The organism is Pseudomonas sp. SJZ074, assembly GCF_007828215.1.
Taxonomy (GTDB): domain Bacteria; phylum Pseudomonadota; class Gammaproteobacteria; order Pseudomonadales; family Pseudomonadaceae; genus Aquipseudomonas.
The window spans coordinates 1-56731 of sequence record NZ_VIUE01000033.1; the positions used below are offsets into that span (position 1 = coordinate 1).

Annotated in this window: 53 protein-coding genes, 4 tRNA genes and 2 pseudogenes (1 of these 59 cut by a window edge); 23 read left to right on the plus strand and 36 right to left on the minus strand. The window is 61.1% G+C overall.

The features are described from left to right. Positions 1-129: 129 nt before the first annotated feature. On the minus strand, positions 130-552 hold the full coding sequence (locus FBX99_RS24920; protein WP_145133219.1) for a pilin: 423 nt from the start codon (positions 550-552) through the stop codon (positions 130-132). Positions 553-775: 223 nt separating this feature from the next. Between FBX99_RS24920 and pilB the strand changes: the two genes are divergently transcribed. The 5 genes from pilB to yacG are packed head-to-tail and all read left to right on the plus strand — an operon-like array spanning position 776 to position 5404. Then, positions 776-2476, plus strand: coding sequence for a type IV-A pilus assembly ATPase PilB (pilB, locus tag FBX99_RS24925; RefSeq protein WP_145133221.1), 1701 nt, complete (start codon positions 776-778; stop codon positions 2474-2476). A gap of 2 nt (positions 2477-2478) precedes the next feature. Beyond that, complete coding sequence (locus FBX99_RS24930) at positions 2479-3696, plus strand: type II secretion system F family protein (RefSeq protein WP_144929965.1); 1218 nt, start codon at positions 2479-2481, stop codon at positions 3694-3696. A 1-nt stretch (position 3697) separates the two neighbouring features. Then, positions 3698-4567, plus strand: a complete 870-nt coding sequence (locus FBX99_RS24935) for an A24 family peptidase (RefSeq protein ID WP_145133223.1) — start codon at positions 3698-3700, stop codon at positions 4565-4567. A gap of 10 nt (positions 4568-4577) precedes the next feature. After that, positions 4578-5201 carry a dephospho-CoA kinase gene (gene coaE / locus FBX99_RS24940; protein ID WP_144929963.1) on the plus strand — a complete coding sequence of 208 codons (624 nt, stop codon included), beginning with the start codon at positions 4578-4580 and terminating at the stop codon, positions 5199-5201. Beyond that, positions 5198-5404, plus strand: coding sequence for a DNA gyrase inhibitor YacG (yacG, locus tag FBX99_RS24945; protein WP_047698308.1), 207 nt, complete (start codon positions 5198-5200; stop codon positions 5402-5404). The genes coaE and yacG overlap by 4 nt, the downstream gene beginning before the upstream one ends. On the opposite strand, the gene FBX99_RS24950 is transcribed toward yacG, so the two are convergent. After that, positions 5401-5616, minus strand: coding sequence for a hypothetical protein (locus FBX99_RS24950; RefSeq protein ID WP_145133225.1), 216 nt, complete (start codon positions 5614-5616; stop codon positions 5401-5403). The genes yacG and FBX99_RS24950 overlap by 4 nt on opposite strands. Before the next feature lie 63 nt (positions 5617-5679). Next, positions 5680-6366 carry an energy-coupling factor ABC transporter permease gene (locus FBX99_RS24955; protein WP_144929961.1) on the minus strand — a complete coding sequence of 229 codons (687 nt, stop codon included), beginning with the start codon at positions 6364-6366 and terminating at the stop codon, positions 5680-5682. Between the two features lie 285 nt (positions 6367-6651). Here FBX99_RS24955 and FBX99_RS24960 point away from each other — a divergent pair, with 285 nt between their 5' ends. From FBX99_RS24960 to FBX99_RS24970, 3 genes are all read left to right on the plus strand, one after another. Continuing rightward, positions 6652-7278: a DUF1780 domain-containing protein gene (locus tag FBX99_RS24960; RefSeq protein ID WP_003185538.1), complete on the plus strand. Its 627-nt coding sequence runs from the start codon at positions 6652-6654 to the stop codon at positions 7276-7278. Positions 7279-7379: 101 nt separating this feature from the next. Next, positions 7380-7553: a DUF3094 domain-containing protein gene (locus tag FBX99_RS24965; protein WP_003185543.1), complete on the plus strand. Its 174-nt coding sequence runs from the start codon at positions 7380-7382 to the stop codon at positions 7551-7553. 81 nt (positions 7554-7634) lie between these two features. Next, positions 7635-8933: an NAD(P)/FAD-dependent oxidoreductase gene (locus FBX99_RS24970; RefSeq protein ID WP_144929960.1), complete on the plus strand. Its 1299-nt coding sequence runs from the start codon at positions 7635-7637 to the stop codon at positions 8931-8933. Between the two features lie 134 nt (positions 8934-9067). On the opposite strand, the gene FBX99_RS29690 is transcribed toward FBX99_RS24970, so the two are convergent. The 9 genes and pseudogenes from FBX99_RS29690 to rluD all read right to left on the minus strand — a co-directional run bounded on the left by FBX99_RS29690 (position 9068) and on the right by rluD (position 15945). Beyond that, positions 9068-9931 carry a methyl-accepting chemotaxis protein gene (locus FBX99_RS29690; protein WP_371923894.1) on the minus strand — a complete coding sequence of 288 codons (864 nt, stop codon included), beginning with the start codon at positions 9929-9931 and terminating at the stop codon, positions 9068-9070. Further along, positions 9923-10693 (minus strand): annotated as a pseudogene (locus tag FBX99_RS29695) (MCP four helix bundle domain-containing protein); the annotation flags it as partial. The pseudogene FBX99_RS29695 and the gene FBX99_RS29690, both read right to left, overlap by 9 nt. Positions 10694-10843: 150 nt before the next feature. Then, positions 10844-10920: transfer RNA gene (locus tag FBX99_RS24980), tRNA-Pro, on the minus strand. A 94-nt stretch (positions 10921-11014) separates the two neighbouring features. Continuing rightward, positions 11015-11090, minus strand: a tRNA-Lys gene (locus FBX99_RS24985). Between the two features lie 5 nt (positions 11091-11095). After that, positions 11096-11172: transfer RNA gene (locus FBX99_RS24990), tRNA-Pro, on the minus strand. A gap of 7 nt (positions 11173-11179) precedes the next feature. Beyond that, a tRNA-Asn gene (locus tag FBX99_RS24995) sits at positions 11180-11255 on the minus strand. A gap of 310 nt (positions 11256-11565) precedes the next feature. After that, complete coding sequence (clpB, locus tag FBX99_RS25000) at positions 11566-14130, minus strand: ATP-dependent chaperone ClpB (protein ID WP_144929958.1); 2565 nt, start codon at positions 14128-14130, stop codon at positions 11566-11568. A 130-nt stretch (positions 14131-14260) separates the two neighbouring features. After that, on the minus strand, positions 14261-14986 hold the full coding sequence (pgeF, locus tag FBX99_RS25005) for a peptidoglycan editing factor PgeF (protein WP_145133229.1): 726 nt from the start codon (positions 14984-14986) through the stop codon (positions 14261-14263). Next, a complete protein-coding gene (gene rluD, locus FBX99_RS25010) occupies positions 14983-15945 on the minus strand; it encodes a 23S rRNA pseudouridine(1911/1915/1917) synthase RluD (protein ID WP_047698321.1) in 963 nt (320 codons plus the stop codon). The genes pgeF and rluD overlap by 4 nt, the downstream gene beginning before the upstream one ends. 150 nt (positions 15946-16095) lie before the next feature. Here rluD and FBX99_RS25015 point away from each other — a divergent pair, with 150 nt between their 5' ends. The 4 genes from FBX99_RS25015 (at position 16096) to FBX99_RS25025 (ending at position 20387) form a co-directional block, all read left to right on the plus strand. Then, positions 16096-17109: an outer membrane protein assembly factor BamD gene (locus tag FBX99_RS25015; RefSeq protein ID WP_145133231.1), complete on the plus strand. Its 1014-nt coding sequence runs from the start codon at positions 16096-16098 to the stop codon at positions 17107-17109. A 125-nt stretch (positions 17110-17234) separates the two neighbouring features. Next, positions 17235-17468 (plus strand): PP0621 family protein, encoded by a 234-nt coding sequence (locus FBX99_RS29300; protein WP_081993193.1) that lies wholly within the window; start codon positions 17235-17237, stop codon positions 17466-17468. Next, positions 17458-19047, plus strand: a complete 1590-nt coding sequence (locus FBX99_RS25020) for a nitrogen regulation protein NR(II) (protein ID WP_178112059.1) — start codon at positions 17458-17460, stop codon at positions 19045-19047. The genes FBX99_RS29300 and FBX99_RS25020 overlap by 11 nt, the downstream gene beginning before the upstream one ends. Continuing rightward, positions 19044-20387, plus strand: a complete 1344-nt coding sequence (locus FBX99_RS25025) for a sigma-54 dependent transcriptional regulator (protein WP_144929954.1) — start codon at positions 19044-19046, stop codon at positions 20385-20387. Before FBX99_RS25020 ends, FBX99_RS25025 begins: the two co-directional genes overlap by 4 nt. 199 nt (positions 20388-20586) lie before the next feature. Here the strand turns inward: FBX99_RS25025 and FBX99_RS25035 are convergent. The 8 genes and pseudogenes from FBX99_RS25035 to FBX99_RS25080 all read right to left on the minus strand — a co-directional run. Beyond that, positions 20587-20754, minus strand: a pseudogene (locus FBX99_RS25035) (DUF6124 family protein); the annotation flags it as partial. A gap of 578 nt (positions 20755-21332) precedes the next feature. Continuing rightward, positions 21333-22433, minus strand: a complete 1101-nt coding sequence (thiO, locus tag FBX99_RS25050; RefSeq protein ID WP_144929952.1) for a glycine oxidase ThiO — start codon at positions 22431-22433, stop codon at positions 21333-21335. Positions 22434-22489: 56 nt separating this feature from the next. After that, complete coding sequence (locus FBX99_RS25055; protein ID WP_145133237.1) at positions 22490-22891, minus strand: type IV pilin protein; 402 nt, start codon at positions 22889-22891, stop codon at positions 22490-22492. 11 nt (positions 22892-22902) lie between these two features. Then, positions 22903-26016 carry a pilus assembly protein gene (locus tag FBX99_RS25060; RefSeq protein ID WP_145133239.1) on the minus strand — a complete coding sequence of 1038 codons (3114 nt, stop codon included), beginning with the start codon at positions 26014-26016 and terminating at the stop codon, positions 22903-22905. Next, positions 26003-26482, minus strand: a complete 480-nt coding sequence (locus tag FBX99_RS25065) for a PilX N-terminal domain-containing pilus assembly protein (RefSeq protein WP_256664124.1) — start codon at positions 26480-26482, stop codon at positions 26003-26005. The genes FBX99_RS25060 and FBX99_RS25065 overlap by 14 nt, the downstream gene beginning before the upstream one ends. A 10-nt stretch (positions 26483-26492) precedes the next feature. After that, on the minus strand, positions 26493-27206 hold the full coding sequence (locus FBX99_RS25070; RefSeq protein WP_145133241.1) for a PilW family protein: 714 nt from the start codon (positions 27204-27206) through the stop codon (positions 26493-26495). Then, on the minus strand, positions 27203-27661 hold the full coding sequence (gene pilV / locus FBX99_RS25075; RefSeq protein WP_145133243.1) for a type IV pilus modification protein PilV: 459 nt from the start codon (positions 27659-27661) through the stop codon (positions 27203-27205). Before pilV ends, FBX99_RS25070 begins: the two co-directional genes overlap by 4 nt. Further along, positions 27658-28131: a GspH/FimT family pseudopilin gene (locus FBX99_RS25080; RefSeq protein ID WP_145133245.1), complete on the minus strand. Its 474-nt coding sequence runs from the start codon at positions 28129-28131 to the stop codon at positions 27658-27660. Before FBX99_RS25080 ends, pilV begins: the two co-directional genes overlap by 4 nt. 216 nt (positions 28132-28347) lie before the next feature. On the opposite strand from FBX99_RS25080, the gene FBX99_RS25090 reads away from it, so the two are divergent. Continuing rightward, positions 28348-28863 carry a GspH/FimT family pseudopilin gene (locus tag FBX99_RS25090; protein WP_145133249.1) on the plus strand — a complete coding sequence of 172 codons (516 nt, stop codon included), beginning with the start codon at positions 28348-28350 and terminating at the stop codon, positions 28861-28863. Here the strand turns inward: FBX99_RS25090 and ispH are convergent. The 6 genes from ispH to murJ form a co-directional block, all read right to left on the minus strand. Next, positions 28840-29787 carry a 4-hydroxy-3-methylbut-2-enyl diphosphate reductase gene (gene ispH, locus FBX99_RS25095; RefSeq protein ID WP_144929945.1) on the minus strand — a complete coding sequence of 316 codons (948 nt, stop codon included), beginning with the start codon at positions 29785-29787 and terminating at the stop codon, positions 28840-28842. The genes FBX99_RS25090 and ispH overlap by 24 nt on opposite strands. Positions 29788-29956: 169 nt before the next feature. Next, positions 29957-30394: an FKBP-type peptidyl-prolyl cis-trans isomerase gene (fkpB, locus tag FBX99_RS25100; RefSeq protein WP_144929944.1), complete on the minus strand. Its 438-nt coding sequence runs from the start codon at positions 30392-30394 to the stop codon at positions 29957-29959. Next, on the minus strand, positions 30387-30899 hold the full coding sequence (gene lspA, locus FBX99_RS25105) for a signal peptidase II (protein ID WP_144929943.1): 513 nt from the start codon (positions 30897-30899) through the stop codon (positions 30387-30389). Before lspA ends, fkpB begins: the two co-directional genes overlap by 8 nt. Continuing rightward, positions 30892-33723 carry an isoleucine--tRNA ligase gene (ileS, locus tag FBX99_RS25110; RefSeq protein WP_144929942.1) on the minus strand — a complete coding sequence of 944 codons (2832 nt, stop codon included), beginning with the start codon at positions 33721-33723 and terminating at the stop codon, positions 30892-30894. The genes lspA and ileS overlap by 8 nt, the downstream gene beginning before the upstream one ends. Positions 33724-33736: 13 nt before the next feature. Further along, on the minus strand, positions 33737-34675 hold the full coding sequence (ribF, locus tag FBX99_RS25115; RefSeq protein ID WP_178112061.1) for a bifunctional riboflavin kinase/FAD synthetase: 939 nt from the start codon (positions 34673-34675) through the stop codon (positions 33737-33739). A 129-nt stretch (positions 34676-34804) separates the two neighbouring features. After that, positions 34805-36343: a murein biosynthesis integral membrane protein MurJ gene (murJ, locus tag FBX99_RS25120; protein ID WP_145133251.1), complete on the minus strand. Its 1539-nt coding sequence runs from the start codon at positions 36341-36343 to the stop codon at positions 34805-34807. Between the two features lie 254 nt (positions 36344-36597). Between murJ and rpsT the strand changes: the two genes are divergently transcribed. Continuing rightward, positions 36598-36876 (plus strand): 30S ribosomal protein S20, encoded by a 279-nt coding sequence (gene rpsT, locus FBX99_RS25125; RefSeq protein ID WP_144929939.1) that lies wholly within the window; start codon positions 36598-36600, stop codon positions 36874-36876. Positions 36877-37057: 181 nt separating this feature from the next. Here rpsT and FBX99_RS25130 read toward each other — a convergent pair whose 3' ends face one another. From FBX99_RS25130 to rplU, 5 genes are all read right to left on the minus strand, one after another. Then, positions 37058-37522 carry a CreA family protein gene (locus tag FBX99_RS25130; protein ID WP_030140286.1) on the minus strand — a complete coding sequence of 155 codons (465 nt, stop codon included), beginning with the start codon at positions 37520-37522 and terminating at the stop codon, positions 37058-37060. A gap of 9 nt (positions 37523-37531) precedes the next feature. Then, positions 37532-38650, minus strand: coding sequence for a glutamate 5-kinase (proB, locus tag FBX99_RS25135; RefSeq protein WP_047702809.1), 1119 nt, complete (start codon positions 38648-38650; stop codon positions 37532-37534). Positions 38651-38891: 241 nt separating this feature from the next. Continuing rightward, on the minus strand, positions 38892-40115 hold the full coding sequence (gene cgtA, locus FBX99_RS25140; RefSeq protein ID WP_145133253.1) for an Obg family GTPase CgtA: 1224 nt from the start codon (positions 40113-40115) through the stop codon (positions 38892-38894). Positions 40116-40305: 190 nt separating this feature from the next. Then, positions 40306-40563: a 50S ribosomal protein L27 gene (rpmA, locus tag FBX99_RS25145; RefSeq protein ID WP_007950960.1), complete on the minus strand. Its 258-nt coding sequence runs from the start codon at positions 40561-40563 to the stop codon at positions 40306-40308. A 35-nt stretch (positions 40564-40598) separates the two neighbouring features. After that, a complete protein-coding gene (gene rplU, locus FBX99_RS25150; protein WP_007950961.1) occupies positions 40599-40913 on the minus strand; it encodes a 50S ribosomal protein L21 in 315 nt (104 codons plus the stop codon). 239 nt (positions 40914-41152) lie between these two features. On the opposite strand from rplU, the gene FBX99_RS25155 reads away from it, so the two are divergent. The 3 genes from FBX99_RS25155 (at position 41153) to FBX99_RS25165 (ending at position 43057) form a co-directional block, all read left to right on the plus strand. Further along, complete coding sequence (locus FBX99_RS25155) at positions 41153-42121, plus strand: polyprenyl synthetase family protein (RefSeq protein WP_144929937.1); 969 nt, start codon at positions 41153-41155, stop codon at positions 42119-42121. A gap of 133 nt (positions 42122-42254) precedes the next feature. Continuing rightward, positions 42255-42596 carry a zinc ribbon domain-containing protein YjdM gene (locus FBX99_RS25160; RefSeq protein WP_055134792.1) on the plus strand — a complete coding sequence of 114 codons (342 nt, stop codon included), beginning with the start codon at positions 42255-42257 and terminating at the stop codon, positions 42594-42596. A gap of 203 nt (positions 42597-42799) precedes the next feature. After that, entirely contained in the window at positions 42800-43057 is a 258-nt protein-coding gene (locus tag FBX99_RS25165; RefSeq protein ID WP_072398589.1) for a hypothetical protein, read from the plus strand. Positions 43058-43175: 118 nt separating this feature from the next. Here FBX99_RS25165 and FBX99_RS25170 read toward each other — a convergent pair whose 3' ends face one another. The 3 genes from FBX99_RS25170 to FBX99_RS25180 all read right to left on the minus strand — a co-directional run bounded on the left by FBX99_RS25170 (position 43176) and on the right by FBX99_RS25180 (position 44934). After that, positions 43176-43793, minus strand: a complete 618-nt coding sequence (locus tag FBX99_RS25170; protein ID WP_041022757.1) for an FKBP-type peptidyl-prolyl cis-trans isomerase — start codon at positions 43791-43793, stop codon at positions 43176-43178. Positions 43794-43979: 186 nt separating this feature from the next. Further along, the gene (locus tag FBX99_RS25175) at positions 43980-44468 is read right to left on the minus strand and encodes a TIGR00645 family protein (protein WP_047702619.1); all 489 of its coding nucleotides are present in this window, start codon (positions 44466-44468) and stop codon (positions 43980-43982) included. A gap of 124 nt (positions 44469-44592) precedes the next feature. Then, positions 44593-44934 carry a hypothetical protein gene (locus FBX99_RS25180; RefSeq protein ID WP_047702810.1) on the minus strand — a complete coding sequence of 114 codons (342 nt, stop codon included), beginning with the start codon at positions 44932-44934 and terminating at the stop codon, positions 44593-44595. Between the two features lie 54 nt (positions 44935-44988). On the opposite strand from FBX99_RS25180, the gene FBX99_RS28975 reads away from it, so the two are divergent. Beyond that, positions 44989-45192 (plus strand): hypothetical protein, encoded by a 204-nt coding sequence (locus tag FBX99_RS28975; protein WP_178112063.1) that lies wholly within the window; start codon positions 44989-44991, stop codon positions 45190-45192. Positions 45193-45245: 53 nt separating this feature from the next. Here FBX99_RS28975 and FBX99_RS25190 read toward each other — a convergent pair whose 3' ends face one another. Further along, positions 45246-47684, minus strand: coding sequence for a Lon protease family protein (locus FBX99_RS25190; protein ID WP_055128494.1), 2439 nt, complete (start codon positions 47682-47684; stop codon positions 45246-45248). A gap of 294 nt (positions 47685-47978) precedes the next feature. Between FBX99_RS25190 and FBX99_RS25195 the strand changes: the two genes are divergently transcribed. The 4 genes from FBX99_RS25195 to FBX99_RS25210 all read left to right on the plus strand — a co-directional run bounded on the left by FBX99_RS25195 (position 47979) and on the right by FBX99_RS25210 (position 51440). Then, a complete protein-coding gene (locus tag FBX99_RS25195) occupies positions 47979-48467 on the plus strand; it encodes a DUF3015 domain-containing protein (RefSeq protein ID WP_024780764.1) in 489 nt (162 codons plus the stop codon). An 88-nt stretch (positions 48468-48555) separates the two neighbouring features. Then, positions 48556-50409: a DUF4105 domain-containing protein gene (locus FBX99_RS25200; RefSeq protein ID WP_145133255.1), complete on the plus strand. Its 1854-nt coding sequence runs from the start codon at positions 48556-48558 to the stop codon at positions 50407-50409. A 112-nt stretch (positions 50410-50521) separates the two neighbouring features. Continuing rightward, a complete protein-coding gene (locus tag FBX99_RS25205; protein WP_144929935.1) occupies positions 50522-50878 on the plus strand; it encodes a hypothetical protein in 357 nt (118 codons plus the stop codon). A gap of 70 nt (positions 50879-50948) precedes the next feature. Then, positions 50949-51440, plus strand: a complete 492-nt coding sequence (locus tag FBX99_RS25210; RefSeq protein ID WP_144929934.1) for a GreA/GreB family elongation factor — start codon at positions 50949-50951, stop codon at positions 51438-51440. Positions 51441-51628: 188 nt separating this feature from the next. Here FBX99_RS25210 and ettA read toward each other — a convergent pair whose 3' ends face one another. Further along, positions 51629-53293 (minus strand): energy-dependent translational throttle protein EttA, encoded by a 1665-nt coding sequence (ettA, locus tag FBX99_RS25215; RefSeq protein WP_144929933.1) that lies wholly within the window; start codon positions 53291-53293, stop codon positions 51629-51631. A 272-nt stretch (positions 53294-53565) separates the two neighbouring features. Here ettA and FBX99_RS25220 point away from each other — a divergent pair, with 272 nt between their 5' ends. Then, a protein-coding gene (locus FBX99_RS25220) for a bifunctional diguanylate cyclase/phosphodiesterase (RefSeq protein WP_145133257.1) crosses the window boundary here: on the plus strand, positions 53566-56731 show its 5' portion. 683 nt of this gene lie beyond the right edge of the window; only the first 3166 of its 3849 coding nucleotides appear in the window; it begins with the start codon at positions 53566-53568; its stop codon lies beyond the right edge, outside the window.

Genomic DNA, 56731 nt, shown 5'->3' on the forward strand with positions numbered 1-56731 from the left:
GTCCAAGGCCAGGGCGGCCGAGGACAGTGAAGATTTCCAAAACTCGGTATCCGGTAGATCGTAAGGCCGCTCCGCTTAAGTGAACAGCATTACGCAGTCAAAGCGGGGGTTCTTCGCAAGGCCATGCCCTCAACCACCGGCAGCGGCACCGGTGCATCCAGCCGGCAGGTATTCCTGGGCCGCCGTCGAAGCACAGGTCCAGACACCTGCTGCCGAGCGGGACATTGTAATGGTCTTGCCAAGTACCGGAGAGGGCGCATTCAACAAGGCGCACGATATGGTGCCCGTACCGTCCGCAGCGGTACCTGTAACAGTCATCGTGCAATTACTGGTGGGGGTTGTTCCCCCAATATTGGCTAACGTAGGGCTGGTTCCCTGATTCATGACGTCTTCGAACGGCACTTTCAACGCGGAGACTTCCGCCAACCCTGCCGTCGCCTTTGCCCGCGCCTGGTACTTGGAATATTGCGGCAATGCAAACGTCGCCAGAATGCCGATGATCGCCACGACGATCAGCAGCTCGATCAAGGTAAAACCATTCTGCTTGCTCATAGACCTCTCCATTACATGAGGCGAAATCTCATGGTTGGAGGGGATAGTGCATGGCACATGCCAACCCTTGCGGCCCTGCCAGCCAGGGGTTCCAGGCCACAGAATGGCAACGTCCTACCCCAACAACCGCACTATCTGACGTTTTTTGTCACCCTACCTCGCTGGTTTGGCGTCGATGCTTGACTAGGCTATAAGTCATGAACTGTCAGCAGTCGGTATTTCCATGAATGACATCGCCCTCAGCGGCCTGACCAAGCAACTGGTGCTGGCCGAGCTGATCACCGAGCAGAGCGCGCAGCAGGCGCAGCAACAAGCCCAACGCAACCGCATGCCCCTGGTCAGCTACCTGGTGCAGAACAAACTGGTCCAGAGTCGCCAGGTTGCGGAAATCGCTTCGGAGCATTTCGGCGTTGCACTGCTGGACCTCAACAGCCTGGACAAGGAAAGCCAGCCCACCGGGCTTGTCAGTGAAAAACTGGTCCGGCAACACCATGCCCTGCCGCTGTGGCGGCGCGGCAACAAGCTGTTCGTGGGGATCTCCGATCCTACCAACCACCAGGCCATCAACGACATCCAGTTCAGTACCGGCCTGACCACCGAAGCCATCCTGGTGGAAGACGACAAACTCAGCGACGCCATCGAGAAATTTTTCGAATCCAGCACTACGGGCCTGGAAGGCATGGGTGATGTTGATCTCGATGGCCTGGACATCGAATCGGATGACGATCGCAAGCAGGACGCCATCACCGGCCAGGACGCCGACGACGCGCCGGTGGTGCGGTTCGTCAACAAGATGCTGCTGGACGCGATCAAGGGCGGCTCTTCCGACCTGCACTTCGAACCCTATGAAAAATCCTACCGGGTGCGGGTGCGCACCGACGGCATGTTGCGGGAAGTGGCCAGGCCGCCGACCCAACTGGCCAGCCGCATCGCCGCGCGCCTGAAAGTCATGGCCAGCCTGGATATTTCCGAGCGACGCAAGCCGCAGGACGGCCGGCTGAAAATGCGCCTGTCGAAAAGCAAGTCCATCGACTTCCGGGTCAATACCCTGCCCACGCTCTGGGGCGAAAAAGTGGTGATCCGGATCCTCGACCCGTCCAGTGCGCAAATGGGTATCGATGCCCTGGGCTACGAACCGGATCAGAAGGAGCTCTACCTCGCAGCCCTCAAGCAACCCCAAGGGCTGATCCTGGTCACCGGGCCGACCGGCTCGGGCAAGACTGTCTCGCTCTACACCGGCTTGAATATCCTAAATACCGTGGACATCAACATTTCCACCGCCGAAGACCCGGTGGAAATCAACATGGAAGGCATCAACCAGGTCAACGTGAACCCACGCCAGGGGCTGGATTTTGCCCAGGCCCTGCGCTCCTTCCTGCGCCAGGATCCGGACGTGATCATGGTGGGTGAGATCCGCGACCTGGAAACGGCCGAAATCGCCATCAAGGCCGCCCAGACCGGGCACATGGTGCTCTCTACCCTGCACACCAACAGCGCCGCCGAAACCCTGATCCGCTTGCAGAACATGGGCATTCCCGGCTTTAACATCGCCACGGCGGTCCACCTGATCATCGCCCAGCGCCTGGCGCGAAAACTGTGCAACCAATGCAAGAAAGCCACGGAGATTCCCGAAGAAACCCTGCTCAAGGAAGGTTTCCCCAAGGAACGCATCGGCTCATTCACGATCTATGAGCCGGTCGGTTGCGAACAGTGCAACAACGGCTACAAGGGGCGCGTGGGGGTTTACGAAGTAGTGAAAAATACGCCCGAGCTGCAACGGTTGATCATGGCCGAGGGAAATTCCCTGGAAATCGACCTGCAAATGCGCAAGGACGGTTTCAATGACCTGCGCACTTCGGGGCTGCTCAAAGTGATGCAAGGCGTGACCAGCCTGGAAGAAATCAACCGGGTCACCAAGGACTGAACATGGCGGTCAAGGCAGTAAAAACCGATACCTACACCTGGGAAGGCAAAGACCGCAAAGGCACCAGGATGTCCGGAGAGCTGACCGGCCAGAGCCCGGCCCTGGTCAAGGCGCAATTGCGCAAACAAGGCATCAACCCGGAAAAGGTACGCAAGAAATCCACTTCGATATTCAGCAAGGGCAAACGCATCAAGCCACTGGATATCGCCCTCTTCACCCGCCAGATGGCGACGATGCTCAAGGCCGGTGTCCCGCTGCTGCAAGCCTTCGACATCATTGGCGAAGGTTTCGACAATGCCAACATGCGCAAGCTGGTGGACGAGGTGAAACAGGAGGTCGCCGCCGGCAACAGTTTCGCCGCGTCGTTGCGCAAGTGCCCGCAATACTTCGATGAGTTGTATTGCAACCTGGTGGACGCCGGTGAACAGGCCGGCGCCCTGGACACCCTGCTGGACCGGGTCGCGACCTACAAGGAAAAGAGCGAGGCCCTCAAGGCCAAGATCAAGAAAGCCATGACCTATCCGGCAGCTGTTGTGGTCGTCGCGGCAGTGGTCACCGGCATTCTGCTGGTCAAGGTGGTGCCGCAATTCGAATCGGTGTTCGCCGGGTTCGGCGCGAAACTGCCTGCGTTCACCGTGATGGTCATCGGCCTGTCGGAGTTCATGCAAGACTCATGGTGGCTGCTGCTGGGCGGGGCGGTGGGCGCGTTTTTTGGCGTGAGGTATGCGCTCAGGCGCTCCCAGGGCTTTCGTGACTGGCGCGATAAATGGCTGCTCAAGCTGCCGCTGGTGGGCGCCCTGATGTACAAATCCGCAGTAGCCCGCTACGCCCGGACACTGTCCACCACCTTCGCCGCCGGCGTGCCACTGGTAGAAGCGTTGGACTCGGTCTCCGGCGCCACCGGCAACGTGGTGTTCAAACGTGCGGTCCAGCGCATCCGGCAGGATGTCTCGACCGGCATGCAGTTGAATTTTTCCATGCGCGCCTCAGGCATATTCCCGAACCTGGCGATTCAGATGACCGCCATCGGCGAGGAATCCGGGGCGCTGGACGACATGCTCGACAAGGTGGCAAGTTTCTATGAGGCCGAGGTCGACAACCTGGTGGACAACCTCACCAGCCTGATGGAACCGTTCATCATGGTGGTCCTGGGGGTGGTCGTCGGCGGTCTGGTGGTTGCCATGTACCTGCCCATCTTTCAACTCGGCTCTGCGATCTGACATGCCCCTGAGCGAATTTTTCGTGCTTTATCCCATGGCCTTCGTGCTGACAGCGCTTTTGCTCGGGCTGATCGTCGGCAGCTTCCTCAATGTCCTGGTGTGGCGCCTGCCCAAGATGCTCACCCGGGAATGGCGGCTGCAGGCCCACGATCTGCTGGGCCTGCCTGCCGAAACACCCGGCCCGGTCTACAATCTGATGCTGCCCCACTCCCAATGCCCCCACTGCGGCCACCGTATCCGGGCCTGGGAAAATATCCCGTTGTTCAGCTACCTCGCATTGCATGGCCGCTGTTCCAGTTGCACCACCCCCATTGGGCGCCGCTACCCTCTTACCGAGCTGGCCTGCGGTGCACTGTCGGCGTTCGTCGCCTGGCATTTCGGCTTCGGTTGGCAAGCCGCGCTGGTGATGGTCTTGAGCTGGGGCCTGCTGGGCATGAGCCTGATCGATGCCGAGCATCAATTGCTGCCCGATACACTGGTGCTGCCGTTATTGTGGCTTGGGCTGATCGTCAACAGCTTCGGACTGTTCGTCTCGCTTAACCAGGCGATGTGGGGCGCGATAGCCGGTTACCTGGCGTTGTGGTCGGTGTTCTGGATCTTCAAGTTGATCACCGGCAAGGAAGGCATGGGCTATGGCGACTTCAAGCTGCTGGCGATGCTCGGGGCCTGGGGTGGCTGGCAGATCCTGCCGCTGACCTTGCTGCTGTCGTCGCTGGTAGGCGCCGTGGTCGGGGTCATCGTGCTGCGCATGCGCAATGCCCCGGCTTCGACACAGATCCCCTTCGGGCCCTATTTGGCCATTGCTGGCTGGATTGCCTTGCTCTGGGGTGGTCAAATAACCGACTTCTATTGGCACTCTGTCGGTTTCTAACGATTTCCTTATGAACAATCCCGTGGAAAAACCCTGGATTCTCGGCCTGACCGGCGGCATCGGCAGCGGCAAAAGCGCCGCGGCCCAGCATTTCATCGACCTGGGCGTGCATGTGATCGACGCCGATCATGCGGCGCGCTGGGTGGTCGAACCGGGACGTCCGGCGCTGGCGAAAATTGCCGAACACTTCGGCCCGGGCGTGCTTCAGGCCGACGGCACACTGGACCGCGCAGCCCTGCGCAAGCTGATTTTCGAGAACGCCGATGAGCGCCGCTGGCTCGAGGCGCTGCTGCATCCGTTGATCGCCGACGAAATTGCCCATCACCTGGCCCAGGCCCGGTCAACATACGCAATCCTGGTGTCACCTCTGTTGATCGAGTCAGGGCAGTACGCGATGACCCAACGCATCCTGGTGATCGACGCGCCTGAACAACTTCAGATTGAACGGACCTTGCAACGCGACCGGATCAGCGAGCAACAGGTTCAGGCGATCCTCCAGGCACAATCCAGCCGTCAGGATCGCCTGGCCCATGCCGACGACGTGGTGGTCAACGACCGCGACCTCGCCTGGCTGCACAGCGAGGTCGAACGCTTGCATCATTTTTACCTTACATTACGTGGAGGCCAAACATGAGCCAGATCCCAACCGTTGATTGCCCGACCTGCGGCGCCCCTGTCGAATGGACTCCGGAGAGCAAGTTCCGGCCATTCTGTTCCGATCGCTGCAAACTCATCGACCTCGGTGCCTGGGCGTCGGAAGAACACAAGATCCCCGTCAGCCCCGATGCCGAGGACGAGCTGTTCAGCGAAGACTTCAACCCCCGCTCACACCACTAAGGCCGCATGAAACCGTAGTCCTGTTTATCGTCGAGATTTTCCGCCAGGAAGTTCAACTCATCGGCCAGGTCCTCGGCGCTGCGCACTGTCTTGCTCTGCTGCACGATCGCACTGAGCAAGGCTCGCAGGCTCAGGCCTGGATCAATACCGATTTCCGTGGCGGCATCGTGGCTACGCCTGATCTCTTGTCTGGCCCATTCATAAACACTCATCGCTGTGCTCCTGGAAGTTTTCCAGAGCATGAGCGGCACCAGCCTGCAAGACCTTGATATGCATCAAGATTTATCGTCATCCTTCCAGGGTGCCGACAGATAGCGCGTGCGGTTGAAAGTCTCCAGCCATTCAGGGCTGAACACCACCAGTGCACTGATCACCATGCCGTTGATGAACGCTTCGGGAAAAATGATCAACCAGAGGTAGCCGATGAAATCGCTCAGCCAGTAAGGCATGGCGAACACCCCGTCGTACCACAACAGCCCCAGCCCCAGCAGCAGGCACAGCAATGCCGACAGCGCCGCGGCGAGGAACCCCGAGCAGAATATATACACGAACAGATTACGCGGCTGGGCACGCTCCACGAGGATCGCACAGCATTCGGTAACCAGCACCGGCAGCAGGACCAATAGCACCCCATTGACGCCCAGCGCCACCATGTCCTGGCGCCCCAGCAGCACCAGTGCAAGCTGGGCGATGAGGCCGCCAAGCATCGCCAGCGGCCAGTCCAGCAGCAGTGTCACAGCGGTCATGCCGATGAAGTGATAGGACACACCGGTGTCGAAATCCCGGCGCACCAGCCACAGCATGAACAGCGCCAGCACCGTGCCGAACAGCAGGTGCTGGCGACGGCTGTCGGTAAACAGCTCCACCCACGGCGCCCGCCACGCCGCCCAGGCCAGCACCGGCACATAAATCAGCCAGCCGACCACGAGGGTCTGTGGTGAGAGCAGTTCGGCTCCGATCATGGGATTACACCTTACCAACAGCCGGCCCAGACTCTGTGGCGAAGGGATTTATCCTCGTTGGGCTGCAGTGCAGCCCCAAGAATCAGCGACCGCGATATATCAGACAGGCCAGGCGCGGTCACTATGGGCGTGCTGCGCACGCCAACGGGGATAAACCCCCTCGCCACAAGGGTTTGTGCAAAGCTTTTTTTCTTTGATTGGGTGACAGAGTCTACACCCCAACCAAGCTCCATTAATCAACGCAACGCTTCCAGCTTGTCGCAATTGAACGCTAAGCTTGAGCTCATGGATGATTCCGATTACTTACGCCTGCTGACCATCGCGGCCGAGCAAGCCAACGCGTTTCTCTCCAATGCCCGCAAATGGGAGCGTGAGCGTTGGGTCTGCCAGCGACTGCTGCAAGGGCTGAACGTGCCCTACCGCGCCGACGAATTCGCCCCCGCCGGGGAGCCACCGGACGTGTTGTTCCGTGATGCCAACTTCGAGGTGTTCTTCGTCCTCGACGAGGGCCGGCGGCTCAATGATGAATGGCGTGACGAACTGCAACGCCGCCGCAGTGCATTCTCCCTGAGCCAACTGGTGCGCCGTGAAGCCAAGCCCAGGCGGATTCCGGCCAATGAATTCCTGCTGAGGCTGGCGCCGACCCTGCGCAAGAAAGCCCACAACTACACCGAACGCGGCATGGACCTGGGAGAGCTGGATATCATTGCCTTCGCCAGCCTGAAGCGCGAAGTGCTGGACCTCAACAGCCACTTCCCGCCGCCTACCGAATACTTGCGCCAGGGCTGGCGCTCGCTGTCGCTGGTGGGGCCGACCTTCGCCCGGGTGCTGTTCGCCCATCCCGATGCCCCGGACTTCCTGCGGGGCAACCTGGGGCGCAGCATCGTGTTCGATGTGGGGATCAGCCTGTGAATCGTCACCGCGTCCGACACCTGGCGGCTATGCTGTTCGCAGCCGCAGGCAATCCCCTGTAACGTACACACACTTCGCAACGTCTACCTGACGAGGCCTTTATGACCAGCCGCCTGAACCCTGACGACCAGAAGCATGTCGAAGAGTACCTGCAATTGTCCCAGCACCGAGTCGAGCGCCGGCCTTTCCGGCCGTGGATGCTCCTGGTGGTGGTGCTGGCCGTGACGATCGGCCTGGGCCTGTTGAGCCGACTGATCAGTTACCTGACGCTATGAGCTGCCTGCTATCGAGGGATACGACACTGGCGCTCGCGAGGGTAACGGCACCGATTTCCTTTAGCCTTGCGAGATATCCCCATGACTCATCGTATTGTCATCGTTGGCGGCGGCGCCGGCGGCCTGGAGTTGGCTACCCGTCTGGGTAAGACTCTGGGCAAGCGTGGCACGGCCAGTGTGATGCTGGTCGACGCGAACCTGACCCATATCTGGAAACCCCTGCTGCACGAAGTGGCGGCCGGCTCCCTGAACTCCTCCGAAGACGAACTCAACTACGTCGCCCAGGCGAAATGGAACCACTTCGAGTTCCAGCTCGGGCGCATGAGCGGCCTGGACCGCGAACGCAAAAGTATCCAGCTGGCTGCCACCTACGACGAAGCCGGCGTGGAACTGTTGCCGGCCCGCGTGCTGGGCTACGACACCCTGGTCATTGCCGTCGGCAGCACCACCAACGACTTCGGCACCGAGGGCGCGGCGCAGCATTGCCTGTTCCTCGATACCCGCAAACAGGCCGAGCGCTTCCACCAGCAACTGCTCAATCATTACCTGCGCGCCCACGCCGGCCAGGACGATGCCGTGGAGCGGATCAGCGTTGCCATCGTCGGTGCCGGTGCCACCGGCGTCGAACTGGCGGCCGAGCTGCATAACGCCGCCCATGAGCTGGCGGCCTATGGGCTGGACCGGATCAAGCCGGAAAACATGCACATCACCCTGATCGAAGCCGGGCCACGGGTGCTACCGGCCTTGCCGGAGCGTATCGGCGGGCCTGTGCACAAGACCCTGGAAAAACTCGGGGTCAATGTCATGACCAACGCCGCGGTCGGCCAGGTGACGGCCGACAGTCTGATCACCGTCGATGGCAAGGTGATCGATGCCAGCCTGAAAGTCTGGGCCGCCGGGATTCGCGCTCCGGACTTCCTCAAGGATATCGACGGGCTTGAAACCAACCGGATCAACCAGCTGCACGTATTGCCAACCCTGCAGACCACCCGCGACGAAAACATCTTCGCCTTCGGCGACTGCGCCGCCTGCCCGCAACCAGACAGCGACCGCAACGTACCGCCCCGCGCCCAGGCGGCGCACCAGCAGGCATCGCTGCTGGCCAAGTCCTTGAAGCTGCGGATCGAAGGCAAGGCGTTGCCGCATTACAAGTACACCGACTATGGCTCGCTGATCTCGCTGTCGAAGTTTTCTGCGGTGGGCAACCTGATGGGCAATCTCACCGGCAGCGTGATGCTCGAAGGCTGGCTGGCGCGAATGTTCTACGTATCGCTGTACCGCATGCACCAGATGGCGCTGTATGGGATGTTCCGTACGGCCATGTTGATGCTGGGCAGCAAGATCGGGCGCGGGACCGAGCCGCGGCTCAAGTTGCACTGAACCTGACACACCGCTATCGCGAGCAGGCTCGCTCCCACAGCGATCGCATTCCCCTGTGGATACTCAGTCCACAGGGGGAGCGAACCTGCTCGCGAAGACGGCAGTGCCATCAGCGCGGGTCTACAACCCCGCACTCAAACCTGAAACCGCTGCACCATCGTACGCAACGAGTTTGCCAGTTGCGACAGTTCATGGCTGGACGCACTGGTCTGGTCTGCGCCAGTGGCCGAGCGCACCGACAGATCACGGATGTTCACCAGGTTGCGATCAACCTCGCGGGCCACCTGGGCCTGCTCTTCGGCCGCGCTGGCGATCACCAGGTTGCGCTCGTGGATTTCACTGACCGACGCGGTGATGGTCTGCAACGCCTCCCCCGCCCGCTCGGCCATCGCCAGGGTGCTTGCGGCGCGCGTCGAGCTGGCCTGCATGGAATCCAGGGCCTGGGTGGCACCGTTGCGCATGCCCTGGACCATCTGTTCGATTTCCTGGGTCGATTGCTGCGTGCGATAAGCCAGCGCTCGCACCTCATCAGCCACCACTGCAAACCCTCGACCGCTTTCGCCGGCCCGGGCCGCTTCAATGGCCGCGTTGAGAGCCAGCAAATTGGTTTGCTCGGCAATGGCCCGGATCACGTCCAGGACCTTACCAATATCCTGCGACTGGTTGGCCAGGGACTGCACCAGCCCACCCGTCACCTGCACGTCGCTGGCGAGGGCGCCGATCGCCTCAACTGTGTCGCTGACCCGTTGTTGCCCAAGGGATGCCGACTCGCTGGACTGACGCGTGGCGTCGGAGGTGGAGACCGCGTTACGCGCCACTTCCTCCACGGCAGTGGTCATTTCGGTAACGGCCGTGGCGGCCTGTTCAATTTCGTTGTTCTGCTGCTGCAGGCTCTGGGTGCTGTCGAGGGTGACGGCGTTCAGCTCATCGGCTGCCGTTGCCAGCTGCGCCGCCGAACCGCTGATGCTCTGCAATGTATCGCGCAGGTTTTTCTGCATGGTCGCCAGGGCCTTGAGCAAACGGCTCACTTCGTCGTTACCATGGGTTTCGATTGGCCGGGTCAGGTCACCGTCAGCCACGCTTTCTGCGGCGCCCAGCGCCTCACCCAGGGGCTTGACGATACTGCGTGTCAGCAACATCGCCAGGGCCACCGTAGCCAGGGCGGCCAGCACGATGAAAAGACTGACGATCATGCGGGATTTGGCGTAGTGTTCCTGGGACTTCTGGCTCTCGATGGACACCTGTTTGGAAAACAGTTCTGCCAGATCGTTGAGCTGCTTGCCGGAGCCGTCCACGACGGTTTTCATATCCACCAGCAGCAGTTTGATCAACTCGTCGCGGCGCCCCTGTTCCGCGAGGATGAAGGATTGCGCGATACCCGCGCGGTAGGCAGCAAAAGTCTGCTTGAACTGATCGTAAAGCGCTTTGCCTTCAGGGGTCACGACAAGTTTTTCGTAACTGGCGATTTTTTCGCTCAGTTCCTTGTCACGGACGTCCATTTGCCCACGGTAGACCGAGGTGTTCTTAGAATCCTGGTCCAAGGCCATGCGCAGGGAAATGGTGCGAATGCGCAGCATCCATTCACGAATCTCGTCACCGCCACGAATGCTCGGTAGCCACTGGGTTTCCACCGCGACCTCACTGTCGCGAATGCTCGACATCTGCCCCAGCGCAAACATCCCGAGCAGTGCCACCAGCACGGCGATCAGGGCAAAACCCAGCGCCGCGCGAGGGGCGATATTCAGTTGACGAAGAAACATAACGGGCGCCCTTTCTTGTTATTGGCCTGAGATGGGGCCACGCCCCTGTCGGTGGGTTATCGGCAGGTTGTACGACAACTTAAGACTTACATCCGCTTTTCGCGCAGGCAAAAAAAATCCCCGTATCTTTCGATACGAGGACTCTTAATATGGTCGGGGTAAGGGGATTCGAACTCCTGACATCCTGCTCCCAAAGCAGGCGCGCTACCGGACTGCGCTATACCCCGGTAATAAAAAGGCGACCTTTTCAAGTCGCCTTCCTCGATCAGCGCTTTTGGCCTCTGATCTTAAGATTCGATTCCAGCGAACTGGTCTCAAAAATGGTGGGTCGTGTGGGATTCGAACCTACGACCAATTGGTTAAAAGCCAACTGCTCTACCAACTGAGCTAACGACCCAAATATGGTCGGGGTAAGGGGATTCGAACTCCTGACATCCTGCTCCCAAAGCAGGCGCGCTACCGGACTGCGCTATACCCCGATTGAAATGGCTCCGTGACCAGGACTCGAACCTGGGACCCAATGATTAACAGTCATTTGCTCTACCGACTGAGCTATCACGGAACTGATATTTCAAGTTGCAACCTTGAAGCTTGATTGAAGCCAGCTTCAACCTCTTCTACCCGTCAGCATCGCTGCGTTCGTGTGTCTGAGGCGCGCTATTCTACAATCTTAAAAACCTCTGTCAACCCCTTAAATTGCTTTCAAGACAATGATTTGCAACTTATTTTGGATTCCTTCTCAGGGAGAAGTGACCCTTGGGGGTGACTGACTGCGGGGCGCACTTTACAAGCCTTTTCCTTTGAGTTCAACGGCCTGATGAAAAAAATGGCCTCGCAATGCGAGGCCATTCGGTCAACGACGATGCAGCCTGTCAGTTGAAAACGATTTCGTCGTTCTCCACCGTTCCGGTTACGGTTTCACCCGGCATGAAGCGACCAGACAGGATCAACTGCGCCAACGGGTTTTCGATCCAGCGCTGGATCGCCCGTTTCAACGGCCGCGCCCCATAGACCGGGTCGTAACCCACGGCAATCAACTTATCCAGGGCCTCGTCGCTCAGTTGCAACTTCAACTCGCGCTCGGTAAGGCGGCTGCGCAGGCGCCCCAGCTGGATCTCGGTGATGCCGGCAATCTGATCGCGGGCCAGGGGCTCGAAGATCACCACTTCGTCGACCCGGTTGATGAACTCGGGCCGGAAATGGGTAGAGATCGCGTCCATCACCGCAGCCCGTTGCGCCTCGCGATCCCCCACCAGTTCCTGGATCTGCGCCGACCCCAGGTTAGAGGTCATCACGATCACGGTGTTGCGGAAATCCACCGTGCGCCCATGGCTGTCGGTCAGACGTCCATCTTCCAGCACCTGCAGCAGGATGTTGAACACATCCGGATGGGCCTTCTCGACCTCATCGAGCAGGATCACCGAGTATGGCTTGCGGCGCACGGCTTCGGTCAGGTAACCGCCCTCTTCATAGCCGACATAACCTGGCGGTGCGCCGATCAGCCGAGCCACGGAGTGCTTCTCCATGAACTCGGACATGTCGATGCGCACCATCGCCTCCTCGGTGTCGAAGAGGAACTCGGCCAGCGCCTTGCACAGCTCGGTTTTACCGACACCGGTCGGGCCGAGGAACATGAACGAACCACTCGGCCGGTTCGGGTCCGACAACCCGGCACGGGACCGACGCACCGCATTGGCGACCGCCACGACCGCTTCTTCCTGGCCGATCACACGCTGATGCAGCAGGCTTTCCATCTTCAGCAACTTGTCGCGTTCGCCTTCGAGCATCTTCGACACCGGAATACCGGTCCACTTGGAGACCACTTCAGCGATTTCTTCCTCAGTGACCTTGCTGCGCAGCAACTGGTTTTCACTCTTGCCGTGCTGGTCGACCATCTGCAGGCTGCGCTCCAGGTCCGGGATCACCCCATACTGCAGCTCGGCCATGCGGTTGAGGTCGCCCTTGCGCCGGGCCGCTTCCAGTTCCTGGCGAGACTGTTCGATCTTTTGCTGGATCTGCGCCGAACCCTGGACTTCGGCCTTTTCCGAATTCCAGATTTCCTCGAGATCGGAATACTCGCGCTCGTGACGAACGATTTCTTCCTGCAATTTCTCCAAGCGCTTCTTCGCCGCTTCGTCGCTTTCCTTCTTCAGGGCCTGGGATTCGACCTTGAGCTGGATCAGGCGCCGCTCCAGGCGATCCAGCACTTCCGGCTTGGAGTCGATTTCCATGCGGATGCGGCTGGCCGCCTCGTCGATCAGGTCGATGGCCTTGTCCGGCAACTGACGATCGGTGATATAGCGGTGGCTGAGCTTGGCTGCCGCGATGATCGCGCCGTCAGTGATCGCCACTTTGTGGTGGACTTCATAGCGTTCCTTGAGGCCACGCAGGATGGCGATGGTGTCCTCCTCGCTCGGCTCGTCGACCAGCACTTTCTGGAAGCGCCGCTCGAGGGCCGCGTCCTTTTCTATGTACTGGCGGTACTCGTTGAGCGTAGTCGCGCCGACGCAATGCAACTCGCCACGGGCCAGCGCGGGCTTGAGCATGTTGCCGGCGTCCATCGAGCCTTCGCCCTTGCCGGCACCGACCATGGTGTGCAATTCGTCGATGAACAGAATGATCTGCCCTTCCTGCTTCGACAGCTCATTGAGCAGAGCCTTGAGCCGCTCTTCGAATTCGCCTCGATACTTGGCACCGGCGATCAGCGCCCCCATGTCCAGAGACAACAAGCGCTTGCCCTTGAGGCCGTCCGGCACTTCACCGTTGATGATCCGTTGGGCTAGGCCCTCGGCGATGGCGGTCTTGCCCACGCCAGGCTCACCGATCAAAACCGGGTTGTTCTTGGTGCGACGTTGCAGCACCTGGATCGTGCGACGGATCTCGTCGTCGCGGCCAATCACCGGGTCGAGCTTGCCTTCCTCGGCACGCTTGGTCAGGTCAACGGTGTATTTGTCCAGCGCCTGACGGGATTCTTCGTGGTTGGCATCGTTGACGGCCTCGCCACCACGCAGGTTATTGATGGCATTCTCCAGGGCTTTTTTGCTCACGCCCTGGCCGAGCAGCAGCTTGCCCAGTTTGCTGTTCTCGTCCATGGCGGCGAGCAGCACCAGTTCGCTGGAAATGAACTGGTCGCCCTTCTGCTGGGCCAGGCGGTCGGCCTGGTTAAGCAGCCGCGCCAGATCCTGGGACATGTTCACGTCGCCAGTCGGGTTCTGGATCTTGGGCAACTGGTCGAGTTCTTTCGTCAGCTCTTTTCGCAAGCTGTTGACGTCGAAGCCCACCTGCATCAGCAGAGGCTTGATGGAGCCGCCCTGCTGTTCGAGCATGGCCTGCATCAGATGCGCCGGTTCGATACCCGGATGATCCAGGCCGACGGCCAGGGACTGCGCGTCGGACAGCGCCAATTGCAATTTGCTGGTTAAACGGTCAATACGCATAAGGTCACCTTCCTTTTGAGCAGGCCGGACCGAAAAACATCCTGAATGAAGAAACCTGCCAGATACCGTTATAGATGTGGACGATTCTGGAAGATTCAAGCAGTGCGCTATTGATGCAGATCAGACAAGTCTAGCGTTCGATCCAGACCAGGGAGGCGAAGCGACCGGTGCGCGGGCTGCGACGGTAGGAAAAGAAGCGAGGATCGGTCACGGTGCACAGCCCGCCGCCATAGACCGCCGAGACACCCCGCGCGGCCAGCCGCAGGCGCGCCAGCGCATAGATGTCGGCCAGGAACTTGCCGGCGTTGTGGCTCGGCACAAAGGCTTGTACCGCCTGGGGCAGGTGCGCGATGAATGCTTCACGCACTTCCGGCCCGACTTCGAAGGCCTGTGGGCCGATGGCCGGGCCGAGCCAGGCGAGAATCTCATCCGCGGGCGTTGCGAGGCTGTCGAGGGTGGCTTCCAGCACGCCGTTCGCCAGCCCGCGCCAGCCGGCATGGGCGGCCGCGACACGAGTACCGGCGCGATTACAGAACAGCACGGGCAGGCAGTCTGCCGTCATCGCCGTGCAGGCGATACCCGGCGTGGCGGTCCAGCTGGCATCGGCGGTCGCTACCTGGGTCGGGTCGGCCTCGACCACGGCAATCCCATGGACCTGCCGCAGCCAGGCCGGACGGATGGCGAATCGATCGGTGAGACGACGCCGATTTTCGGTGACGGCCCCTGGGTCGTCATCGACATGGTCGCCGAGGTTGAGGCTGTCGAACGGCGCCACGCTGACGCCGCCCGCACGGGTGGTGACGCAGGCCTTGACCCGGGCCGGCGCGGGCCAGTCGGGTATCAGCCAGTCACTCATCCGACGAACGCCTCGCGGTCCTGCTTGAGCAATGTCAGCAGCCAGACGAAGTCATCCGGCAACGGCGACTCCCAGCTCATGCGCTTACCGGTGGTCGGATGATCCAGTTCCAGGAAACGCGCATGCAGCGCCTGACGCGGGAAGTGTTTCAGGGATTCGACCATGGTCACGCTGGCGGCCGGCGGAATGCGGAAGCGACCGCCGTAGGCCGGATCGCCCACCAACGGGAAGTTGATGTGGGCCATGTGCACGCGGATCTGGTGGGTACGACCGGTTTCCAACTTGACCCGCACATGGGTATGGGAGCGGAAGCGTTCAAGCACGCGGTAGTGACTGACCGCAGGCTTACCGCCTTCCATCACCGCCATGCGCTGGCGTTGCTGACCGTGACGACCGATGGGCGCGTTGATCTTGCCGCCAGCGGTCACTACGCCGATCACGATGCATTCATAGATGCGGCTGACACTGCGGCTTTGCAGTTGTGCGACCAACTGGGTCTGCGCCTGGATGGTCTTGGCCACCACCATCAGACCGGTGGTGTCCTTGTCGAGACGGTGCACGATACCGGCCCGGGGCACATTGACGATATCCGGCACGTGGTGCAGCAGGGCATTGAGCAGGGTGCCGTCGGCGTGGCCGGCGGCTGGATGCACCACCAGGCCCGCCGGCTTGTTGATCACCAGAATGTCGTCATCTTCATAGACGATGTCCAGGGCAATGTCCTGGGCAACCCATTCGCCCTGGGCCTCCTGTTCGGCGGTCAGCTCGAGGATGGCACCGCCATGGACGATGTCGCGCGGACGGATGACCGCCCCATCCACCGTCAGGCGGCCGTCCTTGATCCAGGCGGAAAGGCGCGAGCGCGAATGCTCGGTGAAGAGTTGGGCGGCGACTTGATCGAGGCGTTGGCCGCCCAAATCGGACGGCACCTCTGCGCGAAGTTCTATTTTATCGGACATGCTCGGACTGGGCGTCGGCACAGCCTTTGGTTTCGGCTGCGCGCTTGTGGTTAAATACGGCGTCTTTTGCCCCGAGGCTTTCAACGGGGCGCTCATCATAACAGGACGGCCCCGCCCAAGACAGCGGCCGTCATAGGGACGCAAGCCGCCATGCAAGTGAAACACCTGCTGCTGATCGCCATCCTCGCATTGACTGCTGCTTGCTCGTCGAAGGAAGTCGTAGACGAAAACCTGAGCGAAGTCGAACTGTACCAACAGGCGCAGAAGGACTTGGACAACAACAGCTACACCAGCGCCACTGCCAAACTCAAGGCCCTGGAGTCGCGGTACCCGTTCGGTCGCTACGCCGATCAGGCCCAGCTGGAGCTGATCTACGCCAACTACAAGAACGCCGAGCCGGAAGCGGCGAAATCCGCTGCCGAACGCTTCATTCGCCTGCATCCACAGCATCCGAACGTCGATTACGCCTACTACCTCAAGGGCCTGACCTCCTTCGACCAGGACGTTGGCCTGCTGGCGCGCTTCCTGCCGCTGGACATGACCAAGCGTGACCCGGGCGCCGCGCGCGACTCCTACAACGAGTTCGCCCAGCTGACCAGCCGCTTCCCCAACAGCCGCTACTCGCCGGACGCCAAGCAGCGCATGATCTACCTGCGCAACCTGCTGGCCTCCTACGAAATCCACGTGGCCGACTATTACCTGACCCGCCAGGCCTACGTCGCCGCCGCCAACCGTGGCCGCTACGTGGTGGAAAACTTCCAGGAAACCCCTTCGGTGGGTGACGGCCTGGCGGTGATGACCGAGGCGTACCAACGCCTGCACCTGGACGAACTGGCGGCCAGCAGCCTGGAAACCCTGAAACTGAACTACCCGGACCACCCTACCCTGGTCGACGGCCAGTTCACCCCACGCGTGGCAGAAGCCGACAACCGTTCATGGCTGAGCAAGGCGACCCTGGGCCTGATCGAGTCCCGTCCACCGCTGCCGCCGGGTGAAACGCGCGCCAACCAGGACGTACAGCGTCAGTTCCAGGATGCCAAGGAAGCCATTCCGAACGAGCTCAAGCCCAAGGATGAGAATGGCGATGTGATCGAAGAGCCGGAGTCCGAGAGCTCCAGCGACCGATCCTGGTTCAGCTACATGACCTTCGGCCTGTTCGACTGAGTACAGGGCCTCAAAAGAAAGGGAGACCCGACGGTCTCCCTTTTTCATGCCTGGATCCTATTGAACTGTGCGCCGCTCCAGTCCTTGGCTAAACTGGCTCATCTCTCGCCAGAAAGCCGCCCATCATGCTTCGTCTAATAATCTTGTTCGCTGTAGTTGCCTCTGCCATATGGATCTTTCGCAACGTGAAGCCCAAGGCGTCCGCGGCAAAGTCCTCCCGGGAGCAGGATGCGCCGCCCATGGTGCGTTGCGCCCATTGTGGCGTGCACCTGCCGCGTGACCGGGCACTCCCCCTCCAACAACAGTGGTACTGCAGCCAGGCTCATCTCGAGCAAGGCCCGGGCCCTCGTGACCACTGAGACTTCAAGCCCCCGCGTCAGACAGACGCAGCGCCTGCTGCGTCTCTATCACCTGTACCGCTTGAGCATCGGCATCACCCTGGTGCTGCTGATTTCCAGCAACATGGACAATCGCCTGCTGGCCTTCGCCAACGACGACCTGCTGCGCAGTGGCAGCTGGTTGTACCTGGTACTGAACATCCTGCTGGTGGTGTTCCTGGAAAACACTCGCCGCCCGGCCCGGCTGTTCGGCCTGGCGCTCACCGATGTGCTGCTGCTGTCGTGGCTGTTCTTCGTCGCGGGTGGAGCCCCCAGTGCCATCGGCAACCTGCTCATCGTCTCGGTGGCCATCGGCAATACGCTGTTGCGCGGCCGGATCGGCCTGTTGATCGCCGCCGTCGCCACGATCGGCATCGTCGGCTCGAGTTTCTTCCTTGGCCTGAACGACTCGAACCTTCCCGGCAGCTATTTGCAGGCCGGTACCCTGGGCGCCCTGTGCTTTGCCGCCGCGCTGCTGGTGCAGGGTCTGACCCGACGACTGGAAGCCAGCGAAACCCTGGCCGAACGGCGGGCCAGCGAGGTGACCAGCCTGGAAACCCTCAATGCTCTGATCCTGCAACGCATGCGCACCGGTATCCTGGTGCTCGATCGTCAACGCCGGGTGCAACTGGCCAATGAAAGCGCCTTGAACCTGTTGGGCATGCACGACCTGGTCGGCCAGCCAATCGATGACTACTCCACCGCCCTCGTCGACAGCCTGAAAGTATGGCTGAACAACCCCAGCCTGCGTCCACCTGGCCTGACCATTGCCGGTACGGGTCTGACCCTGCAACCGAGCTTCATCGCCCTTGGGCACAACGAACAGCATCAGACCCTGGTGTTCCTCGAAGACCTGGCCCAGGTGGCCCAACATGCCCAACAACTGAAACTCGCCTCGCTGGGACGCCTCACTGCCGGCATCGCCCATGAAATCCGCAACCCCCTGGGGGCAATCAGCCATGCGGCGCAATTACTGCGCGAGTCCGAGGAACTGAACAACGCCGACCGGCGTCTGACGCAGATTATTCAAGACCACTCCCAACGAATGAATCGCGTTATTGAAAACGTCCTGCAACTGTCCCGGCGCCAGCAAACCTCGCCTCAACGCCTGGATCTGCGGGCCTGGCTCGAGCAGTTCGCCCGACAGGCCCGCGAAAGCATGGCCGCGCACCAGCAATTGCATGTGAACATAGCCCCGGGCGACTACGCCACGCTCATGGACCCCGATCAATTGACCCAGGTGCTCGACAACCTGCTGCGCAATGCCTGGCGCCACAGTGCCCAGGCCCATGAACAGGCCGAGGCCTGGCTGGAACTGTTCGTCGATCCTTACAGCCGCTTGCCCACGCTGGACATCATCGACAACGGCGCCGGCGTGACACCGGATCAGCAGGCGCACCTGTTCGAACCATTCTTCACCACCAGCAACCAGGGCACCGGCCTTGGGCTCTATCTGTCCCGTGAGCTGTGCGAAAGCAACCAGGCCCGCCTAGACTTCAAACCACGCCAAGGCGGCGGCTGCTTTCGCATCACCTTTGCTCACGGACGGAAACAGATTTGAATACACGCTCACGGCAACGGATCCTGATCGTCGATGACGAACCAGACATTCGCGAACTCCTGGACATCACCCTGGGCAGGATGAAACTCGACACCCGCAGCGCCAGGAATCTTGCCGAGGCCCAGTCCCTACTGGCGGACGAAGCCTTCGACCTGTGCCTGACCGACATGCGCCTGCCCGACGGTACCGGCCTGGAACTGGTGCAACACATCCAGCAACGCTTCCCGCAACTGCCCGTAGCGATGATCACGGCCTATGGCAGCCTGGAAACCGCCATCGACGCCCTCAAGGCCGGGGCTTTTGACTTCCTGACCAAGCCGGTCGACCTGGGGCGACTGCGGGAACTGGTGACCAGCGCCCTGCGCTTGCAGACTGCCACCGTCCCGGCCACCATCGACCGCTGCCTGTTGGGCGACTCCCCGCCGATGCGCAGCGTGCGCAAACAGATCGAAAAACTGGCCCGCAGCCAGGCACCGGTGTACATCAGCGGGGAGTCCGGCTGTGGCAAGGAGCTGGTGGCACGGCTGATCCACGAACAAGGGCCCCGCTCCAGCCGGAGTTTTGTGCCGGTCAACTGCGGGGCGATTCCGACAGAACTGATGGAAAGCGAGTTTTTCGGCCATCGAAAAGGCAGCTTCAGCGGCGCCATCGAGGACAAGCCCGGCCTGTTCCAGGCCGCCAATGGTGGCACTCTGTTCCTCGATGAAGTGGCCGACCTGCCCCTGGCAATGCAGGTCAAACTGCTGCGGGCGATCCAGGAAAAAGCCGTGCGTGCCGTTGGCGGCCAGCAGGAGGAAGTGGTGGATGTCCGCATCCTCTGCGCCACCCATAAGGACCTGGACGCCGAAGTCGCCGCCGGACGCTTTCGCCAGGACCTGTACTATCGACTGAACGTCATCGAACTGCGCGTACCGCCCCTGCGCGAACGCCGCGAAGACATCGAACCGCTGGCCAACCACATGCTCCAGCGCCTGGCGGCCACCACCGGCAACCCTGCCGCCAGGCTCCACCCCCAAGCCCTCGAGGCCCTTCGAAACTACCGTTTCCCCGGCAACGTGCGCGAGCTGGAAAACATGCTCGAACGGGCCTACACCCTCTGCGAACACCAACAGATCGAAGCCGACGACCTGCGCCTGGCCGAAGGCAATGGAATCACCGACACCACCAACCCCGATTTGATGCGGGTCGACAACCTGGAAGACTATCTGGAAGACGTCGAACGCAAAGTCATCCTCCAGGCCCTGGAGGAAACCCGCTGGAACCGCACGGCGGCGGCACAGCGATTGAAACTGTCGTTTCGGTCGATGCGCTATCGGTTGAAGAAATTGGGGTTGGATTGATCAACCAAGAGCCATGCCGCCCCTGTGGCGAGGGGATTTATCCCCGCAGGGCTGCGAAGCGGCCCCAAGACAGTCAACACCATCTGCCTGACACACCGAGGTGTAAGGATTTAGGGCGGCTTCGCAACCCAGCGGGGATAAATCCCCTCGCCACAGATCTTGTGTTGCCTTGCAGCTCCACTGAGCTGCAACATCTCCTCTAATCCACTGCCACCGGCCCCCACTCATCCAACACTCGATTAGCCAGCAATTCGCTCAGTTCGATCAGCTGCTGCACACCCAGGGCAACATGCCGGCGCGAACCATCAAGCTCGAAAGCCAGGTCGCTGAGCGTCGCGTTGGCGGATGCCAGGGTTTCGCTTAGGCTTTGCTCCCACAAAAGATCTGTGGTCGGCTGAAAATGACCAGTCACCGCAGATCCCTGTGGGAGCGAGCCTGCTCGCGATTGCGGCGGATCAGTCAATGCAGATGTTGAATGACAAATCGCCATCGCGAGCAGGCTCGCTCCCACAATGGGTCTGTGTAGACCTTCAAGAGCCGTGTCGAACTATAAGCCGCGCCGCGGCTTTTGATCTTCCGCCCCTTCGGCAGGCTGAGTGGAGGCGTTCATCAGGGGGATGGCGCGCAGCGCCGTTCGACGCAGTCGAACCCATCGAGTGGAGGTCAAGCGCAGCGGACCGGAGCCGATGCCCCCCCTGATGAATGCCGGAGCGAAGGAACCCCGAGCCTTGGCGAGGGGCCGGACGCTGGGGCGGAGCGTTCTTTGCCTATTTTCTTTCTGGGCCGGCATTCCGGGCGTTTGAAAGAAAGTAGGTCGCCGTCAGGGCGAAACCATAGGTGGCCGTTACCGAAGTAATGGATATACACCCGGCCAACAAAATCCCGGACACCGCCATCGCGAGCAGGCTCGCTCCCACAATGGGATCGCAGTACAGCCAAAAGCGCCTACAAGCGCCCGGCAGGCGCATACGGCGCAGGATCAATCACCGGCTCACGCCCCAACATCAAATCCACGAACAACTGACACGAAGCCGGCGCCAACACCAACCCATTGCGATAATGCCCACAGTTCAACCAAAGCCCCGCAAACCCCGGCACCTCGCCGATGTAAGGAATACCCGCCGGCGACCCAGGCCGCAGTCCGGCCCAGTGCCCGACCACCTCAGCCTCCGCCAGCGCCGGAATCAGTTGCTGCGCGGAAGCCTTCAGGCTCTCCAGCGCCGCATCGGTCGGAGTCTTGTCGAAGCCTTCGCGTTCCAGGGTACTGCCCACCAGGATATGCCCGTCACGCCGCGGAATCGCATAACGACCCTTGGCCAGGACCATGCTCGGCAGGAAATCCGAGGCGCACTTGTACAGGATCATCTGCCCCTTGACCGGCTCGACCGGCAACTTCAGGCCCAGGGTCTTGAGCAACTCCCCGCTCCAGGCCCCAGCAGCCAGCACCACCTGATCGCCATGAATCACCCCGGCCGAACTATCCACTCCCACGACACGCCCGCCGTCGAGAAGGAAGCCACTGACCTCGCATTGTTCATGCAGCGTGACCCCGGGCAGCGTCCCCAACGCAGCCTTGAGGGACTTTACCAACCGGGGATTGCGCACGTTCGCCACGCCAGCCATGTGGATCGCCCGGGAGAACCCGGCGCCCAACACCGGCACCGCATCGTGGACCGCCGAGATATCCACCGGCCGCAACGGTCGCCCTTCGCGCGCGGCCCAGGCCAGCGCTTCGTCCTGATCGTCCAGGTCCAGCCAATACAGCCCAGTGACATACACCTGCGGATCGATACCCGTGGCCGCGAACAAACGTTGGCCCAACTGTGGATAGAAATCCTGCGACCAATGCGCCAGCGCCGTGACCGCCGGGCTGTAGCGCCACGGGTACAACGGCGAAACGATGCCGCCACCGGCCCAGGACGACTCCTGACCGACACTGGATCGCTCCAGCAGCACCACACGTTGCCCTTCGGACGCCAGATTGAACGCTGTCAGCAGGCCAATGACTCCGCCGCCGACAATCACCACTTGCTGTTGCCTGGTCATGTATTGATTCGACTCATAAGACTGAAAGGCGCGACACAGCGCCCGGAAAAGAAGCCTCAGCGACCCCAGCAATCCTTGGTGGTCAGCCCGGAAGCGGCGTTGATCATGCTACGTACACCAGTGTTGTTGATGGTGAAATCACCGCACTTGTCCGTCGCCATGGATGAGCCACTTCTGCGTACCGCGGTCAGGGTAAAGCTCTGGTCCGCCAGCGTCCGGTTGATGGTATAGAAGTCGTTTCCATTGCTCAGCCCGGTCGCGTTGGTATAGACGTTGTTCTTCGAATAGTAACGTTCGAGGATCTGCGCCTGTTCCGACAGCAGCCCCGCAATTTCAGCACGTCGGCCTTTTTTCATGTATTCGGTCAGGCTCGGGTAGCCGACGGTGATCACAATACCGATGATCGCGATCACGATCATGATTTCGATCAAAGTGAAGCCCCGATTGGTTCTGCGCATGTCCTTGCCTCTCACTGTATTTGTCGCCACATGACGCGACGACTGCCGCCAACGGATTTGCTCAGCAGGTCGGTGATACCGCCACCGGAATCGTTCACGACCATGTTGGTGGCTCCGTTGGCACTGACGACGGCACTCAAGGTCGGGATACCGCCGGTGAACACCACCCCGGCGGAGATCGTATCGAAGCTGTTGAGCTTGCCGTCACCGTTGGTGTCGAGCACCGCGTAGTTGAGCATCTTACCGCTGAACGCATCCACTTCGATCAGCTTGCCGGTCCCGAAGCTGGCGCAAGGGTCGGTAGTATCCACGGCGGCCGTGGTAAAGACTACGCGCCCAAGCACCAGGTTGGCCGGGTTGATCACCCGCTCCCCGGTCAGTGCGTTGTTGTACACCAGGGGCAGGTACCAACCCTTTTTCGCCGGGTAAATCACGTCGGTCTGGCTGGTGGTCACGAACTGCCCCGAGCTGCCAGAGAATACGCCGGTGATCGACTGAGCCTGCAGGCTCGACACCGTGATCTGTCCGCCGCCACCGGTGGCATCCCAGATCGAATAGAACCCCTGCAGGTCCTTGTTGAGCTTGTCCGTTGCCTCGTTGAATTTACCGGTACCGAAAAAGACCTGGACCCCACCCTGGGGGGTGTCCGCCAGCAACGGTTGAACGGTGATGGGCTGGGTCGCCCCGCCGGACGCGGTGAACAAGGGCTGGCCGGCAAACGCCAGGCCCCAGGTGGTCGGCGACGTGCCGCTGAGGTCGAACTTCCACATCCGTCCTTTCAAGTCGCCACCGTAGGCCGCTTGCACCACATTCTGGGAGTTGACCCGCAGCTTGACCGACGACAAGCCATTGTCGGTCTCGCTGCTGTTGATGACGATCTTGCGAATCAGCGAACCGTCTCGGATATCCACCACATACAACGCTGCCACGCCGCTGTTGCTGCCGTAGCCATTGGAGATGAACGCCGCCCAACGGCCGTCCGCCAACCGGGCGACTTCAGGGCGGGCATAGGCATAGCCCAGGTCATTGAAGGTATTGGCCGTGTTGGCAACGGTCGGCGCGCTGATTTCCCATAGTGCCCGAAGCGTATTGCCGGCCGCCGCATCGAACAGTTGCACCGCAAAGAAGGTCCTGCCCCCGGCCCCGGTCCCGCCCACCGCCACGGTTTTCCAGGCACTGCCCGATTGCGTATCGAATACACCGATCTGTCCATCCACCAGGAATTTGTGGCTCACCCCGTTGATGTAATTGGTACTCGCGATGTCATCCAGCCCTGGCAACACGCTCGAAGGCATATAGGCGTAACGCCGTGTGCCGTTGGCAGCGTTGATGACGCTGAAGAAGCCATCGTTGGCATTCACCAAGAGGCTGGTGTTCATGGCCGTCGCCTTGGTCGCCAGGTACGTGCTGTAGCTGGTGTCGTTCAGCAGGTCCGCGGCAGTCTGGTCATTGGGCGACGCCAGCACCAGCGGCGAGTTGATGATGTCTCCCAGCAACACGCTGCGCACCTTCAAGCCGGTTTTGTTGGTGCCCTTGCTCCATTCCACCAGATCGTTACCGGTAATCCCTGTGGGCAGGTTCTGGCTCAGAGTGGTTTGCTGAGCCGTTGAAAAATTGCCGTAGGCCAGGGTCACCGGTGCATTGGTCGCGGTGTTCCACGATTGATAAAGCGGCGCCGTGGCGCCGGGGACAATGGCGGTGTCGGTGGTCCATTGCACTGCAGCCCTGTTGACCGTGCCTGCCGAGGTGAAGCCGAACGCCCGAATGGTGCCGCGCCAGTCCTTGGGGTCGTAGGTGGTCTGGTAGAAGCTGGACGTGCTGGACAGCGTCGCACCGTTGGTCGTGCCACCGCCCCCCGACCCGGCCTTGGAGGTGATGTCGCTCAGCGCGGATGTCAGGGCCGAGCTCAAGCCTTCGCTGTCGGTCGCCTGGTAATACTTGCCGGCGCCATAGCGGGCCGCATCGGACAGCATCTGGTTGGTCGCGGTGAAACCGACGGTGTAGGTATTGAGGTACTGCCGGGAGAAATCCGTGGTGTCCCAGCTCTTGCCGGTGACATCGGTGCCGGTGGAGCGCATGTCGATGTCGAAGGCGAACTTGGCGATGTCGTCCAGGTACAGCGTGTCACCTTCGCCGTCACCAGTGGGGTTGCCGCCGTCGTTGGCGCTGATGCCATCCCAGTTGGGTAAGCGAGGGCCGCCCGGCGCGATGGCCTGCGGATCGTTGGTGGGGAACGTCCGGTCAAAGGTGGGGAAGCCGTCGGTGATCACCACGCCAAAGTTTTTCTGACAGCGGTACTGGATCGGGCTGGTATAGGTACTGGGCGTGCCGTTGTAGTATGGCGCCATGCCCCGGAAGTAGCGGGTGACTTCGTAATAGCTCTCGGCCAGCGGTGTATTCGCGACGGCCCCCAGGGCGTTGATGGCGGTGATCAAGGCGCTGTAGTTGGCGTTGGCCTGGGTCTGGGTGACGCTGCCGCTGACGGGCGAAAGGTCGCTGATGGCCCGGGCGATGTAACCGCCTGGGCCTGAGTTGCTGCTGTTGGGTGGATTGAACGTGGCAAGGCCGATGCGCAAGGCGCGGTTATTGGCGACCAGGTCATTGGAAACGTCACGCGCCACGTTTATCCGGTAGTCGGTGGGAATCGTGCCCGTGGTGAAGTCCCGGCTCGAACCGTTGGCCAATGTCACGAGATAGGCCAAGTACCTGGCGGTGTAACGGGTATTACCACCGCCCACGGGATCTGGAAGACGAAGACAGACCCGGCCAATGCTCGAACGATAAAAACCGTACCAGCCAGATGAGCAACCACCGCGCAGTAGGCTCAATAACAGAATGTTCGAGTCGTCCAGGTCCAGTTCATACCTGTCGTTACAATTGCTACTGGAATTGCATGCAAACGTGCGCAATTGCGTCGCCGTCGGATCAAACCCGGCCGCCCAGATGATGTTATTCATACTTCCCGAATCATCGATCAGCAGCATCACGTTCGGCGTCACCGCGGCCGCACTCAACAACGGCGAATCCGACGGCGTGAAGCCATAGACCGGGGCCGTCAGATAAAGGCTGAGCAGCACACCCCACAGCGCCTGTTTCCAGCCATGGCGAGCGTCAATATTTCGCATAGATGCTCTCCACCACGCTGCGCTGGTTGTTTCCCACCACCGCCACCGCCGTGATCCGGTACAACGTCGCCGAGGTACCGTTCGGCACATTGACCGCCGCAAGCGTGGTGCCGATGTTCTGCACGCCATAAAACCCGCCAGCAGCGGCGACCCAGGTGACCCCTGACGATGAGTTGCGCCCAGCCCCCGTCAGCGTGGCCGACTCCGCCGGCGGCGCGCATTGAATAGCAGTGGTGCAGACTGCCAGCGCATACGTCTCCACCTGCACGGCGTTCTCGCCCATCCGCAGTGCAGCCTCGGCCATCTGAAACGACTGGTTGCGCAGCATGACGCTGCTGGTCATTTTTTCCTGGAGGGTGGCGCTTTGCATCGACGACAGGCCGATCAGCGTGAGCAGCAGCAGGAAAACCAGGCTGACCAGCAATGCCATGCCGCGCTGACGCTGCCCGAAGGCTCTCGATCTCATCAGTCGCCCCTCACAAGAGCCGGTTGCGCAAGGCGGCAACCACGTTGAAGGTCTGGTCGCGTACGTTGTTCTTCGGATCGAAGAGCGTCAGGGTCAGGCGCACGCTGCGGATCAACGCCGGATCAGGCGGGTTGCTGCTGTAGCTTGAGGCCGCGATGTCCGTCGAGCTGCCGGCCACGCCGAAGGTCACGTTGAACGTGCGGACGTTGTCCACCAGCACCGCCAGGGTCGGATTGCCGGCCCCGGTGCCCATCGACAACTGGTTGTTGCTGAAGCTATAGATCAACCGGCGTACCGGAAACGCCAGCTGCCCGGCTGCGGGAGCCCGCGCACCGGTATAGGCCGTGGCCGTGGTACGGCAGTCGGACAGGACGGTCCAGGTCGGCACGCCGCCACTGTTGCCCACATCCGTCGTCACCAGGGTCATTTTCTGGTTGGCGTTGTCCCAGCGGATCGGCGTGATCTGACTGGCGTTGAAGTCCCCCGCCGAGGAGGCGTCGGTGATGCTGCCCAGGCAACCGAACATCCCCACCATGCGAATCTCCTGGACCATCTTGCTCAAGGCAAAGCGTGCATCCTCCTGCATCACCGCCGCCGCACTCTGGCTGATGTAGGTGTTCTTGGCAGCGATGAAGATCTGCACCACACCCAGGACCACGATGAGACTGATGACCAGCGCGATCATCAACTCGATCAGGCCAAAGCCCCGGCAGCCCTTGTTCATGGCGTCGCCACCGGATCGACAGCGGCGCGGCTGGTCAGCACGAAACTACGCCGAGCATCGGTCGCATTGCTGGTGTTGGCAGCCCGGGCATCGTCCCAGGAAATGGTGATGGTGTAGACCCGCTGGTTCAGCGCGATGGTCCCGGTGGCCGTGGCGCCGCCGAAGCTGGTGATGTTGGTCTTGAAATCGTAGAGGTCCTGGTCTCGGGTCACGTTGAGGTTGGGTGAGCTGGGTGGCGCCACGGTGTAGTCGGCGCCGGAGTTGGCGCGGATACGGTCCAGCATGTCGTAGGCGATGAAGCTGGCCTGGCTGGTCATGCGCGAGCTGTCGGTGTACTTCAAGGCATTGAGCTGGATCATCGCCGCCCCCAGCAGACCCACGCCGAGAATCAGCACAGCCACCAGCACTTCGATCAGTGTCATGCCCTCCTGTGGCCTTTTATTGCAACCCTTCATCCGCAACTTCCACCCAATACGATTCGTCCATTGAGGCAAACGCTCAGCGTCCGGCTCTGCGAGCCCCGCACATAATTGAAGCTCACCGGGGTGGCCGGTGCCGATAACCCACCCAGGTTATTGAAATCAATGTTGGTCACCTCTGAGGTTAGCGTCAGAGTCGCACCACTGCTCATCGCGGGAACAACCCGCAATACATTGGCCGGATTGCCAGTACTGTCATACACCGTCAATTCGCCGCTCCAGACGCTGCCCTGGGCGGTGGGGCGAATGCGCGTGGTGACACCCCGGTCGATCGCTTCCATGCGGGCAAAGTTCAAGGCCCGGCGCAGATCGCCGATCTCCGTATCCGCCTTGGTACTCTGCATCGAGCCGGTGAACGCCGGCACCGCCATCGTGATGAGGATCAGCAGTACGCCAAGGGCCACCAGCACCTCGATCAGCGTGAAACCTTTTGTACGAAGATCCATCGATGCCCTCCGTTGCCGTCGGCTATACCTGCTTCTGTAACGCTAGAACAAACCATTGGCGCTTGCCTGTGGCGAGGGAGCTTGCTCCCGCTGGGCTGCGCAGCAGCCCCAAAAAGAACGGCCGCTACGCGCCCGAGCGGGAGCAAGCTCCCTCGCCACAATGAGATTCCCACAAGCCTTAAGGACCATCCCCACACTCTCCAGGGAGGAGACACCATGCCCCAACAGGGTTTCAGCCTGATCGAACTGCTCATGGGACTGGCGATTGTCGCAATTGTTCTGCCGTGGGCCAGCTCAAGCTTCAAGGCGCTGGTGGAATCCACTGAACGCCATGACACCGCGCAACGGTTAGCCAGCGGTTTGCGCAATGCCCGCAGCGAAGCCATCAGCCGCAATCGGACCGTGACCATTCAAGGGATAGACAACGATTGGAGCCAAGGGTGGCAGATCAGGTTGGACGACGATGGCCAGACATTGCTGGAACAGCGCAGCCATCGCACCCTGGTGGTGGGTAACTGGCCGGTGAAGCACAGGGTAACGTTCGCCGGCCATGGCGCGGCGCTATTGCCCAGTGGCGCTTTTCAGGCGGGTACCTTGCACGTGTGTGCCCGGCACCAACCTATCAGCCATCACCAAGTGGTGCTGTCACCCACCGGTCGCGTCAGCCTGCGCAACGAGGAAAGTGCGCAGGCCCTGTGCGAAAAGCGCTTAAAGCAGGGAGCGGACGCGTAGTTCCTTGGGCATGGAGAACGTGATGTTTTCCTCCCGGCCGGCCAGTTCATCGGCACCGATAGCACCCCAGGCCTGCAACTGCTGGATCACACCACGCACCAGGACTTCCGGCGCTGAAGCACCTGCGGTAATGCCGATGTGCTCGACGCCGTCGAACCAGCTGCGCTGCATGTCCTCGGCACCGTCGATCAGGTAGGCCGGCGTTCCCATGCGTTCGGCCAGTTCGCGCAGGCGATTGGAGTTGGAGCTGTTCGGGCTGCCGACCACCAACACGACATCGCACTCGTCAGCCAGTTGCTTGACCGCGTCCTGGCGATTCTGGGTGGCGTAGCAGATGTCGTCCTTGCGCGGGCCGCCAATGGCTGGGAAGCGCGTACGCAACGCATCGATCACCCGGCTGGTGTCGTCCATGGACAGGGTGGTCTGGGTGACGAAGGCGAGTTTTTCCGGGTTACGCACCTGCAAGGCAGCCACGTCCTCCTCGTCCTCCACCAGGTAGATCGCGCCGCCATTGCTGGCGTCGTACTGGCCCATGGTGCCTTCGACTTCCGGGTGCCCTTCGTGGCCGATCAGGATGCATTCGCGACCGTCACGGCTGTAGCGCGCCACTTCGATGTGCACCTTGGTCACCAAGGGGCAGGTCGCATCGAACACCTTCAGACCACGCCCTGCCGCTTCGGTACGCACCGCCTGGGAAACCCCGTGGGCACTGAAGATCACAATGACGTCGTCCGGCACCTGGTCCAGTTCCTCGACGAAAATGGCTCCGCGGCTGCGCAAGTCTTCGACGACGAATTTGTTGTGGACCACTTCGTGACGCACATAGATCGGCGGCCCGAAGACTTCCAGGGCGCGGTTGACGATTTCGATCGCCCGGTCCACACCGGCGCAGAAGCCACGGGGATTGGCGAGTTTGATTTGCATGCTGTGCCTCGTGTCTTGCCTGTTGATCGAACGAAGGGCTCGAACACAATGGAGATACCTTGTGGGAGCGGGCTTGCTCGCGAAGAGGACCTTACATCCAACATTGATGTTGGCTGACACTCCGTCTTCGCAAGCAAGCCCGCTCCCACACTTGACCGCTTCCGGCCAATTACAAAGCCTTGACCTCAAGAATTTCCACTTCGAAGTTCAAGGTCTTGCCCGCCAAGGGGTGATTGAAGTCCACGGTCACCTGGGCGTCGTCAAAAGCCTTCACCACACCCGGCAACTCGGTATTGGCTGCGTCATTGAAGATCACCAGCAAGCCTTCGGACAGCTCCATGTCCTGGAACTGCGAGCGTGGCATGGTCTGCACGTTTTGCGGGTTGGGCTGACCAAAGGCGTTTTCCGGTGTCACAACCACGGTGCGCTTGTCGCCGGCCTTGAACCCGAAGATCGCCGCCTCGAAGCCTGGCAACAGGTTACCGTCGCCCACCTTGAACACGGCCGGGGCCTTGTCGAAGGTGCTGTCGACAGTGTCGCCGTTTTCCAGGTGCAGGGCGAAGTGCAGCTTCACTTCGGTGTTTTGAGCGATACGCTGCTCAGTCATGGACGGCTTCTCCGGTTTTCTTGCTCTTGAACATGTCCAGGGCCAGCATGATGGCGCCCACGGTAATGGCGCTGTCAGCGAAGTTGAACGCCGGGAAATACCAGCGGTTCTGCCAATGCACCAGGATGAAATCGATCACGTGGCCCAGGGCAATGCGGTCATAGAGATTGCCCAGGGCGCCGCCGAGCACCAGCGCCAGCGCCACGGCCAGCCAGGTTTCGTCGCGGCCCAGGCGCTTGAGCCAGACCACCAGCACCGCGCTGACCACCACGGCGATCAGGGCGAACAGCCAGCGCTGCCAGCCCGAACCGTCGGCCAGGAAGCTGAATGCCGCGCCGGTGTTGTAGGCCAGGGTCCAGCTGAAGTAGTCGGGGATGACCACGATCTGCTGGTACATGGTCAACGAGCCTTCGAAGTAGAACTTGCTGGCCTGGTCGATGACCAGAACCAGCACGCTCAACCAGAGCCAGCCCAGCCGTCCGAAACGGCCCGCTGCGTTAGGCATAGTGGCGAACCTCACCGGTACCGCTGATGTTATCGACACAACGCCCGCAGATTTCCGGATGCTCCGGGTTCACACCGACGTCCTCGCGGCAGTGCCAGCAACGGGCGCACTTGACGAAGCTCGACTTGACCACCTTGAGTTTCAGCCCCGCCACTTCGGTCACCACGGCATCGGCCGGGGCCTGCACCAACGGCGCGACACTGGCGGTGGAGGTGATCAGCACGAAGCGCAGTTCGTTGCCCAGCTTGGCCAGGTCGCCGCTCAGGGCCTCCTCGGCGTAGAGGGTCACTTCGGCCTGCAGGTTGCCACCGACGGCCTTGGCCGCGCGCTGGATCTCCATTTCCTTGTTGACCGCTGCCTTGACCGCCATGATCCGGTCCCAGTAGGCACGGTCCAGCTCGAAGCCTTGCGGCAATTCGGTCAGGCCTTCGTACCAGGTGTTGAGCATCACCGACTCGTTGCGCTCGCCCGGCAGGTACTCCCACAGCTCGTCGGCGGTGAACGCCAGGATCGGCGCGATCCAACGCACCAGCGCCTCGCTGATGTGGAACAGCGCGGTCTGGCACGAACGGCGTGCCTTGCTGTTGGCGCCGGTGGTGTACTGGCGATCCTTGATGATGTCGAGGTAGAAACCACCCAGCTCCTGCACGCAGAAGTTGTGTATCTTCGAGTAGACGTTCCAGAAGCGGTATTCGCCGTAGTGCTCCTGCAACTCGCGTTGCAACAGCAGGGTACGGTCCACGGCCCAGCGGTCCAGGGCCAGCATGTCTTCGGCCGGCAGCAGGTCAGTGGCCGGGTTGAAACCGGTCAGGTTCGACAGCAGGAAGCGCGCAGTATTACGGATGCGCCGGTAGGCGTCCGCGCTGCGCTGCAGGATCTGCTCGGAAACCGCCATCTCGCCGGAATAGTCGGTGGAGGCGACCCACAGGCGCATGATGTCGGCGCCCAGGGTGTCGTTGACTTTCTGCGGCGCGATCACGTTGCCCAGGGACTTGGACATCTTGCGGCCGGCCTCGTCGACGGTGAAACCGTGGGTCAGCAATTCGCGGTACGGCGCGTGGTTATCGATGGCGCATCCGGTCAGCAGCGACGAGTGGAACCAGCCGCGGTGCTGGTCCGAACCTTCCAGGTACAGGTCGGCGCGCGGGCCGCTCTCATGGCCCATCGGGTGCGAACCGCGCAGCACGTGCCAGTGGGTGGTGCCGGAGTCGAACCAGACGTCCAGGGTATCGCTGATCTTGTCGTACAGTGGCGCTTCGTCGCCCAACAGCTCGGCGGCGTCCATCTTGAACCAGGCTTCGATGCCTTCGACTTCGACGCGCTTGGCAACGGCTTCCATCAACTCGACGGTACGCGGGTGCAGCTCGCCGCTCTCTTTGTTCAGGAAGAACGGGATCGGCACGCCCCAGTTGCGCTGACGGGAGATACACCAGTCCGGACGGTTGGCGATCATCGAGTGCAGGCGCGCCTGGCCCCAGGCCGGGACGAATTGGGTGTCCTCGATGGCCTTGAGCGAACGCTGGCGCAGGGTGTCGCCGTTGGCAGGCTGCTTGTCCATGCCGATGAACCACTGCGCGGTGGCGCGGTAGATCAGCGGAGTCTTGTGGCGCCAGCAGTGCATGTAGCTGTGTTCGATGACAGTGGTGTGCAACAGCGCACCGACTTCGCTCAGCTTGTCGACGATGGCCGGGTTGGCTTTCCAGATGAACTGGCCGCCAAAGAACTCCAGGGACGGTACGTAGACGCCGTTGCTCTGGACCGGGTTGAGGATGTCATCGTTGACCATGCCGTATTTCTTGCAGGTCACGAAGTCGTCGACGCCATAGGCTGGCGCGGAGTGAACCACGCCAGTGCCTGCGCCCAGCTCCACGTAGTCGGCCAGGTACACCGGCGACAGACGGTCATAGAACGGGTGACGGAAGTTGATCAGCTCCAGCGCCGAACCCGGTGCAGTCGCCAGCACGGAGCCTTCGAGCCCGTAGCGGGACAGACAGGACTCGACCAGTTCTTCGGCCAGTACCAGCAGCTTGTCGCCGACGTCGACCAGGGCGTAGTTGAACTCCGGGTGGACGTTCAGCGCCTGGTTGGCCGGGATGGTCCACGGGGTGGTGGTCCAGATCACGATGGCGGCCGGCTTGGCCAGCTTGCCCAGGCCGAAAGCGGCGGCGAGCTTGTCTTCATCGGCGATCGGGAACGCCACGTCGATGGTCGACGACTTCTTGTTCTCGTATTCGACTTCCGCCTCGGCCAGGGCCGAACCGCAATCGAAGCACCAGTTCACCGGCTTGAGGCCCTTGAATACGAAGCCACCCTCGACGATTTTCGCCAAGGCACGGATTTCGCCGGCTTCGTTCTTGAAGTCCATGGTCTTGTAGGGATTGGCGAAGTCGCCCAGCACGCCGAGGCGGATGAATTCGGACTTCTGCCCTTCGATCTGCTCGGTGGCATAGGCACGGCACAGCTCGCGGGTCTTGTCCGCGCCCAGGTTCTTGCCGTGGGTCACTTCCACCTTGTGCTCGATCGGCAGGCCGTGGCAATCCCAGCCCGGGACATACGGCGCGTCAAAACCCGACAGGGTCTTGGAGCGGATGATCATGTCCTTGAGAATCTTGTTCAGCGCGTGACCGATGTGAATGGTGCCGTTGGCATAGGGAGGGCCGTCGTGCAGGACGAACTTCGGACGATCCTTGCCAATTTCGCGCAACTTTCCGTACAGGCCAATGCTGTCCCAACGCTGCAGAATCTGTGGTTCGCGCTGAGGCAGGCCGGCCTTCATCGGGAAGGCGGTGTCCGGAAGGTTTAGCGTGGCTTTATAGTCGGTCATTTAAGGCTCTTCATTAGCGATTGGCGCTGGTTGCGACAAGGGCACGGGCGGCGGCGATATCTGCATGGATCGCCGTCTTGAGCGCCTCCAGGGAGGCAAAACGCTGCTCTTCACGCAGCTTCTGGTGGAAAACCACCGTCAAACGCCGGTCATACAGATCGCCGGCAAAATCCAGAACATGTACTTCGAGATGGGCCTTGCCATCCCCCTGGACCGTGGGCCGTACACCGATATTGGCGACGCCGGGCCAGGCCTTTCCGTCGATCTCGACGCTCACCAGGAACACCCCGGTCAGCGGCACACGACGGCGCTTGAGTTGCACGTTGGCGGTCGGCGTACCCAATTGGCGCGCCAGCTTCTGTCCGTGCAGGATCCGCCCGGCGATCCGGTACGGACGGCCGAGCAAGCGCTCGGCCAATTCGAAGTCGGCAGCGGCCAGGGCATTGCGGACCTGGGTACTGCTCACACGCAAGCCATCCAGCTCGACGGTCTGCGCCGCTTCAACGGTAAAGCCACGGGCGAGGCCGGCCTGCTGCAGATAGGCGAAATCCCCTGCCCGGTCACAACCGAAACGGAAATCGTCGCCGACCTCCAGGTGCTTCACGTCGAGACCGCCCACCAGGATGGTCTCGACGAATTCGGCGGCGCTGAGCTTGCTCAGGCGCTCGTTGAAAGCCAGGCACAAGACCCGATCGACGCCTTCGGCGGCCAGCAGTTGCAGCTTGTCCCGCAGGCGGGCCAGACGGGCCGGCGCGGTCTCCGGGGCAAAGAATTCCCGGGGTTGCGGCTCGAAGATGACCACGCAACTGGGCAGCCCCAGCTCCAGCGCACGCTCGCGCAGCCGCGCCAGGATAGCCTGGTGGCCACGGTGGACACCGTCGAAGTTGCCAATGGTGGCGACACAGCCCCGATGCCGGGGACGCAGGTTGTGAAGGCCTCGAACCAGCTGCATAACGCGCTTCTTGCTCATAAAGTGGCCGATTATAACCACACCCGGCGGCCAACGACAGGCAACACCGTAACCCAAAGTGATCGAACCGACAAAACCGCTGCCCGACCGGCCCTTATCGACGCTAATCCCTCAGCTCAAGGCCTTGCGATTGAAGTCTCGCAGACGGAATCCCATCAGCAGCAACATGCCGAAATACGCACCCGCACCCACGACGACCAGCATCCCCAGGCGCAGGAAACGCTCGAACATCTGCCCGCCACCCCAGGCTGGCATGAAGTGCATCGCCCCAAGCAGCACCGCCGACATTACCCCCACGGCCACCAACAGCTTGAGGCCGAACTTGCCCCAGCCCGGCTGCGGTTGATACATCTTCTGCTTGCGCAACTGGTGGAACAGCAGCCCGGCATTGAGGCAGGCGCCAATACTGATCGCCAGGGCCAGGCCGGCGTGGGCCAGGGGACCGATCAGCAAAAGGTTGAACAATTGCGTCATCACCAGGGTGAAAATGGCGATCTTTACCGGTGTGCGGATGTTCTGCTGCGCATAGAAACCTGGCGCCAGCACCTTGATCAGGATGATTCCCAACAACCCCACCGAGTAAGCGATCAGGGCCCGCTGAGTCATCAGGGCATCGAACGCCTTGAACTGGCCGTACTGGAACAGCGAGACGGTCAGCGGTTCCGCCAGGATCCCCAGGGCCACCGCGCAAGGCAGCACCAGCACGAAGCACAGGCGCAAGCCCCAGTCGAGAATGCGCGAGTACTCCTGGCGATCCCGGCTGGCATAGGTCTTGGCCAAGGTCGGCAACAGGATCGTGCCCAACGCCACGCCCAGCACGCCGGACGGCAATTCCATCAGACGGTCGGCGTAGTACATCCACGACACCGAGCCGGCCACCAGGAACGAGGCGAAAATAGTGTTGATGATCAGGGAAATCTGACTCACCGATACCCCGAGGATCGCCGGCAACATCTGCTTGAGCACCCGCCAGACGCCGCTGTCGCGCAGATTCAGGCGCGGCAGTACCAGCATGCCGATCTTCTTCAGGTAGGGCAGCTGGTACAGCAGCTGCGCCAGGCCGCCCACCAACACCGCCCAACCGAGAGCCATCACCGGAGGGTTGAAGTACGGCGTCAGAAACACCGCAAACACGATCATGCTGACGTTGAGCAGCGTCGGCACGAAGGCCGGCACTGAAAACCGATTCCAGGTATTGAGGATCGCCCCGGCCAGGGATGACAGGGAAATCAGCAATATATAAGGAAAGGTCACCCGCAAGAGATCGGTGGTGAGTTGGTACTTTTCCGGTGTATCGGTAAAACCCGGCGCCGTGGCCCAGATCACCCAAGGCGCGGCGAGCATGCCGGCCGTCGTGACGAGCGCCAGCACCAGCGTCAGCAAACCAGTGACGTAGGCAATGAACGTGCGGGTCGCCTCGTCGCCCTTCTGGCTTTTATATTCCGCCAGGATCGGCACGAAGGCTTGGGAAAATGCCCCTTCGGCGAATATCCGGCGCAGCAGGTTGGGCAGTTTGAAGGCGATGAAGAAGGCGTCGGTGGCCATTCCGGCGCCGAATATCCGAGCGATGAGCGTGTCGCGAACGAACCCCAGGATACGGGAAAGCATCGTGATAGAGCTGACGGCAGCCAACGATTTGAGCAGATTCATGAAAAGAGTTTCAGCCTGTCGATAAACAGCAGGCGAACAACGCGCCCACTTGTGCGATACTCCGCGCCGCTAAACAGCACAGCGCCAAAGCCCGCGAGTTTACAGGTCACACGCCGGAAAGAAATCATCCGGTGCGTTGTACCTGCCATTCAGCGGAACGCGTCACCCGCCCTTGACAAGACCTCAACTCATCGGCATGATTCGCGGCCTATTTTGTTTGCTATTTCCCAAAAAGTCTTTCGAGGAGCTCGACGGTGGCCAACTCACCTTCCGCCAAAAAACGTGCAAAACAGGCTGAGAAGCGTCGCAGCCACAACGCCAGCCTGCGTTCCATGGTCCGTACCTACATCAAAAACGTAGTTAAAGCCATCGACGCAAAAGACGCTGAAAAAGCTCAAGCTGCCTACGTTCTGGCTGTGCCTGTTATCGACCGCATGGCCGATAAAGGCATCATCCACAAGAACAAGGCTGCTCGTCATAAGAGCCGCCTGAATGGCCACCTAAAGGCCCTGAACGTTGCCGCTGCTGCCTAAGCGACGCGCTCGTTAAAAAACCGACCTCAGGGTCGGTTTTTTATTGCCTGCGATTCTGCAGACACATCGCAATATAAATGTGGGAGCGAGCCTGCTCGCGATAGCGGATTGCAAGACGACTTGCTGTCACTGTTACACCGCCATCGCGAGCAGGCTCTCTCCCACAGGGATTACGTGCTGATTATTGCGCGCGAGCCCACGGCAGGATCGGAATCGCCGTCACCGCATTCTGCGGACTGCCTTCGATCACGCGATCGCTGTAGACCAGGTACACCAGCGTATTGCGCTTCTTGTCGAGGAACCGCACCACCTGCATGGTCTTGAATACCAGCGAGGTGCGCTCACGGAATACTTCCTCGCCATCCTTGAGTTCACCCTTGAAGCTGATCGGCCCCACTTGGCGACAGGCAATGGACGCCTCGGCACGATCCTCAGCCAGACCCAGACCACCTTTCACACCACCGGTCTTGGCCCGGGACAGGTAGCAGGTCACGCCATCCACCTTGGGATCGTCGAACGCCTCGACCACGATCCGGTCGTTCGGCCCGACGAATTTGAATACCGTCGATACCTGGCCAATCTCCTCGGCCGAGGCCAGCAGCGGCACCGCCAGCAGCAGGCCGATCAATCCTTTTGCCAAACCCATGTAATTTCCTTAGACAAGAATCAGGTTGTCGCGGTGAACCAGCTCAGGCTCAGCCATGTAACCCAGCAGGCCGACAATCGCATCAGACGATTGCCCGATGATTTTCTGCGCTTCCAGCGCGCTGTAGTTAGCCAGGCCACGGGCGATCTCACGACCATCCGGCGCCACGCACACGACCATTTCGCCACGTCGGAAGCTACCCTGGACCAGCTTCACACCCACCGGCAGCAGGCTTTTGTTGCCCTGTGACAGCGCCGTCACGGCTCCCGCATCCAGCACCAGCGTGCCACGGGTCTGCAGATGCCCGGCCAACCACTGCTTGCGCGCCGCCAGCATGCCGCGCTCAGGCGAGAGCAACGTGCCGATGTGCTCGCCTGCTTTGAGACGATCCAACACCCGCTCCAGCCGACCACCGATGATGATGGTATGAGCACCGGAGCGTGCCGCCAGACGCGCAGCGCGCAGCTTGGTCTGCATGCCACCGCGCCCCAGCGCGCCGCCGGTGCCGCCCGCGACCGCATCCAGAGCCGGATCATCGGCACGGGCTTCGTAGATCAGCTTGGCATCGGGGTTGGTGCGCGGATCGGCGTCGAACATGCCGTCGCGATCCGTGAGAATCACCAGCAGATCGGCCTCCACCAGGTTTGCCACCAGCGCGGCCAGGGTGTCGTTGTCACCGAAGCGGATCTCATCGGTGACGACGGTATCGTTCTCGTTGATCACTGGGATGACTTTCAGCTCCACCAGCGCCCGCAAGGTGCTGCGGGCATTGAGGTAGCGCTTGCGGTCGGAGAGGTCATCGTGGGTCAGGAGAATCTGCGCCGTATGACGGCCATGCTCGGCAAAGCTGGATTCCCAGGCCTGCACAAGGCCCATCTGGCCAATGGCGGCGGCGGCCTGCAATTCGTGCATCGCGCTGGGTCGCGACGTCCAGCCCAGACGACTCATGCCGGCTGCCACAGCCCCCGAAGAGACCAGCACCAGCTCGACGCCAGCCTCATGCAAGGCCACCATCTGCTCGACCCACACCGCCATCGCCTTGCGATCCAGGCCCTTGCCATCCGCCGTCAGCAGTGCGCTGCCGATCTTCACGACCCAGCGCCGCGCACCCGTCACCTTGCTCCGCATCATCTTCAACCTTTGCCAGCGGACGACGCGACCCAGCGCCATCCATGGGATTATTCGTATTTGCGTTTTGCAGACACCAAAACGCCGCTCGATTGAGCGGCGCCTGGAAACCGGCTGGCTGCGATGATAACACCGCGCCCCGACAGATGAAGCATCGCAGACCGCCCCGACACTTGGTCAGCCAGAGACAAATCGATGTGGGAGCGAGCCTGCTCCCACAAGAGCCAAGCCCGCTGCGCGATCAGTCGCGAACGTAGATGATCTCCGGACCATCTTCGTCATCCACATCTTCCTCATCCCAGTCATCTTCGCCGATGTCATGGACCGACTTGACACCACTGCGACGCAGGGCACGCTGGTCATCCAGCGCCTGCAACTGCGCACGGGCTTCATCTTCGATGCGCTGATCGAGCTCGGCCAGCTCTTCCTTGTAGGCCGGGTCATTGGCCAGGCGATCGGCACGATCTTCCAGATAGCGCATGATGTCGTGGCACAGGCGCTCGGTACCTTCTTTGGCAATGGCGGAGATCACGTAGACCGGACCTTCCCAGCCCAGACGATCAACGATTTCCTTGACCCGCTCCTCATGCTCTTCTTCGAGGATCTGGTCGCACTTGTTCAGCACCAGCCAACGATCACGCTCGGCCAGGGCCGGGCTGAACTTGGTCAGCTCGCTGACAATGACTTCGGCGGCATCGGCAGCATTGCTTTCATCCAGCGGCGCCATGTCCACGAGATGCAGCAGCAGACGGGTGCGGGACAAGTGCTTGAGGAAGCGAATCCCCAGGCCGGCGCCATCGGACGCCCCTTCGATCAATCCCGGGATGTCCGCGACCACAAAGCTCTTCCAGCGGTCGACACTGACCACGCCCAGGTTCGGCACCAGGGTAGTGAACGGATAGTCCGCCACTTTCGGCTTGGCAGCCGACACCGAACGAATGAAGGTACTTTTACCGGCATTCGGCAAGCCCAGCAGGCCCACGTCGGCCAGCACCTTCATTTCCAGCTTCAGGTCACGCTGCTCGCCCGGCTTGCCTGGCGTGGTCTGGCGTGGCGCGCGGTTGGTACTGGACTTGAAGCGAGTGTTGCCCAGGCCGTGCCAACCACCATGAGCCACCAACAGACGCTGGCCCGGCTTGGTCAGGTCGCCAATGACCTCCTGGGTCGCGGAGTCGATTACCGTGGTACCGACCGGAACGCGCAGGACCAGGTCCTCGCCCTTCTTGCCGGTGCAATCGGTGCTGCCACCGTTGGAACCACGCTCGGCATCGAAGTGACGGGTGTAGCGGTAGTCCACCAGGGTATTGAGGTTTTCGTCGGCGAGCATGAAGATCGAGCCGCCGTCGCCGCCGTCACCGCCGTTCGGACCACCGTTTTCAATGAATTTTTCCCGACGAAAACTCATGCAGCCATTGCCGCCGTCGCCGGCTTTTACTCGAATCGATACTTCATCAACAAACTTCATGACACACGCCTCTCGCCATACGGACGAGTCGAAAAAAACAAGACATAAGACTCTTGCAAAAATGAACGCAGCGACCAGATCAAGCGCCCGATAGCAGCGCCGGCAGCCCATACAAACAGCTTTGCAAGAGACTCACCCCACAAACGAAAAAGCCCCGTCGCAAGACAGGGCTTCTCCAGCATCCTCGCGATTAAGCCGCGACAACGCTCACGTAACGGCGGTTGAACGCGCCCTTTACTTCGAACTTGATCACGCCTTCGATTTTAGCGAAGAGGGTGTGATCCTTACCCATGCCCACACCGTAACCGGCGTGGAATTGGGTGCCGCGCTGACGCACGATGATGTTGCCAGCCTTGATGACCTGGCCGCCATACATCTTCACGCCAAGGCGTTTGGCTTCTGAGTCGCGACCGTTACGGGTACTACCACCAGCTTTTTTGTGTGCCATGAGTTCAATTCTCCTAGTGAGGAATTAGGCTGAAATTAAGCCTGAATACCGGTGATTTTGATCTCGGTGTACCACTGGCGGTGGCCCATACGCTTCATGTGGTGCTTACGACGACGGAACTTGATGATGCGGACTTTATCGTGACGACCTTGGGAGATCACTTCAGCCACAACGGTAGCGCCAGCAACGACTGGAGCGCCGATATTCACGTCATCGCCATTGGCGACCAACAGAACGCGATCAAAAGTCACGGATTCGCCGGTAGCGACTTCCAGTTTTTCGATCTTCAGGTATTCACCTGGGGCGACCTTGTATTGCTTGCCACCAGTAACGATTACTGCATAAGACATGGTATTTCTCCGATAATCCTGCTCACCCAGCGCTTTAGAAGAAGAGGTATTGGCTGGCATGGCTGCATGGGCTGGAAGGCCCGGATGCAATTGCGTAAGGCAGGTGCTGCCCAGGAAGTTCAGGGTGCGCGATTGTACGCAAGCTGTCCTGGCGATGCAAGTAGCCGTCCATCGCGCCTTGACAGCCCCGGACGTGGGTCCTAGCATGCCGCGCAACCCTTCTGGAGCGCCTGTCGCTGATGCAACCCCAAGCTTTCTACCGCGCAGTGGCGGACGATTTTAGTGCCGTCGACGGCATCATCAAGAAGCAGCTGACTTCCCGAGTGCCGCTGGTGTCGAAAATCGGCGACTACATCACCTCGGCCGGCGGCAAGCGCCTGCGTCCTTTATTGGTGCTTCTGTGTGGCAAGGCCCTGGGCCGCGAAGGCGACGACCTGCGCCTGCTGGCTGCCACCATCGAATTCCTGCATACCGCCACCCTGCTGCATGACGACGTGGTCGACATGTCCGGCATGCGCCGTGGCCGCTCGACCGCCAATGCCATGTGGGGCAACGCCCCGAGTGTGCTGGTGGGCGACTTCCTGTATTCGCGCTCGTTCGAGATGATGGTCGAACTGGGCTCGATGCCTGTGATGAAGATCCTGTCCCAGGCCACGCGCATCATCGCCGAAGGCGAAGTGCTGCAACTGTCCAAGGTACGTGACGCCAGCACCACGGAAGAAACCTACATGGAGGTCATCCGCGGCAAGACCGCGATGCTCTTCGAAGCCTCGACCCACAGCGCCGCCGCACTGGCCGGTGCTTCCGCCGAGCAGAGCGAAGCACTGCGCACCTTCGGCGATCACCTGGGCGTGGCCTTCCAATTGGTGGACGACCTGCTCGACTACAAGGGCGATGCGGAGACCCTGGGCAAGAACGTCGGTGACGACCTCGCCGAAGGCAAACCGACCCTGCCGTTGATCTACACCATGCGCGAAGGTACGCCAGAACAGGCGGCCCTGGTACGCCAGGCCATTCAGAAAGGCGGGATCGAAGACCTGGAAAGCATTCGCGAAGCGGTCGAAGCTTCCGGCTCGCTGGACTACACGGCAAAACTGGCCCGGGACTACGTCGCCCGCGCAATCAAATGCCTCGACGCCCTGCCGGCCAGCGAATACCGCGATGCCCTGGTGGAATTGAGCGAGTTTGCAGTGGCGCGTACCCACTGATCGACCGGTTGTATGAAAAACCTGTGGGAGCGAGCCTGCTCGCTCCCACAGGTTAAATCAACGCCTGCCCTTCCCACTGTAAAACCTTATATAATGTGCGCCCTTTTGTCCTCCTGATACCCAAGGAACCTTAGTGAGCACGTTGCCACCCTGCCCGAAATGCAATTCCGAATACACCTACGAAGACGGCACCCAGCTGGTCTGCCCGGAGTGCGCCCACGAATGGTCTGCCGGCGGTGAAGTCGAAGCGGCGTCCGATGACACCGTGAAGAAAGACTCGGTCGGCAACGTCCTGCAGGACGGCGACACCATCACCGTGATCAAGGACCTCAAGGTCAAGGGCACGTCGCTGGTGGTCAAGGTGGGCACCAAGGTCAAGAACATCCGCCTGTGCGATGGCGATCATGACATCGACTGCAAGATCGATGGCATCGGCCCGATGAAACTCAAATCCGAGTTCGTCAGAAAAGTCTGAGTCCGCTGTCCCCATCCCGCGCTACGCGTGGGATGGTGCCTGGCCCTGCCCCGCTTCGACCCCGATTTGCGCCTGCAAGCCAAACGCCAGCCATTGTGAGCTGCGACACCCCATCGTCAGAAAAAAAAACCCAATACAAATTGAGTCTTGCTATTTAGATAATAAGAATTATTCTCATCAAACCCATCAAGGAGATGAGAACCATGACTTATTTGATCGATGCCTGGCTGGACCGTCCACATCCCTACCTCAGGATCCTGCATCGGGAAACCGGGGAAGTCTGCGCGGTGCTTGAAGAAGAAGCCTTGAGCGAACTACAGGATCAGGGAGACCTGGACCTCAACAGCCTGAACTCCAGCGAACCGCTGGTGCTCAAGGAACTGGTGCGAAACCTGTTCCTGTTCTGCTATGCCCGGGCGTTGCGCCCGACGGGTGATTTCAATGGCAGGCTTCACGGATGAGAACACGCAAAACCTGTGGGAGCGGGCTTGCTCGCGAAGGCGGTGTGTCAGTCAACAATAATGTCGACTGACATCTGCTTTCGCGAGCAAGCCCGCTCCCACAAAGGCTTGCTTTGCCTTACAGAACGTCCAGCAGCTCGACGTCGAACACCAGAACGCTGTGCGGCGGGATGCTGCCAACGCCCTGAGCACCGTAAGCCAGTTCGCTCGGCACGTACAGGCGCCATTTGCTGCCGGTATTCATCAGTTGCAGTGCTTCGGTCCAGCCCGGGATCACGCCGCCCACCGGGAATTCGGCTGGCTGGCCACGATCGTAGGAGCTGTCGAACACGGTGCCGTCGATCAGGGTGCCATGGTAGTGGGTACGTACCTGATCTTCGCGGGTTGGCTTGGCGCCTTCACCCTGGGTCAGCACTTCAAACTGCAGGCCCGATGCCAGGGTGGTGATGCCGTCGCGCTTGGCATTTTCAGCCAGGAACGCACGACCTTCGCCCGCAGCGGCTTCTGCCTTGGCGGCGGCTTCGGCCTGCATGATTTCGCGGATGACCTTGAAACTGGCGGACATTTCTTCCTGGCCCACACGGCTTGGCTTGCCGGCGAAAGCATCGGTCAGGCCGGCCAGGATCGCGTCCAGGCTGACGCCTGGTGGCGGGTTGTCGCGCAACTGGTCGCCCAGCTGACGACCAATGCCATAGCTGACGCGGGTTTCGTCGGTGGACAGGTTAACTTCGGACATGCTGCTGCTCCGCTGTGCGGACGGCTCGGGAATGGCCGTGCGTGACACAGGGCCTCCCGGAGCGCCCGGAACCAAAAGGGCGAGCAGACTAGCACAGATGCCATGACGGATGACGAGCACCGACGTCAAAGTGCCTCTCCGGAAACGACAACGCCCGCCTGCCTTTCGACAGACGGGCGCTACACCTCAGTGCTTGGTCAGCTTGTCCAGGTAGCCCATGGCGAACGCCGACACCACGAAGGTCATGTGGATGATCACGTACCACTTCAGGTGTTCGGGATCGACATTCTTGGCGTCCATGAAAATGCGCAGCAGGTGGATGGAGGAAATGGCCACGATGGAGGCGGCGACTTTCATCTTCAATGATGAAGAGTCCATGGTGCCCAGCCAGTTGAGCTTTTCCTTGTCGGAGTCGATGTCCAGTTGCGAAACGAAGTTCTCGTATCCGGAAATCATCACCATCACCAGCAGGCCACCCACCAGGGCCATATCGATCAGCGACAGCAACACCAGGATCAGGTCGGACTCGGCCATGGTGAACACGTTGGGGATGACGTGAAAGACTTCCTGGAAGAATTTCAACGCCAGGGCCAGCAGGCCCAGGGACAGGCCGAAGTAGATCGGCGCCAGCAGCCAACGGGAGGCGTACATTGCATTTTCGATAAAGCGTTCCATTGAATCTCACACCAGGGCCAGAAAATGGCGGCGAGTATATCAGCCACGACGAGCCCCACAAACGCCAGGGCCCGTCCCTGGCCTCAGCCACTGGTGTCAGGTTGCAAGTGCCGGGATCCGGCTCTCAATGGGGGGGACGGAACTCGAAGCCGCCGACATTGCGGCAACGACCGCCATTGATCTCGCGTAGCTGGGCTTGCATGTGCAGGCACCAGATCTGCGGGTCATCGGCCAGTTCATAACCATGCAGTGTCAGCGCCTGGACGATGGTGTCGAGGATCGATTCGGCGGCGTTCGGGCCGGGAAACGGGCCCTGGGCCTTGAGGGCGGAAGGTTGTTCGCCGGCCATTCCGGCGGCAAAAAGCAGGGTCCACATGCCGGTATCCCCCGCCAATGGACGGATGGCACATTCGATACGAGTGACAAGACCCAGGCATTGACGGGTGAGGCAAAGGTTGCGCGACATGGCGGCGCCCCTCAGTGATACGGTATTCAGCCCCGGGGAGGCTGTTTCGATCCGATGATGACTCTCGATATCCTTGAACTGAGAATAGAAGAAAAGTTCCGCTTGCAAGCCAAGCGAGACCGGAATGCGCCGAATGGTCATAGTGTGAATATTGACGCCAAGAGCGTGACATTCTTCATCAGAAATGACCGCAAAACCTATTGTGGGAGCGGGCTTGCTCGCGAAGACGGTGTGTCAGTTAACGGTCATGTCGACTGATATTCCGCCTTCGCGAGCAAGCCCGCTCCCACATGGAACCTATTCGATAAGAATCAAGCCGGCTTGGCCTCCGCCAAGGCTGCTTGCGCAAGCTCCTTTTCCGCTTCCTTGATGTCGTCCTCACTGATCATCTCCGCGATCACCCTCAGCCGCTCCACCACACGGGCGTTGACGCTGCCTTCGGGGAACTCGCCGTTCTCATCCGGCTCACCGGCGGGCTCCCCTACCAGCAGGCTCAGGGCCTCGTCGGCCTGACGCACGGCATAGACGTGGAACTGCCCCGCCCGGACGGCGGCCAGCACTTTCTCATCGAGCATCAGGGTGGCGACGTTGGCCTGGGGAATGATTGCCCCCTGCTCGCCGGTCAGCCCGCGGGCTTCACAAAGACGGAAGAAGCCTTCGATCTTCTCGTTGACCCCGCCCACCGCCTGAACTTCGCCAAACTGGTTGATCGAGCCGGTGATGGCGAAGCACTGCTTCAACGGCGTCTTCGACAACGCCGAAATAAGCGTGCAGGCCTCGCCCAGGGAGGCGCTGTCGCCGTCGACATAACCGTAGGATTGCTCAAGGGCGATACTGGCCGAAATCGCCAACGGGAATTCCTGGGCGTAGCGGCTGCCCAGGTAACCGGTCAGGATCATCACGCCCTTGGAGTGAATCGGCTGGCCGAGGTTGACCTCCCGCTCGATGTCGACGATACCGCTGCCGCCCGGGTACACCGTAGCGGAGATCCGCGCCGGTACACCGAACGCCGAGTCGCCCACTTCCAGCACCGTCAACCCGTTGCACTTGCCCACGGCCGCGCCATCGGTGTCGATCAGGATGATCCCCGCCAGCATGTCATCGAGGATCCGTGCCGAAACCCGTCCGGTGCGGGTGGCCTTGGCCTTGAGGGCGCGCTCGATGTGGCCGGCATCGGTCATCTCGTCACCGGCTAGCTGACGGATGAAATCCGCCTCGCTGACCAGTTGGAACAGATCGCCGATACGGGCCGACAAGCGCCCCTGGTGTTCGGCCAGGCGTGCACTGTAGGTGGCCAGGCGCGCCACCGCATCGGCGGTCAGCGGCGCCATGCCTTCTTCCGAAGTGCGGGTCTTGAGCAACTGGGCGAACTGCTCCAGGCTCTCGTCGCCCATCGGGATGTCTTCGTCGAAGTCCACCAGCACGCGAAACATTTCCTGGAAGTCCGAGTCCAGGTCCTGCAAGGCGTAGTAGAGCTGGCGAGCGCCGATGATCACGACCTTGACCTGCAACGGGATGTGCTGCGGCGTCAGGGTCACCGTGGCCAACCGGCCCAGCTCGCCCAACGGCGACTCCATCTTCAGCTTGCGCGATTGCAGGGCGCGCTTGAGCGCGTCCCATACGAACGGCTCGCCGAGCATCTTTTCCGCTTCGAGGATCAGGAAGCCGCCGTTGGCCCGATGCAAGGCACCGGGGCGCAGCTGCCGATACGTGGTGTAGAGCGCGCCCTGGTCAGTGCTGTATTCGATGCGCCCGAACAGGTTGTCGTAGGTCGGGTGCGGTTCGAACACCACCGGCGCGCCGCCGCTCGCCGGATGTCCCACCACCAAGCTCGGGGCATATTGCTCTTCCAGCATTTTGCGGGCGATGGCGTCGGTCTTACTGTCGTCCACCAGTTGCTCGACCACCGTGCGGAGCAGGTTGACCTGCATCGCCTGCAAGTAACCGCAGACCGCCGCGTTCTCCGCGTACTTTTCCGACAGCGGGGCCAACAGCGGTTGCAGGGCCAGGGTGATGGTTTCTTCGTTGAGCTGGCGCAACTGGTTGCTGGATTCACGCTTCCATTGCGGCAAGCTGGCGAGTTCTTCGTTCAGGCGTTCTTCCAGACCGGAAATGTCGTCATGGAAACGCTCGCGTTCGGATTCGGGCAACTGGGCGAATTCCGCTTCATCCAGGGCCTTGCCATCGCTCATCGGCGTGAAGGCGATATTGCTGCTGTCGCGGTACAGCGCGACGTCCTTCTCCAAAGCCAGGCGCTCGATGACATCCAGGGCACGGTCGTAGCGCTGGTTGAATGCCCGGTCGATGGCGCTTTTTTTCTGCTGGTAGGACGGGTGCTCGAAGACCGCCGGAAAGGTCGACAGCAGGTTGTCGATCAGACCATTGATATCGTTGATGAACGCACCGGCAGTGCCCGATGGCAGCTCCAGGGCCCGGGGTTCGCGAGGCTCGTCGAAATTGTTGACGTAGACCCAGTCCGCCGGGGTCTGCAGGCGCTTGCCTTCGGCCTTGAGGTAGCGTTTTACGAACGAAAACCGGCCGGTGCCGGGCTCGCCCATGACAAATACGTTGTAACCGGGGCGCGGCATGGCCACGCCGAACTGCAATGCTTCGACCGCACGCTCCTGGCCAAGCACACCGCGGAAGGGCTCCAGATCATTGGTGGTAGAGAAGCTGAACTGTTCAGCGGAAAACGGACGGGTCAGCGCTTCGGGCGCTAGACGCAAGCTGGCAGCAACAGGATCAGGCATCGGGCTTCCTTACATCAGGCGGGGCAGATAACGGCATTCTGGCGCCGCGCGTACCTGACTGGCAAGGAGCGCCTCAGGTCAAAGCATAGTCAACCGACCGGCCCCGAACCGAAGTCGAGATCGGTAACTTCATGACTTGCAGGATAGTTTTTGCAAAATGTCACGGAACCCTCGGATCGTGCCTAAACTCCAAACTGCGCGGCTGGAACAATAACCGGCCCACTGGCACGAGTGGTTGAAGCCACGAAGGCGCCAGACCCTGTCCATTGGTATGCACATAAAGAGAACATAGCTATGAAACGGATTCTTCTCGGTACTCTCTTCACCGCTGTATCCCTCAACGCCATGGCTCAGGCGCCGGGCGGGCCGGATTGCGGCTGGGGCAACATGCTGTTCGAAGGTCAGCGTGGCACCCCGGCTCACTTCCTCGCTTCCACCACCAACGGCACCTCCGGCAACGCCACCTTCGGCATGACCTCCGGCACCAACGGCTGCTCGACCAACGCGGCACTGACCTACGGTGGCAAGTCCTGGCTGGCCATGAATGGAATGATGAACGAGCTGTCCGAAGACATGGCCAAGGGGCAGGGCGAAGCGCTGACCACTTATGCCGTGGTACTGGGTGTGGCGCCGGAAGATCGCGCCCACTTCTCCGCTGTCACCCACGAGCACTTCCAGCAGATCTTCAGCAAGGCTGACGTGACCGCAGAAGACGTGCATACCAATACCCTGGCCGTACTGAAAAACGATCCTCGTCTGGCCAAGTACGCCACTCAAGCTTAAGCTCGACCCCACTCGCTCCCTCCGGGGAGCGGGTTTTCTTTTTTGGACCCATCCGGTCTTTATTTTTCGACTTTCCAAGTAGCCGACTATGCTCAAACGCCTTGCCTGGCTGGCGCTCTGTGTGTGCGCCCCATTGTCCGCCGCACCTCATGTCGACCCTCAACGTTTGCAGCAATTGGCCAATGACCGCTTCTGGATTTCCCTGGGCCACTACGAAACCGCCAAGCTCGGTGGCTGGCGCAGCTACGTCAGCGACAGGAAATTCTTCCTGGCACCCGACGGCAACGAACACCCCGACCATGAACTGGCCGCCACGCTGCAAGCCCTCTACGGCCCGGCCAGCGCCGGCCAACAACATGCCCAGTGCGTTTACCCGGCGCGCACACGCTGGCTCAAGGCACAGCTCAACCTGACCGATCTGCCGGTGGTCGATTGCAGCGAGTTCACCCAATGGTTCAAGGACGTCGCCCCCCACAGCGCGGTGATGATTTTCCCGGCCGCCTACCTGAACAGCCCATCGTCGATGTTCGGCCATACCCTGTTGCGCATCGACCAGGCCGACGTGCAGCGGGACAAGACCGCCCTGCTGAGCTACGCGATCAATTTCGGCGCCTACATCGAAGGGTCGGACAACAGCATCATCTATGCCTGGAAAGGCTTGATGGGCGGCTATCCCGGCCTGTTCGCCCTGGTGCCCTACCAGGAGAAACTGTCCGAGTACCGTAGCCTGGAGAACCGCGACCTGTGGGAATACCGCCTCAACCTGAGCCAGGTGGAAACCGAGCGCATGGTCGAGCACGTCTGGGAACTCAAGCAGATCCGGTTCGATTATTTTTTCTTCGACGAAAACTGCTCCTATCGCTTGTTGGAATTGCTGCAAGTGGCCCGTCCCAGCCTGCGCCTGACCGAACAATTCCCGCTGACGGCGATCCCCACCGACACTGTCAAGGCCGTGAAGGAAGCCGGGTTGGTGGAGAGTATCGAGTATCGACCGTCCCGCGAGCGGGAACTGCTCAGCCGCGCCGAGCCGCTCAGCGCCGACGAACAGCAATGGGTCCTGCAGGTCAGCGCCGACCAAAAGCGAATGCAGGCCGCCGAATTCAAAGCACTGCCCCGTGAACGCCAGGCGCTGATCGTCGATGCGGCCTATCGCCTGGAGCGTTACCGCGCCAACGGCCAGGAGCGCGATCCGCAACGTGCCCAACGTAGCTTCGAACTGTTGCGGGCAATCAACCAGAACCCCGCGCCAGAACTCGACATTTCCCAACCGGGCCTGCCCGAGGACGGCCATGAATCGCGCACCTGGCAGGCCGGCCTCGGCACCCGGGGTGATCGGGCGTTCGGCGAATACGGCTTGCGCATGGCTTATCACGACCTCAACGACAACGCCGAAAGCTTCCCGCTGGGGGCGCAGATTGAGATCCTGCAATTGAAGCTGCGCCAGTACGAAGGCAATGACTGGCAGGTGCAGCGCCTGGACCTGGCGACCATCCGCTCCCTGACGCCGCGCAATGAGTTGCTGCAACCGCTGTCCTGGCAAGTCACCGGGGGCCTGGAACGGGTGCCGGGCAAGCACGACGATGAAACCCTGGTCAGCCATGTCAACGGTGGTGCCGGCGGTACCTGGGCGCTGGGCGAGGATGTGTTGGGGTTTGCCTTGGGCACGGTGCGGGTGGAACACAACAACGACTTCGCTCAATTCATCGCCCCGGCCACCGGTTTCAACAGTGGCGTGCTATGGAAAAACCCGCTGGGCAACCTGAGCCTGGAAGCCAAGGGTGACTATTTCGTCAACGGCGAGGTACGCCGGCGCCTGAGCCTGAATCAACAGTGGGAACTGTCCCGCAACCTTGGCCTGCGCCTGAGCGCCCAGCGGGAATTCAGCCACCTGGCTTCGCCGGAGAACGAGGTGATGCTCGAGGTGAAGTGGTATCACTACTGATCAGGCAAAGCCCAATGCCACCCCACAACTGATTTTCACAGCGCTTTCACGCTTACCTGACGAATCCGCTTCTAGACTTGTTCTATGAGTGGTGATGGCAGGAATGTGGAAAATGAGGCGCGTGGCAGTAGTACTGGCGGTATTGATGTTGCTTGGCGGCTGTGAGACCACCCATGAAGACCTGATCGCCCGAGGCTATCCACCGGCATTCGCCGACGGCTTCGATGACGGTTGCAGCAGCGGCCGGCAAGCCGCCGGCGCGATCACCGGCCAGTTCAGGAAAGACGTGCCGCGCTATCTCAAGGACGCACGCTACGCCGAAGGCTGGAGCGACGGTTTCCGGCAGTGCCAGGCCATGCGCGAAAGTGAGGATCGGGACGCCTACCGCGATCGTCACTGGGATGAGCGCGAACGTGCCTGGCAACAGGAAAAGGATCGTGACGCCGCCCGGGCCTATCGCTCGCAGTGAGTCGCGTACAGATATCCGTCGAAACCAAAAGCCTGCGACCATGGCCCAAACTCCAAAAGAGGAGAACAGCATGAGTCGTGCTTTCGTCAACGAAGACAGCGCCGCGGCCCAGGCCGATCAACCGGTCGAACGCCAGGTCAGCGCGCAACCCAACTACGTCACACCCGCCGGGTTCGCCCAGTTGCAGGCCCGGGTCGCTGAGCTGCAGGCGCTGCACAGCCAGCAGGCAGCCCGCAAAGAGCTGGCGGACAAGCAGCGCATCGCGGACCTGGAACGGGATCTGCGCTATTTCAACCAGCGCCTGCAAAGCGCGCAAGTTGTCACAGCCACCTCATTGGACCAGGTGCGGATCGGACATTGGGTGACCTTTGTCGATGAGCAGGACCAAGAGCAGCGCGTGCAACTGGTCGGTGAAGACCAGGCCGATGCGGCCAGTGGGCTGATCAATTGGGGTTCGCCGCTGGGGCGCGCGTTGCTGGGGAGCAAGGTCGGGGATGAGGTGGTCTGGAAGCGACCGGTCGGGGATATGGCGATTGAGGTGGTGGCGATAGAGCTGGGGTGACCCGGATGGCCTCATCGCGAGCAGGCTCGCTCCCACAGGAACCGAGCCAACCCGCCATTTCTCGGCGTAACTAGACCCCCTTGTGGGAGCGGGCTTGCTCGCGAAAGCGGTGTATCAGTCACATGATTGTCGACTGGCATACCGTCTTCGCGAGCAAGCCCGCTCCCACATGCAGGCTTTATCGCTGATCAGGCCAGTTTCTTGTGCCGTACCCGATGTGGCTGGGCAGCCGCTTCGCCGAGGCGCTTCTTGCGATCGGCTTCGTACTCGGTGTAGTTGCCTTCGAAGAATACCGCCTGGGAATCGTCTTCGTACGCCAGAATGTGGGTCGCCACGCGGTCGAGGAACCACCGATCGTGGGAGATCACAATGGCGGCGCCCGGGAAGTCCAGCAGGGCTTCTTCCAGCGAACGCAGGGTTTCGACGTCGAGGTCGTTGGACGGTTCGTCGAGCAGCAGGACGTTGCCACCCTCCTTCAAGGTCAGCGCCAGGTGCAAGCGACCGCGCTCACCACCGGACAGGTCCTTGACGAACTTCTGCTGGTCGCCGCCCTTGAAGTTGAAGCGGCCCACGTAGGTGCGCGACGGGATTTCGTAGTTGCCGATGCGGATCTGATCGGAACCGTCGGAGATCTGCTGGAACACCGTCTTGCTGCCGTCCAGGTCTTCGCGGCTCTGGTCGACGCAGGCCAGTTGCACGGTTTCGCCAATTTCGATGGTGCCCGAATCCGGGGTTTCCTTGCCCATCAGCATGCGGAACAGCGTGGATTTACCCGCACCGTTACCACCGATCACACCGACGATGGCGCCTTTGGGCATGGAGAACGACAGGTTGTCGATCAACACGCGATCGCCGTAGCCCTTGGTGACGTTCTTGAATTCGATGACCTTGTCACCCAGGCGCGGACCGGCCGGGATGTAGATCTCGTTGGTTTCGCTGCGCTTCTGGAATTCCTGGGACTGCATTTCCTCGAAGCGTTGCAGACGGGCCTTGGATTTGGACTGGCGGGCCTTGGCGCCTTTGCGCACCCACTCCAGTTCTTCTTTCATGGCTTTTTCATGGGCCGACTGCTGCTTGGATTCCTGAGCCAGACGCTCGGACTTGGCTTCCAGCCAGCCCGAATAGTTGCCCTCGTATGGAATGCCCGCGCCGCGGTCGAGTTCCAGGATCCAGCCGGCGACGTTATCCAGGAAGTACCGGTCGTGGGTAATCGCTACCACGGTGCCCGGGAAATCGTGCAGGAAGTGTTCGAGCCAGGCGACGGAATCGGCGTCCAGGTGGTTGGTCGGTTCGTCGAGCAGCAGCATGTCCGGGGCGGACAGCAACAGGCGGCACAGGGCCACACGGCGTTTTTCACCACCGGACAGGTGTTCGACCTTCGCTTCCCACGCCGGCAGGCGCAGGGCGTCGGCGGCAACTTCCAGCTGGCGCTCCAGGTTATGGCCATCGCTGGCCTGCAGGATCGCTTCGAGCTTGGCCTGTTCGGCCGCCAGCTTGTCGAAGTCGGCATCCGGATCAGCGTAGGCGGCGTAGACCTCGTCCAGGCGCGCCTGGGCATCCTTGATCACGCTGACCGCTTCCTCGACCACTTCACGCACGGTCTTGGTCGGGTCCAGTTGAGGCTCCTGGGGCAGGTAGCCGATGTTCAGGTCCGGCATCGGGCGGGCTTCGCCGTCGAATTCGGTATCGACGCCGGCCATGATCTTCAGCAACGTGGATTTACCCGAACCGTTGAGGCCCAGCACGCCGATCTTGGCGCCGGGGAAGAAAGAGAGCGAAATGTTTTTCAGGATTTCCCGCTTCGGCGGAACAACTTTGCTCAGCCGATGCATGGTGAAGACGTATTGAGCCATGGTGAACCTAGCGTCTGTGACAGGTGAAAAGAACGAACCAGGCCATGCACGGCGCCGGCAGTTGACGGTCATCAATGCCAGCGGGGCAGCTAAAGCCTGGGGATCTGGAGCTGGAACGCTCTTGTTTGACCGGCAAAGCTACCTCAACCGTCCGTCAAGGTCCAGCCACTAGGGGCTGGCACTTTGCCACAAGGCAAGGCATGCTAGCCGCCCTTCGGGCGTCCGGCTTATAGTGCGTGTCGCGCCAGTCCAGCAAACCGCAGGATTACAGCTTGTCCAACGTCACGCCGACCCTGTCCCCACGCGCACCGGATACCGTGCCCGGCTCGCCCCTGCGCGGGACATTGAAGGGCGCCCTGGCCACGCTGGTACTGCTGTTGCTCGGATTGCTCTTCTGGCAGTTGCTCGACCAACTGCGCGTCACCCAGCAGCAACAGCGCCAGTACACCATCGATTACACCGCCGACCTGGCTGCGCAAGTCAGCCTGAACATGGCCCTGAACGCGCAAATCGCCCTCAATCTGCTACCGATCGTCGAACAACCGCAGACAGCCGACGAACAGCAGGCCCTGCTGCACAAACTTCAGCAATCGCTACCCCAGTTACGCAGCCTGGCATTGCTGAGTCCGTCCGGCATGGTGCTCAGCGACACCGACCCCGACAGCCACGATGCCGGCTATCTCAGTGAGCTGGTGCACCGCAGTCACAACCAGGCGCATTACTTCAGTAACGCCGACAACGGCTCCGTGGTGCATCTGTTGTTGTACCAGGCCAGCGGCAATACCCACGGTTACTGGGCCTTGCGCCTGACCCCGAATTTCTTCTCCACGCTGATCAAACAGGCCGATACCGGGTTGCGCCCACTGTGGCTGGTGGAAAACCGTCTCAACCAACAAATTGTCAGCCGTGACGAGAGCCTGCCATCGATCACCCTCTCGCACTTGTCGCCGGACGATCTGGATAACACCGTGTTGACCGTGCCGCTGAGCAGCAGCGATTGGCAACTGCGGGGGCTGTTCGACCGCCGCCAGGTGCTCGAACAACTGTTACCGGCCTTCATCGGCAAATGCCTGCTGGGCCTGGCGTTTTCGATGTTGCCGGTCATCGCCCTGCTGAACATGCGCCGCCGCCAGCGGCAACTGCACGAAGGTCGCCGGCGCTACCAGGACATTTTCGAAGGCACCGGCGTGGCCCTGTGCGTACTCGACCTCTCCAGCCTCAAGTCATTCTTCGTCCGGGCCGGCCTGCACAATGGCGATCAACTGCGGGCGTGGATGAAAGTCCCGCACCAGCTCGAGCAGCTGCAACAGGAAGTGCGCATCACCGAAGTCAACCAGATGGCGTTGCGGCTGCTCAACGTCGACTCCTGTGAACAGGCCTGGCAGTTGCTGGTGGGCAAGGGCCCGCAGGACAACAATCCGGTCGGTCCGCAATTGCTCGAAACCCTGCTCGATCAGCACAAGCAGTTGGAACTGGAGATCAAACTCCGGGACGCCCACGGCCGTGACCAGCATCTCTGGCTGGTACTGCGCCTGCCGGAAAAGCAGGACGACTACAACGCCGTTATCCTGAGCATCAACGACATCACCAGCCGCAAGCTGATCGAACTCTCGTTGCTCGAGCGCGAAGGCTTCTGGTCCGACGTGGTGCGTACCGTGCCGGATCATCTCTACGTGCAGGATGTCATCAGCCAGCGGATGATCTTCAGCAACCACCACCTGGGCCAGACCCTGGGGTATGACCGCACCGAACTGCACCAGATGGGCGAGTACTTCTGGGAAATCCTGCTGCACAGCGACGATGCCGACCATTACCATACGTTGCGCCAGGAACAGCGGCGCGGCGGCTATGCGCATCTGTTGCAATGCCAACTGCGCTTCCGCCATCGCGATGGCAAATGGCGACGCTTCGACATCCGCGAACAAGCCCTGGCCCGGGACCGGCATGACCAGGTAACGCGGATCATTGGTGTGGCGAAGGACGTCACCGAGCAGATCGAGGCCAGCGAGTCGCTGCGTGACAGCGAACAGCGCTACCGGATGCTCGCCGAGAGCATCAGCGATGTGATTTTCTCCACCGACAGCAAGCTTTCGCTCAATTACGTCAGCCCGTCGGTGCAAGCGGTGCTGGGCTACAACGCCGACTGGATCTTCCAGAACGGCTGGCAGTCGACCATTGCCAATCCGCAGCAACTGACCGGCATCTATACCCTGATGGACCGGGTCAGCAAGGCGCTCGACAAGCCCGCGCAACTGGCCGAGCTGCGCAATCAGATGCAGACCCAGCTGTTCCTGTTCGACTGCCTGCGTGCCGACGGACGCAAGATCCCCATCGAACTGCGGCTGGTGCTGGTCTGGGACGATGCCGGCGGATTCGAAGGCGTGCTTGGCGTCGGTCGCGACATCAGCCAGCAACGGCGCGCCGAAAAAGACCTGCGCATGGCCGCCACGGTATTCGAGCATTCGACCTCGGCGATCCTGATCACCGATCCGGCCGGTTACATTGTCCAGGCCAACGAGGCCTTCAGCCGGGTCAGTGGCTACGCGGTGTCCCAGGTGTTGGACCAGTTGCCGAGCATGCTGACCGTGGACGATCAGCAGGAGGCCCACCTGCGCTACGTGCTCAAGCAGCTGCAACAACACAGCTCCTGGGAAGGCGAGGTCTGGCTCAAGCGCCGTAACGGCGAACATTACCCGGCCTGGGTCGGCATCACGGCGGTGCTGGATGATGAAGGCGACCTGGCCAGTTACGTGTGCTTCTTCAGCGACATCAGCGAACGCAAGGCCAGCGAACAGCGCATCCATCGCCTGGCCTATTACGACGCCCTCACCCACCTGCCCAACCGCACGCTGTTCCAGGACCGCCTGCACACCGCGCTGCAATCGGCCGAGCGGCAGAAGAACTGGGTCGTGCTGATGTTCCTCGACCTGGACCGGTTCAAACCGATCAACGACTCCCTGGGGCATGCCGCCGGCGACCGGATGCTCAAGGACATGGCGACACGGCTGCTCGGCTGCGTCGCCGACGACGACACCGTGGCGCGCATGGGCGGCGACGAGTTCACCCTGTTGCTGGAGCCGCGCTCCAGCCGGGAAACGGCGCTGAACCGGGCCATCAACGTGGCGGAGCAGATCCTCGCCAGCCTGGTCCGGCCATTCGTGCTCGAAGGCCGGGAGTTCTTCGTCACGGCCAGTATCGGTATCGCCTTGAGTCCCCAGGACGGCAACGAACTGAGCCAGTTGATGAAGAACGCCGACACGGCGATGTATCACGCCAAGGAGCGCGGCAAGAACAACTTCCAGTTCTATCAGGCCGACATGAACGCCAGTGCCCTGGAACGCCTGGAACTGGAAAGCGACCTGCGCCACGCCCTCGAGCAGAATGAATTCGTGCTGTACTACCAGCCGCAGTTCAGTGGCGACGGCAAACGCTTGACCG

Bases quoted from the DNA above. Each gene is read 5' to 3' on its own strand.
- FBX99_RS24920 (WP_145133219.1), bottom strand. From the start codon at position 552: ATGAGCAAGCAGAATGGTTTTACCTTGATCGAGCTGCTGATCGTCGTG.
- pilB (WP_145133221.1), top strand. From the start codon at position 776: ATGAATGACATCGCCCTCAGCGGCCTGACCAAGCAACTGGTGCTGGCC.
- FBX99_RS24930 (WP_144929965.1), top strand. From the start codon at position 2,479: ATGGCGGTCAAGGCAGTAAAAACCGATACCTACACCTGGGAAGGCAAA.
- FBX99_RS24935 (WP_145133223.1), top strand. From the start codon at position 3,698: ATGCCCCTGAGCGAATTTTTCGTGCTTTATCCCATGGCCTTCGTGCTG.
- coaE (WP_144929963.1), top strand. From the start codon at position 4,578: ATGAACAATCCCGTGGAAAAACCCTGGATTCTCGGCCTGACCGGCGGC.
- yacG (WP_047698308.1), top strand. From the start codon at position 5,198: ATGAGCCAGATCCCAACCGTTGATTGCCCGACCTGCGGCGCCCCTGTC.
- FBX99_RS24950 (WP_145133225.1), bottom strand. From the start codon at position 5,616: ATGAGTGTTTATGAATGGGCCAGACAAGAGATCAGGCGTAGCCACGAT.
- FBX99_RS24955 (WP_144929961.1), bottom strand. From the start codon at position 6,366: ATGATCGGAGCCGAACTGCTCTCACCACAGACCCTCGTGGTCGGCTGG.
- FBX99_RS24960 (WP_003185538.1), top strand. From the start codon at position 6,652: ATGGATGATTCCGATTACTTACGCCTGCTGACCATCGCGGCCGAGCAA.
- FBX99_RS24965 (WP_003185543.1), top strand. From the start codon at position 7,380: ATGACCAGCCGCCTGAACCCTGACGACCAGAAGCATGTCGAAGAGTAC.
- FBX99_RS24970 (WP_144929960.1), top strand. From the start codon at position 7,635: ATGACTCATCGTATTGTCATCGTTGGCGGCGGCGCCGGCGGCCTGGAG.
- FBX99_RS29690 (WP_371923894.1), bottom strand. From the start codon at position 9,931: ATGCAGAAAAACCTGCGCGATACATTGCAGAGCATCAGCGGTTCGGCG.
- clpB (WP_144929958.1), bottom strand. From the start codon at position 14,130: ATGCGTATTGACCGTTTAACCAGCAAATTGCAATTGGCGCTGTCCGAC.
- pgeF (WP_145133229.1), bottom strand. From the start codon at position 14,986: ATGAGTGACTGGCTGATACCCGACTGGCCCGCGCCGGCCCGGGTCAAG.
- rluD (WP_047698321.1), bottom strand. From the start codon at position 15,945: ATGTCCGATAAAATAGAACTTCGCGCAGAGGTGCCGTCCGATTTGGGC.
- FBX99_RS25015 (WP_145133231.1), top strand. From the start codon at position 16,096: ATGCAAGTGAAACACCTGCTGCTGATCGCCATCCTCGCATTGACTGCT.
- FBX99_RS29300 (WP_081993193.1), top strand. From the start codon at position 17,235: ATGCTTCGTCTAATAATCTTGTTCGCTGTAGTTGCCTCTGCCATATGG.
- thiO (WP_144929952.1), bottom strand. From the start codon at position 22,433: ATGACCAGGCAACAGCAAGTGGTGATTGTCGGCGGCGGAGTCATTGGC.
- FBX99_RS25055 (WP_145133237.1), bottom strand. From the start codon at position 22,891: ATGCGCAGAACCAATCGGGGCTTCACTTTGATCGAAATCATGATCGTG.
- FBX99_RS25060 (WP_145133239.1), bottom strand. From the start codon at position 26,016: ATGCGAAATATTGACGCTCGCCATGGCTGGAAACAGGCGCTGTGGGGT.
- FBX99_RS25065 (WP_256664124.1), bottom strand. From the start codon at position 26,482: ATGAGATCGAGAGCCTTCGGGCAGCGTCAGCGCGGCATGGCATTGCTG.
- FBX99_RS25070 (WP_145133241.1), bottom strand. From the start codon at position 27,206: ATGAACAAGGGCTGCCGGGGCTTTGGCCTGATCGAGTTGATGATCGCG.
- pilV (WP_145133243.1), bottom strand. From the start codon at position 27,661: ATGAAGGGTTGCAATAAAAGGCCACAGGAGGGCATGACACTGATCGAA.
- FBX99_RS25080 (WP_145133245.1), bottom strand. From the start codon at position 28,131: ATGGATCTTCGTACAAAAGGTTTCACGCTGATCGAGGTGCTGGTGGCC.
- FBX99_RS25090 (WP_145133249.1), top strand. From the start codon at position 28,348: ATGCCCCAACAGGGTTTCAGCCTGATCGAACTGCTCATGGGACTGGCG.
- ispH (WP_144929945.1), bottom strand. From the start codon at position 29,787: ATGCAAATCAAACTCGCCAATCCCCGTGGCTTCTGCGCCGGTGTGGAC.
- fkpB (WP_144929944.1), bottom strand. From the start codon at position 30,394: ATGACTGAGCAGCGTATCGCTCAAAACACCGAAGTGAAGCTGCACTTC.
- lspA (WP_144929943.1), bottom strand. From the start codon at position 30,899: ATGCCTAACGCAGCGGGCCGTTTCGGACGGCTGGGCTGGCTCTGGTTG.
- ileS (WP_144929942.1), bottom strand. From the start codon at position 33,723: ATGACCGACTATAAAGCCACGCTAAACCTTCCGGACACCGCCTTCCCG.
- ribF (WP_178112061.1), bottom strand. From the start codon at position 34,675: ATGCAGCTGGTTCGAGGCCTTCACAACCTGCGTCCCCGGCATCGGGGC.
- murJ (WP_145133251.1), bottom strand. From the start codon at position 36,343: ATGAATCTGCTCAAATCGTTGGCTGCCGTCAGCTCTATCACGATGCTT.
- FBX99_RS25130 (WP_030140286.1), bottom strand. From the start codon at position 37,522: ATGGGTTTGGCAAAAGGATTGATCGGCCTGCTGCTGGCGGTGCCGCTG.
- proB (WP_047702809.1), bottom strand. From the start codon at position 38,650: ATGCGGAGCAAGGTGACGGGTGCGCGGCGCTGGGTCGTGAAGATCGGC.
- cgtA (WP_145133253.1), bottom strand. From the start codon at position 40,115: ATGAAGTTTGTTGATGAAGTATCGATTCGAGTAAAAGCCGGCGACGGC.
- rpmA (WP_007950960.1), bottom strand. From the start codon at position 40,563: ATGGCACACAAAAAAGCTGGTGGTAGTACCCGTAACGGTCGCGACTCA.
- rplU (WP_007950961.1), bottom strand. From the start codon at position 40,913: ATGTCTTATGCAGTAATCGTTACTGGTGGCAAGCAATACAAGGTCGCC.
- FBX99_RS25155 (WP_144929937.1), top strand. From the start codon at position 41,153: ATGCAACCCCAAGCTTTCTACCGCGCAGTGGCGGACGATTTTAGTGCC.
- FBX99_RS25165 (WP_072398589.1), top strand. From the start codon at position 42,800: ATGACTTATTTGATCGATGCCTGGCTGGACCGTCCACATCCCTACCTC.
- FBX99_RS25170 (WP_041022757.1), bottom strand. From the start codon at position 43,793: ATGTCCGAAGTTAACCTGTCCACCGACGAAACCCGCGTCAGCTATGGC.
- FBX99_RS25175 (WP_047702619.1), bottom strand. From the start codon at position 44,468: ATGGAACGCTTTATCGAAAATGCAATGTACGCCTCCCGTTGGCTGCTG.
- FBX99_RS25180 (WP_047702810.1), bottom strand. From the start codon at position 44,934: ATGTCGCGCAACCTTTGCCTCACCCGTCAATGCCTGGGTCTTGTCACT.
- FBX99_RS28975 (WP_178112063.1), top strand. From the start codon at position 44,989: ATGATGACTCTCGATATCCTTGAACTGAGAATAGAAGAAAAGTTCCGC.
- FBX99_RS25190 (WP_055128494.1), bottom strand. From the start codon at position 47,684: ATGCCTGATCCTGTTGCTGCCAGCTTGCGTCTAGCGCCCGAAGCGCTG.
- FBX99_RS25195 (WP_024780764.1), top strand. From the start codon at position 47,979: ATGAAACGGATTCTTCTCGGTACTCTCTTCACCGCTGTATCCCTCAAC.
- FBX99_RS25200 (WP_145133255.1), top strand. From the start codon at position 48,556: ATGCTCAAACGCCTTGCCTGGCTGGCGCTCTGTGTGTGCGCCCCATTG.
- FBX99_RS25205 (WP_144929935.1), top strand. From the start codon at position 50,522: ATGAGGCGCGTGGCAGTAGTACTGGCGGTATTGATGTTGCTTGGCGGC.
- FBX99_RS25210 (WP_144929934.1), top strand. From the start codon at position 50,949: ATGAGTCGTGCTTTCGTCAACGAAGACAGCGCCGCGGCCCAGGCCGAT.
- ettA (WP_144929933.1), bottom strand. From the start codon at position 53,293: ATGGCTCAATACGTCTTCACCATGCATCGGCTGAGCAAAGTTGTTCCG.